This is a genomic window from Thermomonas sp. S9, from assembly GCF_024704365.1.
Taxonomy (GTDB): domain Bacteria; phylum Pseudomonadota; class Gammaproteobacteria; order Xanthomonadales; family Xanthomonadaceae; genus Thermomonas.
The window spans coordinates 2,252,090-2,306,173 of sequence record NZ_JAJDFY010000001.1; the positions used below are offsets into that span (position 1 = coordinate 2,252,090).

Genomic DNA, 54,084 nt, shown 5'->3' on the forward strand with positions numbered 1-54,084 from the left:
CCGGCGTCCTCGCGCAGACTGTGCCGATGCCGCCCGGACTGATCCTGCTCCTCGTGTTCGCCGCCTTCGCCGCGGCCAGCCTGTGGCTGGCGCTGCGCGTGTACCGCCGCAGTCGCCACCGCCAGCTCGCCATCGGCCGCGTGCTGGACGCCGCCGACGCGCTGGAGGAGCGCCTGCGCGCGGCGCGCAGCGAGCTGGAGACGGTCGCCGCCGACGCCGACAACCCGGTGCTGGGCGCGATGCAGGAACTGCTGCGCCAGCGCCTGTGGCTGCAGCAGTATGCGCAGTCGGCCAGCCTGGAGTCGCTGCAGCAGATGCGCGAATCGCTGGACGCGGCGCGCAGCCGGATCGACACGCAGCTGCGGCGGGTGGACCGCGCCCGTGCGGAGGCATCGCCATGAGCCGGCTGGTGCTGGCCTCGACCTCGCGCTACCGGCGCGAGCTGCTGCAGCGGTTGCGGCTGCCGTTCGACAGCGCGCGCCCGGAGGTGGACGAAGCCGCCCGGCCCGGCGAGGCGCCGCACGCGCTGGCGCAGCGGCTGGCGCAGGCGAAGGCAGAGGCGATCGCGCAAACGTTGCATGGCGCGGATGCCTGGGTGCTGGGCTCCGATCAGGTCGCCGATCTGGACGGCACGCCGCTGGGCAAGCCCGGCGGCCGCGCGGCCGCGCTGGCGCAGCTGCGCGCGATGGCCGGCCGCAGCGTGCGCTTCCATACCGCGGTCTGCCTGGCGCACCCGGACGGCCGCCGCCTGCACGACGTGGATCTGACCGCAGTGCGGCTGCGCGCGCTGGAGGATGCCGAGATCGCGCGCTACGTGGACGCCGAGCAGCCCTACGACTGCGCCGGCAGCTTCAAATCGGAAGGATTGGGGATCGTGCTGTTCGAGGCGATCGACAGCCGCGACCCGACCGCGCTCATCGGGCTGCCGCTGATCGCGACCGCCCGCCTGCTGCGGCAGGCGGGCTTCCCGCTACCGTAGCCGGCGCCGCCGCGCAGGCGGGCAAGGGCGCACCATCGGCCGCTGCGAACAGCAGCCAGAAGCGCTTGCCGCCGCCATCCACCTGCAGCACCTGCGCCGCCGGCAGCCCGCCCAGCTGGGCGCACAGCCAGCGCCGGTATTCCGCCTCGCCGTCGAAGCCGGCGTGCTCGGGGCTGGCCACCAGCAGCCACGGCCGCGGCAGCGCGCGCGGCGACTCCATCAGTAAACCCCACAGCGCCAGCTGCGCCTGGCGCCCGTGCTTGCGGTTGAGCGGATGGTCGAGCACGCGGATGTCGGGATCGCCGAGGGCGAAGCCCAGCTCCGCGCCGAGCTTGAAGTCGGCAGCCAGCAGACGGGTACCGGGCGGCACCTCCGCCAGCCGCGCCCGCACCCGCTGCGCCAGCGCCTGCCAGTCCGAGAAATTGGCCGGATACAGCCCGTGCGCCGCGGCCCAGGCGCGCCCCTGCGGCAGCGCCGCCATCAGGCAATAGCCCAGCGCCAGCGCCTGCCCGAGGCCGAGCACAGCCCAGGTCGCGCGCCGCCAGGTGCGCGCCCAGCCGGCCAGCGCCGCCGGTACCAGCGGCAGCAGCGCCACATGCCCGGGCAGCGGCCAGTGGAAGCTCACCCGCTGGCGGTCGGCGAAGAACCCCAGCAGGAAGAACCCCCCGCCAGCAGCACCCCGCACAGCGCCAGGCAACGCGCGGCCGGGCGCGGATCGCGCAGCCCGCGCCAGGCCGCCAGCAGCAGCGCCAGCAAAAGCAGCGGCGTGGCCAGCAGCGACTGCAGCGCGCCCAGGCGCAGGCCCTGCCAGTCGAACGCCCACGGGTTGCGTTCGATCAGCTGGAAACGCAGCCCGGCCTCGGCATGCTGCGCGTTCCACTGCAGCAGCGGCAGCTCAGGCCAGCACGCCCAGCGCCAGCGCCGCCCACTGCCACGGCCGGACCAGCGCGCGCCGCCCTCGCGCAGCAGCAGCAGGGCCGCCCCGCCGGCCAGCAGCACCGCTGCGAAGCGGTAATGGGTCAGCCCGCCGATCACCAGCCCCAGCGCCAGTTCCGCCGCCGCCGCGGCCTGCACCCGGCGCAGCGCGCACAGGCAGGCATCCAGGCACAGCAGGCTGGCCAGCAGCAGCGGCACGTCGGGCAGCGCCAGCAGGCCCAGGGTGCCGCCCAGCGGCAGCAGCAGGAGCAGCAGGCCCGCACGCCAGCCGCTGGCAGGATCGAACTCGCGCGCGGTCATCCGCACCAGCAGCCACGGCAGCAGCGCGCCAATCAGCAGGAACGGCAGCCGCAGCCCCAGCGCGGTCGGCCCGAACAGCGCCACCCCCAGCCGCGCCAGCCACGCGGTCAGCGCCGGCAGGTCGGAATAGGCCCAGGCCAGGTGCTGGCCTTCCTGCCAGTAGAAGGCCTCGTCCACGAACAGCGGCAGCCGCGCCGCCAGCATCAGCTTGAGCGCGCACAGCAGCAGCCAGATCCCGATGAACCAGGATCGCGCCGGGTCCGCGCGCCCTGCCGCATCCACTGCCGCGCCTGCCGTCGTATTCATTGATGCGATTCCCGCCGCGTTCGCCACAACGTGCATGCCCGGGCGTCCTCGCTACACTCATCCCTTCCCCCGAGACCCATGCCTACGACATGTCCGCGATCCCGGCTCCGGCGCAGATGCTACCCGATGCCCTGCGGCAGGCCCTGCGCGAAGCGCAGGCGCAGGTCAACCAACTGGTGCTGGGCAAGCCGCAGCAGGTGCGGCTGGCGTTCGTGGCCCTGCTGGCGGACGGGCACCTGCTGATCGAGGACCTGCCCGGCCTCGGCAAGACCACCCTGGCGCACGCGCTGGCCGCCACCCTCGGGCTGGAGTTCGCGCGCGTGCAGTTCACCTCCGACCTGCTGCCCTCCGACATCCTCGGGGTCTCGGTGTACGAGGCACAGGCGCGCCGCTTCGAATTCCATCCCGGCCCGGTGTTCACCCACGTGCTGCTGGCGGACGAGATCAACCGCGCCCCGCCGCGCACCCAGAGCGCGCTGCTGGAGGCGATGGCCGAGCACCAGGTCAGTCTGGACGGCCAGACCCGCGTGTTGCCGGACCCGTTCTTCGTCATCGCCACCCAGAACCCGGTGGATCTGTCCGGCACCTATCCGTTGCCGGATTCGCAGCTGGATCGCTTCCTGCTGCGGCTGGCGCTGGGCTACCCAGACGATGCCACCGAACGCGCCCTGCTGGCCGGGGCCGACCGCCGCGACCTGATCGCCGCGGCGCGCCCGCTACTGGACGCCTCGCGCATCCTCGCCCTGCGCCGCGCGGTGCTGGAGGTGCATGCCGGCGATGCCCTGCTGGACTACGTGCAGGCGCTGCTGGCGCGCAGCCGCCAGCAGCCCGGCGTGCGGGTGGGACTGTCGCCGCGCGCCGGGCTGGCCCTGCTGCGCGCGGCGCGCGCCCACGCCCTGCTGCTGGGGCGCGCGCACGTGGTGCCCGAGGACGTGCAGGCGCTGTTCCCGGCGGTGGCCGAGCACCGGCTGGTGGCGGAGGCCGATGCGTCCGTCGCCCAGCTCGCCAGGGCCATCCTGCACGCGGTCGCGGTGGACTGAAGCATGCGGGCGGCGCTGCGCCAGCGCATCCGCGGCTGGACCCGCCCGCGCGCGCCGGAGGGACTGCCGGCGCAGCTGGACCGACGCCGCATCTACGTGCTGCCCACCGCCAGCGGGCTGTTCTTCGCCGCCCTGCTCGGCGCGATGCTGCTGGGCGCACTCAACTTCAACAACAATCCCGGCCTGCTGCTGGCGCTGCTGCTGGCGGGCGCGGCGCATACCAGCCTGGTGGCCGCGCATTTGCAGCTGTCCGGGCTGCGGATCGAGGCCGTCTCCGCCGAACCGTTGGCGGCCGGAGGCACGCTGCACCTGCGCATCGCCCTGGGCTGCACGGATACCCGCGTGCGCCGCGGCCTGCGCATCGCCTGTGGTGAACAGGCGGCCACCACTCTCCCACTGCTGGACGCCCGCGGCGCCACCGCCGAACTGCGCCTGCCCGCGCCGCGCCGCGGCCTGTGGCCGCTGCCGCGCCTGATCCTCTCCAGCGTGCAGCCGCTGGGCCTGGCCCGCGCCTGGGCCTATGTCTGGCCGGCGCAGTCGCTGCTGGTGTATGCCGCGCCGGAGCCGCAGGCCCCGCCGCTGCCGGCGGCCGTCGGTGTCCAGGGCCGCGCCCGGCCCAGCCGCAGCGGCGAGGACCCGCACCACCTGCGCGACTACCGCAGCGGCGACGCGCTGCGGGCGGTGGCCTGGAAAGCCTCGGCGCGGCACGCCAGCCTGCTGGTGCGCGAGGACGAACAGCAGCAGGCCGGCGAGTTGCGCCTGGACTGGCAGCAGACCGCCGGCTTGCCCTACGAGCAGCGCATCAGCCGGCTGGCGCGCTGGGTGGACGAGGCCGAACGCGAGGGCCGCCGCTACGCGCTGGCGCTGCCGGGGCAGCCAGCGATCGCCACCGGCCACGGCGATGCCCACCGCCACCGCTGCCAGCGCGCGCTGGCCCTGCTGCCGCGGGAGCCGGCGCATGCCTGAGCCTGCGCGCTCGCCGCCGATGCCGCCGGCCAGCCTGCTGCAGGTGCGGCTGGCGGCGCTGGCCTGCCTGCTGCCGCTGCTGCTGCAGTTGCCGCCGACGCTGGGGCTGGGGCTTGGGATCGGCGCCGTGGCGGTCCTGGCGGCGTCGTGGCGGCAGCCGCTGCCGGCGGTGTTGCGCTGGCTGCTGGGCGGCACCGCACTGCTGGCGGTAGCGGCGGTGCTGCCCGGAGTCGGACGCGATACCGCCTGCGCGCTGCTGGCGGCGATGCTGGCGCTGAAGCCCGCGGAAACCTACAGCCTGCGCGACGGCCGCAGCCTGCTGGGGTTCGCCCTGTTCGCCCCATTCGCCACCTTCCTGCTGGATCAGGGTCCGCTGAGCCTGCTGCTGGCGCTGGCCGGGGTGCTGCTGGCGCTGCTGGCGCTGCAGCAGCTGGCCGCCGACGAAGCCGGGCTGCCGCCGCGCCCGCCGCGGCCGGCGCTGGCCGGAGTGCTGCGCCTGGCCGCACTGGGTCTGCCGCTGGCGCTGGCGGCGTTCTGGCTGTTCCCGCGCCTGCCCTCTCCGCTGTGGGGGCTGCCGCAGCGCAACGCGGCGGTGCCGGGGCTGTCGGACACCATGACTCCGGGCGGTTTTTTCGAGCTGCTGCTGGACGACAGCCCGGCCGCGCGCGTGCAGTTCTTCGGCGCCGCGCCGGCGCCACAGCAGATGTACTGGCGCGGGCCGGTATTGTGGGATTTCGATGGCCGCACCTGGCGCCAGGCGCGCGACCTGCTGGCGCAGCCACCGGCGCCCGTCCAGGCCAGCGGGCCGGTCTGGGACTACCGGATCGATCTGGAACCCACCGAGGACCGCCAGCTGGTGGCACTGGACGTGCCGCTGCAGCTGCCGGAAGGTGCGCGCCTCGACCACGACCTCGCCCCGCAGGCGGAGACGCCGCAATACAACGTCTCGCGCTGGCGGATGCGCTCGGCCGCGGCGGTGGTGTTCGAGCCGGAACTGCCGCCGGCGCTGCGCGCGCGCGCTGGCGCTGCCCGCCGGCTACAACCCGCGCACGCTGGCGCTGGGGCGGCAGTGGCGGCAGCAGGCCGGACGCGACCCGCAGGGGCGCAGCGACGCGGCGATCGTGGCGCGCGCGCTGGCGATGATCCGGCGCGATTTCGCTTACACCCTCGACGTGCCGCCGGCCAGACGCAACGAGGTGGACGATTTCCTGTTCGACCGCCGCGCAGGCTATTGCGAGCATTTCAGCTCCGCCTTCGTGGTGCTGATGCGCGCCGCCGGCATTCCGGCGCGGGTGGTGACCGGCTACGCCGGGGCCTACCGCAATCCGGTCGGCGGCTACTGGCTGGTGCGCAAGTCCGACGCGCATGCCTGGGCCGAAGTCTGGCTGCCCGCGCGCGGTTGGATGCGGGTGGACCCGACCGCGGCGGTCGCACCCGAGCGGGTGTACGACACCCTCGCCGACCGCCGCCCCGGGCGGATCGCCGGGTTCGACGGCCTGGCGCCGATGTTCGATGCCGCCGACTGGCTGCGCCGCGGCTGGAACGACTTCGTGCTCGGATTCAACGCGCAGCGCCAGCAGGCACTGCTGAAACCGCTGGGCCTGGCACGGCTGGGGGCGTCCGGGCTAGCCGCGCTGTTCGCCGCGGTCGCGCTGCTGGCGCTGGGCTGGATGGCGTGGCGGATCGCGCGCGGCGAGCGCACGCGCGACCCGCTGCTGCGCGCCTGGCGCGCGCTGGAAGCGCGCTACCGCCGGCGCGGGCTGGGGCGCGCGCCGCACGAACCGGCGCAGGTCTGGGCCGCGCGGGTGGGCGCGGACGTGCCGCACGCGGGCGTGCCGCTGGCGGAACTGGCGCGGCGCTTCTCGGATGCCCGCTATGGCGCGCCCCCCGTGCCTGCGGCGCTGCGCGCGCTGCTGCGCGATCTGCGCCGGCACCGGCCCTGAGCCGGCGTGCCTGGAGCGCCTGCTATGATGCCGGTGCGCCGCGGCGCGACCCATGGACATGCCTTCTTGCCCATCGCCGCAACACCCGCTCCCCGCCCCTGACGCTGCGGCCGTCCGCCGCATGCCGGGCCGTCCTGCCTGCCTTCCCTCCCCCGCACCCGGTGACCGCCTGTGCTGGAACTGCTGCTGATCGTCCTCGCCCTGATCCTGCTCAACGGCTTCTTCGCGCTGTCGGAGATGGCGGTGGTGACCTCGCGCAAGGCGCGCCTGAAGCAGCGTGCCGAGGACAGCCGCGGCGCGCGCAAGGCGCTGGAGCTGGCCGAGCATCCGGAGCAGTTCCTGTCCACCGTGCAGGTGGGCCTGACCCTGATCACCGTGCTCACCGGCATGCTCGGCGGCGAAGCCCTGGGCCAGCTGATCGGCCAGTGGCTGGCGCGCCGGCTGCCGGTGCTCGGGGAGTCGGCCGCGCCACTGGGCACCGTGCTGGCGGTCAGCCTGATCACCTACCTCAGCATCGTGCTGGGCGAGCTGGTGCCAAAGCGGCTGGCGCTGCTGGCGCCGGAGCGGGTGGCGGCCGCGGTGGCGGTGCCGATGCACGCGCTGTCGCGCCTGGCCAGCCCGGCGGTGTGGCTGCTCAGCGCCACCGTGCGTGGCCTGCTGCGCCTGCTGCGGATGAGCGGCAGCGACGGCTCGCGGGTCACCGAGGAGGAGATCCAGCTGCTGGTCAGCGAAGGCCACGAGCAGGGTGTGATCGACAGCGACGAGCGCAACATGCTCAACCGCGTGATGCGCCTGGGCGACCGTACTGCCGACAGCCTGATGACTCCGCGCACGAAGATCGCCTGGCTGGACGCCTCCGCCTCGCTGGCCGAGAACCTGGCGACGATGCAGGAACACGCGTATTCGCGCTACCCGGTCTATCGCGGCAACGACAGCGACGTGGCCGGTATCCTCGAGGTCAAGACCTTGCTGGACGAACTCGGAAAACCGCAGCCGGACCTGTTCGCGGGACTGCGCCCGGCCCTGTTCGTGTCCGAATCCACCCAGGCCATGAAGCTGCTGGAGATCCTGCGCGAGGAGCAGCAATCACTGGCGCTGGTGGTGGACGAGTACGGCGACATCCAGGGTCTGGTGACGGTCAGCGACATCGTGGACGCGGTGATCGGGCGCCTGCAGTCGGGTGCCGAGGCCAGTCCCGGCGAGGCGCTGGTGGTGGCGCGCGAGGACGGCTCGCTGCTGGTGGACGGCGGCCTGCACGTGGAGGAACTGCGCGAGCTCACCGGCGAACGCCTGACCGATGCCGACGAGCTGGAATACCGCACCGTGGCCGGGCTGGCGATCGCCCGCTTCGGGCGCATCCCGCACGTGGGCGAATATTTCCTGCTGGGTCCGTGGCGGATCGAGGTGGTGGACCTCGATGGCCCGCGGATCGACAAGCTGCTGCTGCAGAAGCTCGAACCGCCCGCCGCCGGTGAGGGCTGAGCCCGCGTTCTTCCGGCCTCAGCGCAGCAGGTCGAGGAAGGCCTGCGGCTCCAGCGGGTGCCCCAGCCAGTAGCCCTGGACCAGGTCGCAGTCGCGGTCACGCAGCAGCTGGTACTGGCCCTGCCGCTCCACTCCTTCGGCCACCACCACCACGCCCATCGAATGCGCCATCGCGATGATCGCGCTGGTCAGCGCCAGGTCGTCGGGGTCGCGCAGCAGGTCGGTGATGAAGCTGCGGTCGATCTTCAGCCCGTCCACCTGCACCCGGCGCAGATGGCTCAGGCTGGAATAGCCGGTGCCGAAATCGTCCAGCCACACCCGCACCCCGAGCTGGCGCAGCTTGCCCAGCAGCTCGGTGACGTAGGCCTCGTCGCTGATCACCGCGGTCTCGGTGAGCTCCAGGTGCAGCCGCTCCGGCGCCAGCCCGCTGCTGTCCAGTGCATCGGCCACCTGTTGCAGCAGTTCGCCGCTGCGCAGCTGGCGCGCGGAGACGTTCACCGCCACGAATGGCGCCTCGCCCGCATCCGCCGGCACCGGCCAGGCGGCGGCCTCCGCGCAGGCGGTCTGCAGCGCCATCAGCCCGATCGCCTCGATCAGGCCGCTCTGCTCGGCCACGTCCACGAATACCGAGGGCGCCACCGCGCCGTATTCCGGATGGTTCCAGCGCAGCAGCGCCTCCGCGCCCACCAGCACACGGTCCTGGGTGCGGTAGATCGGCTGGTAGGCCAGGCTGAGTTCGCCGCGCGTCCACGCACCGCGCAGCTCCTGCTCCATCCGCACCCGGCGCTCCACCGCCTGGTCCATCGCGCGGCTATAGAAGCGGTAGCAGTTCTTGCCCGCCACCTTCGCCTGGTACATCGCGATGTCGCCGTTCTTCATCAGCAGCGAGGCGCTGCTGGCATCGTCCGGGAAGATCGCCACCCCGACCGAGCCGCCCAGCAGCACCTGCCGGCCGTGCAGCAGCATCGGCTCGCTGAGTGCCTTCACCAGCGCCTCGGCCAGGCGGATCGCCTTGCCGCGGATGCCGGCGTCGAGGTCGGCTTCGCCCAGCTGCAGCAGGATCACGAATTCATCGCCACCGAAGCGCGCGACCACCGACTCGGTGCCGTCCACCGAGGCCACCGCCTGCTCGATCCGCGCCGCCACCTGCAGCAGCACCTCGTCGCCGGCCTCGTGGCCGAGGGTGTCATTGATCCGCTTGAAGTCGTCGAGGTCGGCGAACAGCAGCGCCAGCTGCGAGCTGGTGCCCTGGGTCTGGCGCAGGCGCTGTTCCAGGGTCTCGCGGAACGCCAGCCGGTTGGACAGCCCGGTGAGGGCATCGCTGTAGGCGACCCGGCGGATGTCGCGGTCGTGCCTGGCCACGCTGTCGCGCATGCGCCCGAACGCGCGGATCAGATCGCCAAGCTCGTCGCTGCGCGCGCTTTCCGGCACCGGGGTGCTGAAATCGCCGGCCTCGATCTGGCGCGCGGCTTCGCCCAGCAGGCGGATCGGGCGCACCAGCAGGCGCTGCACCACGGCCGCGCCGACCAGCGCCAGCACCGTCAGCGCCGCGAACATCAGCAGCAGCCAGCTCATGCTGCGCTGGTTGACCGCGTTGAACTGTTCGCGCAGCGACGACAGCGCGCCCGATTCGGCGCGCGCCACCGCCGCCATCGAATAGCCGATACGCACCCCGCCCAGGCGCTCGTCGCCGATCGTGATCGGCTGCGACACGTCCAGCAGTTCGGCGGAGAGGTGGGTGTGCGGGCCGGTGGCCGCCACCACCTCGGCCGCCAGCGGGTCGTCCATCGGCCGCCCGTAAGCGGCGATGTCGCCGGAGCCATCGTGCAGGATGCGGCCTTCAGGGTCGTACACCAGCACGTAGTCCCCTCCGGCGCGCGCAGGGCGTTGCGCGCGAGGATGCCGACCGCGTCGAGGTCGAAGTAGTACAGCGGGTTGGCCAGCGCATCCGCCAGCTGCCGCGCCTGCGCCTCGCCGGCCAGCCGCATCTGCTCGGCCAGCAGGGCATGCGTGCTCTGGCGCGCGATCTCGATCGCCTCCTCCTGGCTGCGCTGCTCGCGGAACCACAGCAGCGTCATCAGCAGCAGCACCAGCGCCAGCCCCGACAGGATGGCAATCTGGAACCGCGATTGCAGGCTCAGGCCAGCGCGCCTCACTCGACCTCCGCGCGCACGCGCCGAACCCCGCGCCCCAGCCATTCCAGCGAGCGCCGGTCCTCGGCGCTGATCGGCAGCAGCCGCGCGGTGCCGAGGAAGCGGCGCAGGGCCTCGCCCGCCTCCGGGTCCTGCGCGGCCTCCTGCAGCACCTCGTTGAGGCGTGCCTCCACCGCCGGATCCAGCCCGGTGCGGGCCAGCATCAGCGCGCGCGGCACGTCCTCGGTGCGCCCGATCACGCGAAAGTCCTGGGCGAACGCGGGCGGCATCCGCGCCGGGTTCAGCCAGTCGAGATTGCTCAGCACGCCCGCGTCCACCAGGCGCTTGTGCACCCAGGTGGTGATGTTCAGCTCGGTGCGCGCGAACACGTAGCCCACCCGGTCCGGCGCCGGCTTGTCCATCGGCGACAGCAGCAGCTCCAGCGACTGGCCCTGCGCCAGCAAGGTCGCCGCCGGCAGATAGTAGGCGCTGGTGGAATACGGGCTCTGGAAGGCGATGCTGTGCCCCACCAGCTCCTGCAGCGACTGGATCGGGCTGTCGCGGCGCACGAAGAACACGCTGTGGTAGCGCTGCGCGCCGTCGCGCTCGGTGATCAGGAAGGCATGCGCCACCCCGCGCTGCTCCAGCAGGGCGGCGTTGCCGGCGGTCTCGTTGATCCAGTCCACCCGCCCGCGCCGCAGATAGCTGGTCATCTGCTGCAGATCCTTCGCCATCAGGATGCGGCCGCTGCGGATGCCAACCGGAGCCATGCGCGGAATCACATAGTCCAGCAGCGGCTTGAGCTGGTCGTAGTGGGCCTTGGGGTCATCGCTGACCCGGCCCAGCACCAGCACGCCGTCATCGCTTTCCGGGGCGACCGCCGGTGCTGCCATCGAAGGCAGACCGGCGGGCAGCAGGCAGCTCAGGCACAACAACGCGAACGCTGGCGCGAATCGGCGCATGGCGTGCGGCTGTCCCCCTGGCGTTCGGATGGCGATCAGGCTACCCGATTTTGCGCCGCCCGCGGACTGTCCGGCCAGGCGCGCCATGCGCTGGGCATCGGCCAGCACCCCGCGCAGCAGGCGCACCTCGGCGCTATCCAGATTCGCGCGCAGGAACAGCCGGCGCAGCTTGCGCATCGCCGATTCCGGAGCGCGGCCTTTGTGGAAATCGATCTGGTCCAGGGTCTGCTCGAGCTGGCCGAAAAACCCCTCCAACTCGGCATGCGAAGCCGCCCCTTCCGAGGGTGGCGGCGTGCGCGCCTCGCCCGCGGGCAATCTGCTGTCCCCCAACATGGCGCAGCGCAGCTCGTAGCTCAGCACCTGCACCGCCGCCGCCAGATTCAGCGAGGGGAAGGCCGGATCCGAGGGGATGTGGATCGCGGCGTGGCACAGCTGCAGTTCCTCGTTGTCCAGCCCGGTGCGCTCGCGTCCGAACACCAGCGCCACCGGCCCGCTGGCGGTGGCCGCCACGGCGCGGGTCGCGGCTTCGCGCGGATGCAGCGGCTCCAGCTGCACGCGCCGGCTACGCGCGGTGGCGCCCAGCACCCAGCGGCAGTCGGACACCGCCTCGGCCAGGCTGGCGAACACCGGCGCGGACGCGACCAGATCATCGGCACCTGCCGCCATGGCCTGGGTGTCGCGGTCGGGCGCCTTTTCCGGTGCCACCAGCACCAGCTGCGACAGGCCCATGGCCTTCATCGCGCGCGCCGCGGAGCCGATGTTGCCGGGATGCTGGGTGCCGACCAGCACGATGCGCAGGCGACGCGCGGCTTCGTTTAGTGTCGATGTTGCATTCATGCGCGAATGGTAAACTGCGCGGCCCCGACCCTGCGCCGGGACTGTTCTTTGCCGCCGCCGCCCCTTCCCTCACATCCGTCGAGGCGTCTTGCCATGCAAAAACCTGCCGTCAACGTCATGGTCAAGGCGGCCCGCGCGGCCGGCGGCGTGCTCCTGCGCAACATGAACCGGCTCGATGCGATCAACGTGATCGAGAAGGACCGCCTGGACTACGCCAGCGAAGTGGACGAGCAGGCCGAGCAGGCCGCGGTCAAGGAACTGCGCCGCGCCTATCCGGATGCCGGGTTTCTGGGCGAGGAAAGCGGCGGCCACGGCGGCCGGGGCGGCGCGCTGTTCGTGATCGACCCGCTCGACGGCACCAGCAACTACCTGCACGGACTGCCGCACTGGTGCGTCTCGATCGCGCTGGTCGAGCACGGCGAGCCGCAGCACGCGGTGGTGTTCGACCCGCTGCGCAACGAACTGTTCACCGCCAGCCGCGGCAGCGGCGCGGTACTCAACGACCGCCGCATCCGCGTTTCCGAGCGCAAGGATCTGTCCGGCGCACTGCTGGCCACCGGCTTTCCGCCGCGCGAGCGCGAGCGCGCGCCGGCGCAGCTGGAATGCGTGCGCGAACTGCTGCGCAGCATCGAGGACATCCGCCGCACCGGCTCGGCCGCGCTGGATCTGGCCTATGTCGCCTGCGGCCGCTTCGACGGCTATTTCGAATCCGGGGTGAAGCCGTGGGACATCGCCGCCGGGGTGCTGCTGGTGCGCGAGGCCGGCGGCCGCGTGTGCGACTTCCGCGGCGCCCAGACCGGCCCGCTGGACAGCCGCGGCCTCCACGGTCGCGCGCTACTGGCCGGCAACCAGAAGCTCAGCGCGGAGCTGCAGAAGGCCATCGTGCAGTCCGGCTACGCCGCCGCGGTCGGCTGAGCGCCACGCCACCCCGCTACCGGCCCCGTCGCCGGGGCGTGCACGCAAAAGGCCGCGCACTGCGCGGCCTTTTGGGTTGCGTGCCTGCGACGGGCCGCCGCGGTCAGGGCCGGCGCGCCAGCTCGGCGTGGTCCTTGGCCTTCGGCATCAGGTCCTGCTTGGAGACCTTGAACGGGCCGATGGTCAGCATCGGCACCGCCACGATCACCGAGGAGACCACCACGATCACCGCACCGATCATGTGGGTCTCGGCCAGCCCCTGCATCGAGCTGCCGCCGTACAGGTACAGCGCCAGCGCCGACAGGAAGAACATCACCGCGGTGATGACTGTGCGCGACAGGGTCTGGTTGATCGAGCGGTTCAGCACTTCCAGCGGCTCCACCCGCAGGCTGCGGAAGTTCTCGCGCACGCGGTCGAACACCACGATGATGTCGTTGATCGCAAAGCCCATCACCGACAGCAGGCCGGCCAGCACGGTCAGGTCGAACTCGCGGCCCACCAGCGACATGTAGGCAATGGTGAGAATCAGGTCGAAGAACGCAGTGATGCTGGCCACCATCGCGAACTTGAACTCGAAGCGCGCGGCGATGTACACCAGGAACCCGACCAGCATGAAGAGGGTCGCATACACGCCATTCATGGCCAGGTCGCGGCCGACCTGCGGACCGACGAACTCGCCCGGCTGCACGGTGGCGGGATTCTCCGGCGTGTTGACCGCGGCCAGCACCTGGTCGGCAATCTTCTGCGCGGCGTCGGCGGCGTTGTTGTGCTCGGCGTCCGGTTGCAGGCGCACCATCACGTCGCTGCCGCCACCCACGGTCTGCACCTGGGCGTTATGCAGGCCCGCCGCGGACAGGCGCGCGCGCACCTGCTCCACATCCACCGGATGCGCGAAATGGGTGCGCACCATGGTGCCGCCGGTGAACTCCAGCGCGTAGTTGAAGCCCTTCAGGCCGATGATGGCGACCGAGGCAACCAGCAGCACCAGCATCAGCGCCAGCACCGGATGGCGGTGGCGCATGAAATCGATCTTGGTGTCGTTCGGGACGATGTGCAGCGGAAACAGTTTCATGGATGGATTCTCTCTTCCCGTCAGATCGCCACGGACTGCAGCTTCTTGCGGCGGCCGTAGATCAGGGTGGCCAGCGCGCGCGACACGGTGATCGCGGTGAACATCGAGGCGAAGATGCCGATGATCATGGTCAGCGCGAAGCCCTTCAGCGGGCCGGTACCGAACGCGTACAGCGCGATGCCCACGATCAGGCCGGTCAGGTTGGCGTCCATGATGGTGTGCGAGGCGCGGTCGTAGCCCATCGCAATCGCGGCCTTCGGCGGGATCCCAAGTCGCAGTTCCTCGCGGATGCGCTCGTTGATCAGCACGTTGGCGTCCACCGACAGGCCGACCGACAGCGCCAGGCCGGCGAAACCCGGCAGGGTCATGGTGGCACCGAACTTCGACATCACCGCGACCACGATCACCAGGTTGAACAGCAGCGCGACCGATGTGATCAGGCCGAACATGCGGTAATAGATGCCGAAGAACACCAGGGTGAACAGGAACGAGAACACCACCGCCTTGATGCCGCGGGCCACGTTCTCCGCGCCCAGGCTGGGGCCGATCACGTATTCCTCGACGAAGTCCATCGGTGCCGCCAGCGAGCCGGCGCGCAGCAGCTTGGACAGGTTCTCGGCCTCGGTGCGCTCCAGGCCGGTGGTCTGGAACTGCTTGCCGAACACGCCCTGGATATTGGCCACGGAGATCACTTCCTCCTTGACCTTGAAGCTGCGCACTTCCTTGCCGTCCACCATCGTGACCTGCGGGATGCGCTCGGTGTACACCACCGCCATCGGCTTGCCGACGTTGGCACTGGTGAAGTCGAACATGCGCTGGCCGCCGACGCCGTTGAGGGTGACGCTGACCGCCGGCATGCCGTTCTGGTCGGTGGACACGGTGGCCGCCACCATCTGGTCACCGGTGGCGATCACGCGCTTGTTGAGCAGGATCGGGCGCCCGGCGCGGTCGCGGTAGAGCTTGGCCTCGGGCGGGATGCGGCCGGTATCGGCGGCTTCCTGCGCATTGCCTTCCACCACCGCGCGGTATTCCAGGGTAGCGGTGGCGCCGATCATGCGCTTGGCCTCGGCGGTGTCCTGCACGCCGGGCAGCTCGACCACGATGCGGTCGTCGCCCTGGCGCTGGATGATCGGCTCGGCCACGCCCAGTTCGTTGACGCGGTTGCGCAGGGTGGTCAGGTTCTGCTCGATCGCGCTGGAGGCGATCTGCTGCATCTCGGCCTGCGGCACGCCGACCACGATCCCGCCGGGATCGCTGGAATAGGTCAGGGTCGGCTGCGCCTTCACCAGCGCGGCGCGCGCCTTGGCGGCGTCCTCGGGGTTGGCCAGCACCACGCGCAGCGAATCGTTGCCGCTGCGCTCCACCGAGCGGTAGGCCACGCGGGCGTCGCGCAGGGTGGTGCGGATGTCGTCGGCGAACGCGTCGAAGCGCTTGTCGATCGCCGCCTTCTTGTCCACCTGCAGCGCGAAGTGCACGCCGCCCACCAGGTCCAGGCCCAGCACCATTGGATGCCCACCCAGGCGGCTGAGCCAGGCCGGCACCGTGGAGGCCAGGTTCAGCGCCACCGTATAGCCGTCGCCCACCTGCTCGCGGATCGCGTTGTTGGCGACGCTCTGGTCGCTGAGCGAGTTCAGGCGCACTACCAGGTTGTCGCCCTCCTTCGCGATCGCCTTCGGCGTCACCTTGGCGTTGGCCAGGATCTGCACCACCTTCGCCTTCAGGGCGTCGTCGATCTGCGCACCGCGGTTGGCGGTGATCTGCACGGACGGGTCCTTCTGGTAGATGTTGGGCAGCGCGTACAGCACGCTCAGCGCCAGCACCAGGAGGATGACGAAGTACTTCCAACGCGGGAATTCAAGCATTGCTCAGATCCTGCTCGACGCCGGCGGGGCGCCGGGTCTGGACGGACGGGAGGATGGCGGCTCAGGCCGACTTCAGCGTGCCCTTGGGCAGCACGCTGGCGATCGCGCCGCGCTGCACGCGCAGCTCGACGCCGCTGGCGACCTCGATGGTGACGAACACCTCGCCGATGGCGACTACGCTGCCGGCGATGCCGCCGTTGGTGATCACCTCGTCGCCCTTGGCCAGCTTGTCCAGCATCGCCTTGTGCTCCTTCTGCCGCTTCATCTGCGGGCGGATCATCAGGAAGTACATGATCACGATCAGCACGATCGGGAACAGCAGGGTGGACAGCAACCCGCCCTGCGCGGGGCGGCGCCGCCGGCGGCCTGGGCATGGGCGGCGGGGATGATCAGGTCGAGCAGGGTATCGAGCGGGTTCATCGGGAATCCGTGTCAGCGAAAACGAAGGGGTATGGCCAGCGGCTGGGGCGAGGCCAGCGGGGGATTATGCCACGACTGCCGCGCCCGCCCCGGCGCACGCGGCGGCCGGCCGCAGCCTCATGGCCGGCGCGCGGCGTAGAAGGACTCGCGGAAGTCGGCGAAAGTTCCCGCCGCGATCGCATCGCGCATCTGCGCCATCAGCCGCTGGTAATAGCGCAGGTTGTGCAGGGTCCCCAGGATCGGCCCCAGCATTTCATTGCAGCGGTCCAGATGGCGCAGGTAGCTGCGCGAAAATCCGCCCGCGCAGGCCACGCAGTCGCAACCTTCCTCGATCGGCCGCAGGTCGTGCTCGTACTGGCTGTTGCGCACGCGTACCACCCCGGTCGCGGTGAAGAAGTGGCCGTTGCGGGCGTTGCGGGTAGGCATCACGCAGTCGAACATGTCGATCCCGCGCGCCACCGCCTCCACCAGGTCCTCCGGCCGGCCCACGCCCATCAGGTAGCGTGGGCGGTCGGCCGGCAGCTGCGGGCAGGTGTGGTCGAGCATGGCGTTGCGCTCGCCCTCGCTTTCGCCCACCGCCAGCCCGCCGACCGCGTAGCCGTCGAAGCCGATCTGCTTGAGCCCTTCCGCCGAGCGCGTGCGCAGGTCGTGGTGCACGCCGCCCTGGACGATGCCGAACAGCGCCGCGTCGTTGCCCGCGTGCGCACGCTTGCTGCACTCCGCCCAGCGCAGCGACAGCTCCATCGACTTCTCGACCGCCCGCCGGTGCACCGGCTGGCCGTGCCTGTCGTGCACCGGCGGGCACTCGTCGAAGATCATCACGATGTCGCTGCCCAGCACCTTCTGGATGTGCATGGACTCCTCGGGCCCGAGGAACACCTTGCGGCCGTCGGTGGGCGCGGCGAAGGTGACACCGGCCTCGGTGATCTTGCGCCGGTGCGCCAGCGAGAACACCTGGAAGCCACCGGAGTCGGTCAGGATCGGCCCGTCCCAGCGGGCGAAGCCGTGCAGGCCGCCGTGTGCCGCGATCACCTCCAGCCCCGGCCGCAGGAACAGGTGGAAGGTGTTGCCGAGGATGATCTGCGCGCCGAGATCGCGCAGCTGCTGCGGCAGTACGCCCTTCACCGAGCCGTAGGTGCCCACCGGCATGAACGCCGGGGTCTCGATGACGCCGCGCGGAAAGGTGATGCGCCCGCGGCGTGCCGCGCCGTCGGTCTTCAGCAGCTGGAACTGCATGCGGCTCATGCTCCCGCCTCCTGCGGCCATAGCAGCATGGCATCGCCATAGCTGAAGAAGCGGTAGCGCTGACGCACCGCGTGTTCGTAGGCGGCGAAGATGCGCGCCTTGCCGGCGAACGCGGACACCAGCATCAGCAGCGTGCTCTCCGGCAGGTGGAAGTTGGTCAGCAACGCGTCGATGCTGCGGATGCGGTAGCCGGGAAAGATGAAAATGCTGGTGTCGCCGGCGAACGGCTGCAGCGCATCGCCCACCATCGCGCTCTCCAGCGCGCGCACCACGGTGGTGCCCACCGCGATGACCCGGCCACCGGCCGCGCGGGTGCGGCGCACCTGGGCCACCAGCTCGGCACCGACGTTGATCCACTCGCTGTGCATGCGGTGGGCGTGCACGTCGTCCACCCGCACCGGCTGGAAGGTGCCGGCGCCGACGTGCAGGGTGATGTGGCCGATCCCGATCCCGCGCGCACGCAGCGCCTCCAGCAGCGGCGCGTCGAAATGCAGGCCGGCGGTGGGCGCGGCCACCGCGCCGGCCTCGCGCGCAAAGACGGTCTGGTAACGCTCGGCATCGGCCTTGTCGGGCGAGCGCTCGATATAAGGCGGCAGCGGCAGCTGGCCGGCGTGCTGCAGCCAGTCCGCCAGCGCGCCGTCCACGTGGAAGCGCAGCGTCCAGAAGCCGTCATCGCCGCGGGCGAGCACCTCGGCCTCGCCGCCGGCATCCAGCAGGATCCGGCTGCCGACCTGCGGCGGCTTGCTCACGCCCAGCTGCGCGCGCGCGGCGTTGTCCGGCAGCAACCGCTCGATCAGGATCTCCACCCGCCCGCCGGTGGGCTTGGCGCCGAACAGCCGCGCCGGGATCACCCGGGTGTCGTTGAACACCAGCAGGTCTCCGGGCTCCAGCAGCACCGGCAAGTCGCGCACATGCAGATCTTCGAAGGGCACCATGTCCGGCGGTACGTGCAGCAGGCGGCTGGCCGAGCGCTCCGGCAGCGGTGCCTGCGCGATCAGCTCGGGCGGCAGGTCGTAATGGAAATCGGAGGTCTTCAAGGGCGTGCGGAGGCGGTTTTGAACCGCGCATTGTAGGGCGGCCCCGCGGGCGCTGCCCGCCACCTTGCATCTGGAAGTCTCAGCGCTCGAACTTGGTCGAGAGGATGATCGAGGTATTGGTGCGCTCCACCCCGTCGATCGCACCGATGCGGTCGGTCAGCACGTCCATCTCGCCCACGGTGGCGGTGACCGCCAGCGCGATCAGGTCGTTGTCGCCGCTGATCGAATACAACACCCGCACCTCGTGCATGCCCTGCAGCGCCTTCACCACCGCCGCCATCTGCTTCGGGCGCAGGGTGATGAGGATGTGCGCGCGGATGCGGTTGCGCTCCAGTTCGTCGTCGATGCGCACGGTGTAGCCGCGGATCACCCCCTGCTGCTCCAGGCGGGCGATCCGGTTCTGCACGGTGGTGCGCGACAGCCCCAGGCGGCGGGCGATGTCGGCGGTGGCGGCGCGGGCGTCCTCGCGGAGCAGGGACAGCAGCTGTTCGTCGGCGGCGGAGATTCGCATATCGACGAAGCATAACGTCGATTCGCCCAAAATGCTCGTCATTCAAGGCGAATCCACCCTACCGAATGACGGGCATCCCCGGATAATGAAGCTTTGGCCGGCCGCCGCCCGCGGCCATGGCCCCAGACGGGAGACGCACCATGAGCCTGATCGACACCCTCGCCCCGCTGCGCGCCCACGGCGGCCTGCGCACCACCGGGCTGGACGATGCCACCGTGCTCGCCTTCGCCGCGCGCGATCCGCAGCTGGGCGAGGCCATCGCCGCCGCCGCCGCGGAATACGCCAGCGTGCGTGCCGAGTTCCCCGATCTGCTGAAGCTGGACGAGGACGCCCAGCGCGCCAAGGTGCAGGAAGGCTTCGTCAACTTCTACTCGCAGGACAACGCCAACCCCTACGTGGCGCTGGCCGCGCGCGGCCCGTGGATCGTCACCCTGAAGGGCGCGGTGCTGTACGACACTGGCGGCTACGGCATGCTCGGCCTCGGCCACGCGCCGGCGGCGGTGCTGGAGGCGATGGCGCGGCCGCAGGCGATGGCCAACATCATGACCCCGCACGTGGCGCAGCTGCGCTTCTCCAACGCCATGCGCCGCGAGATCGGGCAAACGCGCGCTTCCAAGGATGGCGGCGGCTGCCCGTACGCGGCCTTCATGTGCCTGAACTCCGGTTCGGAATCGGTGTCGCTGGCGGCCCGCATCGTGGATGCCAACGCCAAGCTCATGACCGACCCCGGCGCCCGCCACGCCGGCAAGACCATCAAGCGGCTGGTGGTGAAGGGCGCCTTCCACGGCCGCACCGAGCGCCCGGCGCTGTATTCCGACTCCACCCGCAAGACCTACCTGCAGCACCTGGCCAGCTTCCGCGGCGAGGATTCGGTGATCGCGGTGCCGCCGTACGACATCGACGCCCTGCGCAAGGTGTTCGCCGAGGCCGATGCCCACGGCTGGTTCATCGAGGCGATGTTCCTGGAGCCGGTGATGGGCGAAGGCGACCCCGGCCGCAGCGTGCCGGTGGGCTTCTACAACGCCGCGCGCGCCCTCACCCGCGCCCACGGCAGCCTGCTGTTGGTGGATTCGATCCAGGCCGGCCTGCGCGCCACCGGCTACCTGTCGATCGTGGACTACCCCGGCTTCGAGGGCATCGAAGCGCCGGACATGGAGACCTACTCCAAGGCGCTCAACGCCGGCCAGTACCCGCTGTCGGTGCTGGCCGTCACCGAGCACGCCGCCGGCCTCTACCAGCGCGGCCTGTACGGCAACACCATGACCGCCAACCCGCGCGCGCTGGAGGTGGCCTGCACCGTACTGGCGCAGCTCACCCCCGCCCTGCGCGAGAACATCCGCGCCCGCGGCCAGCAGGCCCTGGCCCTGCTGGAGGCGCTGAAGGCCGAGCTGGGCGGACCGATCACCAAGGTGCAGGGCACCGGGCTGCTGTTCTCCTGCGAACTCACCCGCGAGTTCAAGGGCTACGGCACCGGCTCCACCGAGGAATGGCTGCGCGAGCACGGCATCGGCGTGATCCACGGCGGCGAGAACTCGCTGCGCTTCACCCCGCACTTCGCGATCAGCGAGGACGAGCTGAAGCTGGTGGTGGCGATGGTCAAGCGCGCCATCCTGGAAGGCCCGCGCGTGGCGCAGGCCGCCGCGGCCTGACGCGCCCGTCCCTGCGCACTGCCCTTGCGGGGCGGCCTGAAGGCCGCCCCGTCTGTTTTTGCACGGGCCGTCTCGGCTACGCTGGCGGCATGAACACCGTCGTCGTCGATCATCCGCTGGTCCGCCACAAGCTCGGCAAGCTGCGCGACATCCGCACCGATCCGGTTCACTTCCGCCAGCTGGCCGGCGAGATCGCCGGGCTGCTGGCGTTCGAGGCCACCCGCGACCTGCCCGCCGAGCAGGTGACGGTGCAGACCTGGGCCGGCCCGCTGCAGGTGGAGCACGTGCGCGGCGATCATCTGACCCTGGTGCCGATCCTGCGCGCCGGCCTCGGCTTCCTGCCCGGCGTGCAGGCGCTGCTGCCGGCCGCCCCGGTGAGCGTGGTCGGCCTGCGCCGCAACGAGACCACCCACCGCCCGGAAGGCTATTACCAGCGCCTGGCCGACCGCATGCACGAACGCACCGCGCTGCTGATCGACCCGATGCTGGCCACTGGCGGCAGCGCGATCGCCGCCATCCAGCTGCTGAAGGACGCGGGCTGCCGGCGGATCAAGGCGATCTTCCTGGTCGCCGCGCCGGAAGGCCTGCACGCGCTGGAAACCGCCCATCCCGAGATCGAGGTGTACGTCGCCGCGATCGATGAGCGCCTGGACGAGAACGCCTACATCCGCCCCGGGCTCGGCGACGCCGGCGACCGCCTGTTCGGCACGCCGGTGGATTGAGCCAGGATCACACCAGCGCCAGCCACACCCCGGCGAGGGCCATCAGCAGCAGGACCAGCCAGGTCAGGGCCGTGCCCCAGAAGCGGCCGAACGAATAGCCGCCGGTGCGCGACAGGCCCGCCGCGTGCAACGCGCGCGCCAGCAGCAGCGCGCCGCCCAGGCCCCACAGCCACGGCGCGGGCAGGCCGGAAAGCTCCAGCAGCGCGAGCAGCAGCAGGGCGACCGGCACGTGCTCGACGAAGTTGGCGTGCACCCGGATACGGCGCAGCAGTTCGGGATCGCCGCCATCGCCGAGACCGATCTTGCGCGCGTGGCGAATCTGCGAGATGCGCGCCAAGAGCACCAGCATCAGCAGCACGTGCAGGGCGGTGATGAGCAGGGTGATCTTCGGCATCGCAAGGCTCCTCAGGCCGCCAGCGGACGGGCGTGCAGTTCGGCGTGTTCGTGCACGGTGGAAAAGCGGCCCGTGTCGTCGCGCGCCACCTGCGCCAACGCGCAACCGGGGTCGTGGGTGAAGAACAGGTGGACGTTGCGCGCCAGCTTGTCTTCGAGGAAGGCGCGCTTCTCGTCGATCAGCAGCTCGGGGTTGCGGTCGTAGCCCATGGTGATCGGCACGTGCACCCACGGCCGGCCGGGGATGAGATCGGCGCAGAACACCACGCCGCCGCGCGGCTGGCCGGCCACCGTCTCCGGCCCGACGATCTCGGCCAGCAGCAGCCCCGGCGTGTGTCCGTCGCTGTGGTGGAAGCGCACGGCATCGCCCAGCGCGGCGCAGTGGTCGCCGTCCACCAGTTCCAGCCGGCCGCTCGCCTCCAGCAGCGCGGGCAGTTCGGGGATGAAGCTGGCGCGGTCGCGCGGGTGCGGGTGCAGCGCGCGCTGCCAGTGGGCCTTGCCGACCACGAAGATGGCGTTCGGGAACAGCAGCTCCGGCGCACGCCCTTCGGCCCACGGCGCCAGCAACCCGCCGGCGTGGTCGAAGTGCAGATGGCTGAGCACCACCACGTCGATGTCTGCGTGCGAGAACCCGGCTGCGGCCAGCGAATCCAGCAGGACGTGGCGGTCTTCCAGCACGCCGTAGCGCGCGCGCAGCGGCGGCGGGAAGAACGCGCCGATGCCGGTCTCGAACAGCACCGTCTTGCCGCTGAGCGGGCTGGCCAGCAGCGCGCGGCAGGCCAGGTCGATGCGGTTGTCGGCGTCCACCGCCATCCAGCGCGCCCACAGCGCCTTGGGCGCGTTGCCGAACATCGCGCCGCCGTCGAGTTTCTGCGAATTGCCCAGCAGGGACCAGAGCTTCATGGAAATGCCTCCTGCGCAGTGACGTGGAGATACGCGCACCGGTCAGGGCTGCGCCAGCACCGTGGCCTTGCCTTCGGGATTGCGCGGATCGCTGCCGCCACGCAGCGCATTGGCGCGCCGGTCCCATTCCACCGTCTGCAGGTTGCCCCAGACGTGACTGGAACCACGCCCGCCCGCGGCTTCATCGGGCGGCAGATCGATGCGATGCCCCATCGCCTGCAAGGCCTGCGCGGCTTGCGCGGAGATCGCGCCGGGCTCGGCGTCGATCACGTCCGGCAGCCACTGGTGGTGGTAGCGCGGCAGCGCGGCGACCTGCTGGGCGTCCAGCCCGGCGTCGTAGCCGAGGATGCCCAGCAGCACCATCGTGATGATGCGGCTGCCACCCGGGGTGCCCAGCGCCACCACCTTGTCGCGCGATTCCATGAAGGTGGGCGTCATCGAGCTGAGCATGCGCTTGCCCGGCTTGGGCGCGTTTGCCTCATAGCCCATCACCCCGAACGCATTGGGCGTGCCGGGCTTGAGCGCGAAATCGTCCATCTCGTCGTTCAGCAGCACGCCGGTGCCGGGCGGGATCAGGCCGGAGCCGAACAGCAGATTCACGGTCTGGGTGGCGGCCACCCGGTTGCCGTCGGCGTCGATGATCGAGAAGTGGGTGGTCTCCTCGTCCTCCAGCGGGGTCGGCTGGCCCGAGAGCAGATCGCTGGGCGTGGCCTTGTCGGGGTCGATGCCCGCGCGCAGGCCGGCGGCGTAGTCGGGCGACAGCAGCAGCCGCTGCGGGATCTTCACGAAATCCGGATCGCCCAGGTAGAAGGTGCGGTCGCGGAACGCGCGCCGCATCGACTCCACCACCATGTGCACGCGCTCGGCCTCGGGCATGGCCTCAAGGTCGTAGGGCGCGAGGATCTGCAGCATCTGCGCCAGCGCGATCCCGCCCGAGGACGGCAGCGGCGCGGTGGTGATGGTCCAGTCGTGGTAGCGGAAATGGATCGGCTCGCGTTCGCGCACGCGGTAGCCGGCCAGTTCGTCCAGCGTCCACTGCCCGCCCGCGGCATTCACGCCCGCCACCAGGTGCCTGGCGGTGGTGCCGCGGTAGAAGCCGTCGAAGCCCTGCGCGGCGAGGCGCTCGAGCGTGGCGGCGAGGTCCGGCTGGCGGAACACCTGGCCCTCGCGGATCGGCTTGCCATTCGGCGAGAACACCGCGCGGGTGCCGGGATAGCGGTCCATCACCTGGCGCTTGGCCGCGTAGCCGCGGGCCATGCGTGCATACACCGGGAACCCCTCGCGGGCGATGCGGATCGCGGGGGCCAGGCTCTGCCGCAGCGGCAGGCGGCCGTATTTCTCGGCCACGTGCACCAGCAGCGCCGGCAGGCCAGGGATGCCGGCCGACCACGGGCCGTTCTGCGCGCGCTGCGGGTCGAGGTCGCCCCTGGCGTCGAGGAACTTGTCCGGGGTGGCCGCGGCCGGGGCGGTCTCGCGCCCGTCCACGAACACGTCGCGGCCGGTCTTGCCATCGTGCAGCAGCCACATGCCGCCGCCGCCGAGGCCGGAGCTGATCGGCTCCACTACCGACAGCACGCCGGACACCGCCACCGCGGCATCGAACGCATTGCCGCCCTGGCGCAGGATCTCGATTCCGGCCTCGGTGGCGAGGTGGTGGGCCGAGGCCACCGCGGCGCCGGGCGGATGCGCGGCGGGCGCAGCCGGGCCGGCGGCAGCCGCCAGCGGAAGCAGGAAAGCCAGCAACAGCCAGGCGATGCGGTTCATGCATTCACTCCTTGCGCAGCGACGGCAAGATGGCAGCCGGGCAGCGTGCACCAGCGTCGGTCCTGCGCCCGGCGCAGGACCGGCCCGCGGCGGGCGGCCTCTGCCGACTTTACTTGGCTTCTTCGAAGATGTAGCTGACGCCGGCCGGCTCGACCGCGGCCTTCACCCGCTCGCCCAGGATCGGGGTGCCGATGAAGACCACCTTGACGCCCTTCATGCTGCCCTGCGGCACGCCCTTGAAAGCGGCCTCGATCATCTCGACTTCCTTCTCCGGCGCTGGCGAGGCGAACACCAGCATCACGCCTTCGGTCATGCCGCGGCCAAGATCGGTCTGCAGCTTCTCCAGCTGGCGCTGGTACTTGCCGTCGAAGTCCTCGCTATCGGCCTTCGGCAGAAAGTACACGAACGGGCTGCTGGTGATGCCGCCCATGTGCGGGGTGATCTTGTATTCCAGATAGGGCTTCCAGTCCTTCTGCTCGCTGCTGGTAGGCAGCGGCGGCGCGGCCTGCGCCTGCGTCTGCGGGGCTTCTTCCTTCTTGCAGGCGGTGAACGGCAGCACCAGGCAGGCGACGACGAGCAAACGGGTCAACAGGTTCATGGGTTTTCCCCGGGCTTGGCAGTGGATGTGGATGCAGCGGTGGCGGCGTTCCGGCTCATGCCGTCCGTCCCCGCCAGTGGGCTTCGAGCGCCGAGGCGACCGCAGGCGGGACGAAGCCGGAGACATCGCCGCCGAGGCGCGAAATCTCGCGCACCAGCGATGATGAAATGAAGCCGTATTGCTCGGCCGGGGTCAGGAACAGGGTCTCGACCTCCGGGATCAGGTGGCGGTTCATGCTCGCCATCTGGAATTCGTATTCGAAGTCCGACACCGCGCGCAGGCCGCGCAGCAGCACGCCGGCGCCGATGTCGCGCACGAAGTGCGCCAGCAGGCAGTCGAAGCCGCGCACCTCCACGTTGGCGTGGTGGCCCAGCGCCTGCCGCGCCAGCCCCACCCGCAGTTCCAGCGGCAGCGCCGGCCCTTTCGAGGGGCTGGCCGCCACCCCGACCACCAGGCGCTCGAACAGCGGTGCGGCCCGGTCCACCAGGTCCAGGTGGCCATTGGTGATCGGATCGAAGGTGCCGGGATAGACCGCGGTGCGTGCCGCCACGCTCATGTCGTCGTCGAACCGCTTCTGCTTCAGGATTGCCCCAGTGTACCGCGCCGGTACAGGGCATAGCGCACCTGGCGGGTGTGGTTTTCGCGATGCAGTGCCCACTCTGCGGGCACCTGCGGCACGCGATCCGCCGGGCTTTCCACATATAACCAGGCCCGCGCCGCCAGCCGCGCCGGCAGTAGTTCCAGCACCGCCGGCCACAGCCCGGCGGCGAACGGCGGGTCCACGAAAGCGATGTCGAACGGGGGCTCGGCATGCGTGCGCAGGAACGCCAGCGCATCGCCCTGATGCACCGCCACCCGGTGCTGCCGGTCCAGTCGCGCGGCGGCAGCCGCCAGGATTTGCGCCAGCGGCGGATCGGCCTCCACCAGCTGCACCCGTGCGGCCCCGCGCGAGGCCGCCTCCAGCCCCAGCGCGCCGCTGCCGGCGAACAGGTCCAGCACGCGCGCGCCCGGCAGCACCGGCTGCAGCTCAGTTGAACAGGGTCTCGCGCACGCGGTCGGAAGTGGGCCGCAGGCCTGGGCGATCCGGCACCGGCAGGCGCGTGCCGCGCCATTGCCCGGCGATGATGCGGACGCTGCCGGGCCGCGCCACGGAAGGGTTTGCGCGGGCGCGGCTCATCGGGAAGAGGCAAGGGCGGGTGCTACCATGCGCGCCATTCTCCGCTATTCCCCGGCCTCATGGTCAGCTGGTTCCGCCGCAAGCAACCCGACCCGCAAACGCCTCCACCGGAGACGCCCGCGCCGCCCGCCGTTCCGCCCCCGGGCGAAGTTCCCGCCCCCGCCGCGCCCGCTGCCGGGGCCGACCTGCCCGTCCCTGCCACCGCCGGCAAGTCCGGCTGGCGTCAGCGCCTGCGCGGCAGCGCCTTCGCCCGCACCTTCAGCAGCCTGTTCTCGCGCAACCCGCGTCTGGACGACGACCTGCTGGACGAGATCGAGGCCGCCCTGCTCACCGCCGATGTCGGCGTGACCGCCAGCAGCGCGCTGGTGGAAGGCCTGCGCAAGCGGATGCAGGCGCGCGAGTTCGCCGACGCCGCCACCCTGCGCTCCGCGCTGCGCGCCGAGCTGGTGGCGCTGCTCGCGCCGGTGGCGCGGCCGCTGCAGATCGACCCGGCGAAGAAGCCCTTCGTGCTGCTCGCGGTCGGCGTCAACGGCGCCGGCAAGACCACCACCATCGGCAAGCTCGCGCGCCGCTACAAGGACGAGGGCCGCAGCCTGATGCTGGCCGCCGGCGACACCTTCCGCGCCGCCGCGGTCGCGCAGCTGCAGGCCTGGGGCGAGCGCAACGGGGTGGCGGTGGTGGCGCAGGGCCAGAACGCGGATGCCGCCTCGGTCGCGTTCGATGCCCTGCAGGCCGCCAGGGCGCGCGGCATCGACGTGCTGATCGCCGACACCGCCGGCCGCCTGCATACCCAGGGCGGGCTGATGGATGAGCTGGCGAAGGTCGCGCGCATGCTGCGCAAGCTCGACCCGGAAGCGCCGCACGAGGTGCTGATGGTGATCGACGGCACCACCGGCCAGAATGCGATCCACCAGGTGCGCAAGTTCAGCGAGAAACTGCCGGTCACCGGCCTGGTGGTGACCAAGCTGGACGGCACCGCCAAGGGCGGCGTGGTGTTCGCGCTGGCGCGCGAGTTCGGCATCCCGATCCGCTATGCCGGCATCGGCGAGCGCCCGGAGGACCTGCGCGTGTTCGATGCCGAGGCGTTCGTGGACGCGCTGCTGCCGGAGTCGCTGGGCGGGTGAGCGCGGCGCTGCCCGCCGGCCCGCGCCCGCGCCGGTGGCGGCGGCTGGCAGCGCTGGCCATCGCGCTGGCGCTGGCCCTGCTGGTGCTGCTGACGGCCTGGCTGGCCCCGGCCCCGCGCGCCGGGCGTGCCCTGCTGGCGCTGGCCGGCCATGCACTGGCGCTCGAACTGCAGGCCGACGGCGTCGACTACCACCTGCGCGGCACCCCGCAGCTGGAGCTGCGCGGGCTCGTCGCGCGCCAGCCCGGCGCCCCGCGCGCCCTGCTGCGCGCGCGCCGCGTGTTCGTCGCGCTGCCATGGCACACCCTGCGCACCCGCGGCGCCGACCTCACCGTGCAGCGGATCGAGCTGGACGGCCCGGTGCTGGACCTGCCCGCGCTGCAGCATTGGCTGGCCAGCCGCCCCCCAGCGAAATCCGGCTGCCGACCCTGATCGCTGGCCTGCGCGTGATTGATGGGCGGATCGACAACGACGACTGGCGGATCGAGGCGCTGGCCATCGACCTGCCCGCGCTGCATCCGCGCCAGGTGCTGCGCCTGGACGTGCGCGGCCGCTACGTCGCCGGCACGCTCACCCTGCCGGCCGCGCTCGCGCTTTCGCTCGACACCCCGCAGCGGCTGCTGGAACGGCAACCGGCGCAGCTCTCCGCGCGCGGCCGCCTGGAGTTTTCGGGCAAGGGCTGGCGGATGCCGGCACAGGTGTTCCTGGCCGGGCCACTGCGGATCGGGCGCGACTCGGCGCTGATGCAGCCGGTGCGGCTGGGGCTGGACGCGCGCTACCAGTCGGCCGGCGGCAGCACCGCGTTCCGGCTCGGGCTGGCCGCGCCGATGGCCTTCGACGATGCCAGCTGGCGGTTCGTGCCGGTGAGCGTAGTGCTGGAGGGCGATCCGCAGGTGCCATGGGCCAGCGCGCGCGGCAGCCTCAGCCTCGGCGCGCGCCTGCGCCTGCGGCTGGCCGGCGAGATCGCCGCCTGGCCGGCCGGCTGGCCGCTGCTGCCGGCACCGCTGGCGGCGTCGCGCACGCCGCTGGCCTTCAGCCTCGCCTACGCCGGCACGCCGGATGCCTCCGGCCCGGCCCGCCTCACCCTGCGCCGCGACGCCACCGCGCTGGAGGCGCGTTTCCGCCTGCCCGAAGTGCTGGCTTGGCTGGACGCCGGCGGCAGTGGCTCGCCGCTGCCGCCGCTGGCCGGCACCCTGACCACCCCGCATCTGGTGCTGGACGGGGTGACGCTGGACGGCGTGCAGCTGCGGCTCGACGACGCGCCATGAGCGCCGCGCCCGCCATCGCCGCGCGCCTGCTGGCGTGGTTCGACCGCCACGGCCGCCACGACCTGCCCTGGCAGCACCCGCGCACGCCGTACCGGGTGTGGCTGAGCGAGATCATGCTGCAGCAGACCCAGGTGGCGGTGGTGGAGGGCTATTTCGAACGCTTCGTCGCCGCCCTGCCCGACCTGCCGACACTGGCGCGCGCGCCGCAGGACAACGTCCTCGCGCTGTGGTCGGGCCTGGGCTATTACGCCCGTGCCCGCCACCTGCACGCCGCGGCGAAGCTGTGCCTGGAGCGCCACGGCGGCGAGCTGCCGCGCAGCCTCGACGCGCTCGTCGCGCTGCCCGGCATCGGCCGCAGCACCGCCGGGGCGATCCTCGCACAGGCCTGGGGCGATCCCGCGCCGATCCTCGACGGCAATGTCAAGCGCGTGCTGTGCCGGGTGTTCGGCATCGAAGGCTGGCCGGGCCGGCCGGCGGTGGAAAAGCGCCTGTGGGCGATCGCCGAGACGCTGCTTCCCCCACGCGGCTGGCCGACTGGTCCCAGGCGCAGATGGATTTCGGCGCCACGTTGTGCACCCGCGCCAATCCCGCCTGCGCGATTTGTCCCTTGCAGGACGTTTGCATTGCGCGGCGCGAGGGCCGCGTGCAGGAACTGCCCGCGCCAAAACCGGGCAAGCCGTTGCCGCAGCGCGAGGCCCACCTGCTGCTGGCCGAGGATGGCGACGGCCGCGTGCTGCTGCAGCGGCGCCCCCACCGGGGTCTGGGCCGGGCTGTGGTCGCTGCCGCAGCTGGGCGACGCCGCGCAGGCGCGCGCCTGGTTCCGCGACCATCTGCGCGGCGATGCCACTGCGGCGCAGCCGCTGCAACCGATCGAACACGCCTTCAGCCACTACCGCCTGCGCCTGCACCCGCTGCACGTGCGCGCCGACGGCCTCAAGCCGCGCATCGCCGATAATGACGACCTGCGCTGGGCGCGCCGCGCGGAGCTCTCCGCGATCGGCCTGCCCGCCCCCATTCGCAAACTGCTGCAGGAGCCAACCGCATGACCCGCCAAGTACATTGCGTAGTGGACGGTATCGACACCGACGGCCTGGACTTCCCGCCGTGGCCCGGCGAGCTCGGCAAGCGCGTGTTCGACAACGTCGGCAAGCCGGCCTGGCAACGCTGGCTGGCGCATCAGACCATGCTGATCAACGAGAACCGGCTGTCGCCGCTGAACCCGCAGCACCGCGCCTTCCTCGAAGGCGAGATGGCCAAGTTCCTGTTCGGCGGCGGCGCCGAGAAGCCCGCCGGCTACGTGCCGGCGGACTGACGGCACCCGGGCGCGGGGGGTTACGGCTGCGCGCCCTGCTTGGGATCGGCCGGCCGCTCCACCGGGGCATCGATCTTGTTGGCATCGCGCTCGGCCTTGCGGATCGCCTTCATGTCGAGCGGCTGGATCGACTTGATCGTGCAGGGGATGTCCGGCATCAGCGGCCCCACCCCGCGCGGGATCACCCGATCGAAGCCGGCCCAGACCTGGCCGACGCTGCGGCTGAGGCTGATCATCGGCGCGAAACTGAGGTTGGGACACGGCCCGTACAGCTTGAGCAGGTAGGCGCGGCCCGGGCCCGACCACACCGCCAGCGCGCTGTCGCCTAGCGGCGTCCAGCCGTCCATCGGCATGGTGTACATGAAGCTCGAGACCGGCGCACCGGCATGCTGCTCGTACAATGCCAGCTTCTCCGCATCGCTCATGTGCGGCCCGCTGGCGCAGCCGGCCAGCATGGCCGCCGCCAGCGTCGACGCTGCCAGCCATCGCGTGTTCGCGTTCATCACGGTGTCCTCTCTTGCGTTGCAACGCGCCCCGACGGGCGCGCATTCATCCTGCTCCGGCGACGTGCGGCATGCGTAAAGCCAGCGTGAAAAACTCCACCTGCGCTGGCCACCGCCAGCGCGCGTTCAGCGCCAGCCTGACTTGCGTCGCCCGCCGGGCGTCCGTATGATGCGCGGCTCGCACGCCCATGGCCGGGTAGCTCAGTTGGTAGAGCAGGGGATTGAAAATCCCCGTGTCGGGGGTTCGATTCCCTCCCCGGCCACCAATACCTAACGCCCAACCCTCATCGGTTGGGCGTTTTCATTTGCGGGTTCCGCGACACCATGCGGGGTTTGGCGGCGTTCCGCGTGTGCCACGCGGTAGTGGCAGGGTGGCCGGAAGTCGCCCGGTTCGACTCTCTTCTGCTCTCAGTTCTCTCAAAACCCGCGCCAACTTCTTCGCCGGAGCGCACGCAGACGGGCTTGCGCATCAACGACTTGTGCGTGCGTCACCGCGATCGGTTGTCCATCGTGCTTGGATGGGCAACGCATCAAGCCTACGCGGGAGTCGATGCTGCAGCACAGGGCATGGCGTACAGGCCCGCGCGCTTCTGCGTGACCACGAGCGTTCGATAAGCAAAGAGCGGCCCTTCGGCCTCGGGCTTGCCCTTGTCGCGCGCCTTGACCTTGAACACGTCGATGGGCTTGTCACTGTCTAGCCCGGCGCGCCGCATGATCTGTTCGGCGGTGCGGGGCTCCCCTTGAACGACCACAGTGCGTCGAAGACCGCAGCCTGAGCCTCGGTCAGCCGGATCGGGCCGTGCGGCCCCTCGGGCAGCGTGACCCAGCGGAAATCCGCCGAGAAAGGCCCCTTCACCGGCGTCCTTGGATCGCTGGCCTGCGGTGCTGGCGGCTCTCCCGTCGGGGCGATGAACGAGATGCCGCCTCCGTAGAAGGCGAAGCGATCCTCCAGAGCCAACCACTCCACGGCCGGGCCGAAGGGCGCCCCGCGCGTCTCGCGCGGCTTCGGCGTGATGACGCGGATCGGCCCGCCTGCGACCCGCACCCGCTCCAGCAGGGCCGGCTCGCGCCATAGCCGGATCAGATCGCGCGCCAGCAGGACTGGCGAGCACCGGGAATCGCCAAGGCGCCACACGCCATCGCCGAGGGCGTCGATGCCGTCGCGGCTCTCGATCGAAAGCGCCAGCCGCAGCTTTCGGCGCAGCCACTCCTCGTCCAGCGCCAACGCGGCCATGTCGTCGGCCTCGACGGCCACCGGCCCGCACTCGGGGCAATGGCAGGTACGCCCCTGGTGCCCGTCGCCCCAGACCTGCGCCCGCTGCTGGTGACAGTAGGGGCACAGCACGAATCGCTGGTCCAGGGCCGTGGGCTTCACCGCCTGCCCGAGGGCCGGCAAGGCGGCGATCTCGCGGGGAGAGAGCGCCGCTCGAAGGATGGGCGTGCCGCCCGCGAACAAGCGGCACACCAAGGCCCAGGCGTCGTGCGTGGCCACCGATCAGTCCTCGCCAATCGTGGAGGGATGCGGCTCAGGATTGGCAGTTCCCGCTTCCGGCGTCCTCCGCCCCTCGATTTCCTTGGACACGCTCTTGCGGGATCCTAACCCCAAGAGGAGAGTCCGAGATGAAGCACAAGAAGGTCGAGTTGGTGAAGGAGCGCGGCCGCTGGTCGGCGAAGTCCAAGCGTGATGCGGTGCTGAGGCTGCTGCGCGGCGAGGACTTGGACACGGTGTCGCGGGAGTCGAAGGTCACGGCGGCGAAGCTGACCGAGTGGCGCGAGGCGTTTCTCGCATCGGGCATGGCGGGCCTGAAGGCACGCGAGACCGACGCGCGGGACGAGGAAATCGAACGGCTCAAGGCGGTGCTGGGCGAGATGACGATGCGCTGCGAACTGCAGCGCGACGCGATCCGGAGGTTGAAAGCCGGCCTCCCTTTGGACGAGACGAGGTTGCCGAAATGAGCGCGGCGACGTCGGAGGGGACGGGCCGGGTGTACGGGGTCAGGCGCGTGTGCTCGGCGTGGGAGCTTGCCCGCTCGACGTGGTATGCCCAGGCTGCGGCCACGCGGCCGGACCGTGCCCCGCCGGCCAAGCGCGGCCCGAAGACGGCGCTCAGTGACGAGGCGCTGGTGGCGGCGATCCGGGCCGTGCTGGCGGTGAGCCCGTTCACCGGCGAGGGCTACCGCAAGGTGTGGGCGAAGCTGCGGGCCGAGGGCATCCGTAGCGGCAAGTCGCGGGTGCTGCGGCTGATGGGCGCGCACGGCCTGCTGGCGCCGCAACGCGGCGGCGGCCCGCGGGGACCGCGGGCGCACGAGGGGACGATTCTCACCGAGGCGCCGGACCTGATGTGGGGGACGGACTTCTCGACGACGGTCACGCTGCGGGAGGGTACGGCGGCGGTGTTCATCGCGGTCGACCATTGCACGGCGGAGCTGGTGGGCGTGCATGCGGCGGCCCGTGCGACGCGCTGGGAGGCACTGGAGCCGATCCGGCAGGCGGTGCGGGAGCGCTTCGGGCGGATCGGCGCGAAGGTCGCCAGCGGGCTGCGGTTGCGCCATGACCACGGGACGCAGTACATGGCCGACGATTTCCAGCAGGAGCTCGCGTTCCTGGGGATTGCGTCGAGCCCGTCGTTTGTCCGCGCCCCGGAGGGCAACGGGTGCGCCGAGCGGATGATCCGCACGCTGAAGGAGCAGTTGCTGTGGGTGCGGACGTTCGAGACCGTGGAGGAGCTGCGCCAGGCGCTGCTGGCGTGGCAGAAGGTGTACAACGAGCACTGGATGGTGGGCCGGCACGGCCACCGCAGCCCGGCACAGGTGCGCCGGGATCACCACGCCGCGATGCAGCGCATGGCGGCGTGAATTACGCCCTCAGGCGTGTCCAGGAAATCGGGAGCGGTTCAGGCGGCGCTTCCCGGACGTTCAGCGTCTGGCCGGGCTGCAAGATGCCCAGCGAGACCAGGTAGCCCTCCAACTGCGCCTGCAACGCGGCATCGAACTTGTGCAGGTTCAGCCGCCCGCGACGCGTCACCTCGACCGTGACGACCTTGGAACGAGCCTTTCCGGGTTCGGGCGGGTAGTACAGGTTGATGCGTGCCGCCGTGATCAACCAGCCGCGCTCCAGCGGGTCCTCACCGGGGAACTCCTCGCGCAGCAGTTCGGTGACGCAGCGCTGCTCGCTCGACGCCATCGCCGTGCAATCGAGCTTCAGTGCCGTGCTCGGGCTCAACACCGAGAGGGACTTGACCTGCAGCGCCACGAAGCCGTCCGCCACGGCCTGCGGCACATCGAAGCCGAGGCGCAAGACCGACAGGTCCAGCGTCGGCGGCTTGATGCGGTGCGCGTCCACCTTGACGCCCAACAGGTGCTCGGCGAAGGCGTCCACGAGCATCTGGTGGTACTTGGCGCCACCGCGCACGAGGGTGCGAACGACCCCGGTGGCCGCCGCATACTCCAGCACCATGTGGATGTTCGGGTTGCCGACGCGACGGGTGAGATGGGCGCCCTCGAACTCCAGGCGCAGCATGGCCAGGTCCTTGACGTGCACTGTCAGCAGGAACACGCCGGGGCGGCGTTCCACCAGGTAAGCCACGCTGCCGTCGCCGCACTGCAGTTCGCGCTGATAGAAGGCCGAGATGGCCTGGCGCAGCGCGATCAGCGCGGCATCCGAGGTGTTCGGCCGGCGCTTCACGCCGAGGTCGTGCTGCTGGGCCTGCGATCCGTGGCGCTCCAGGTAGTCGAACTCACAGGCCCGCTCGAACAGCGCCGGGTGGTTGGCATACAGCTCAGAAGGAGCGGTGGGCGTCGCTCCGGCATCCCACCAGGCCCAGCAGCGCGGCGCCGTCCCCGGCGGCGGCCTGGAACATCGCCTGCTTGCCGGCCGGGTCGGCCAACTGGACGCTGGCCATGAGGTTGCCGATCAGACGGTCGCGGGCGGCGACGTCGGGCCAGGCGCGAACGGCCTCCACCAGCGCCTGTGAGGTGCGCGGCGTGTCCTCCCAGTCGAAATCGTCGGCCACGGGCAGGCCGTGCGAGGCCAGGAAAGTGCTGAGCGTCGTGTCCACCGGCAGTTCGAGCAGCACGTCGACGAAGGTCTTCTTCATCTTCTCGGTCCTTTCCGCAAGAGGTGTCGAGGGCTGCGGACCGATGGGGCGGGCACGCGGGCCGGCGACGGGGTTACCGAACGGGCATCTCGCCAGAGTAAAGCAGCGAGATACAGCGCGATTGTGTCCCGCCCCATTCCGCCTGTCAATCATCGTGGCACGTCTGGCGCTTTTTGGTATCTCGTGGCTATACTCACGGTCTGATTTTCCTACACTGACAGTGGATTCGAGACGGGGCATCGCCATGGCTTCGGCGTTTGGATCTCGCCTGCGGCGATTCCGCGAGGCGAAGAAATTGACCTTGCAGCAAGTCGCCGACGCGGTCGGCTGCACCAAGGCCTACATCTGGGAACTGGAGATGAAGGAGGGTCAACGCCCCTCGGCCGAGCGCGTGCAGGCGCTGGCCAAGGTGCTGGGCGTCACGATGGAGGACATCATGGGCGAGCCCATGCCCCAGGTCCCCGAGGCCAGCCCCGAGGATGTGGCCTTCTTCCGTGCCTATGCCGGCATGACCGAAGCTGAGAAGGACCGGGTGCGCCAAGCGCTGAAGATCATCTTCCCGGACAAGGATCTGCCGGAAAGCAAAAGGTGAACACGCCCCCGGCCCTCAACGGCGCGATCGCCGCCAACAAAGTCCACCACTGGTTGCGGGCTTGGTACGGCGCGGACGTGCCCGAGGCCATCGATCTCGATGTCGTGCGGCAGATGCTGCCGACCACGCCCTACGGCAAAGGGGTTCGGGAAATTCGTCCCCCGGTGCAGTTCAACGACGATGCCTTCGAGGGCCTGCTGGCGCGGGACCCCGGTGACCCTCAGGTCTGGGGTATCGCCTACAACGGCACGGTCAGCCCGCAGCGCCAGCGATTCACCATCGCTCACGAGCTCGGGCACTTCGTCCTGCACCGCGACCGGCAGCCGCGTTTCAACTGTGACAAGGAAAGCGTCCACTCCGGCCACGAGACGATGCGCCTGATCGAGCGCGAGGCCGACGATTTCGCCGGCAACTTGCTGATGCCCGGTGATCGGCTGCGCGAGTGGATCTCGAACCGACGCATCGATCTGCACGTCCTCAGCGCCATTGCCGAGCGCTTCCAGGTGTCGTTCGAGGCGCTGTGCATCCGCTTCATCAAGTTCACCCCGCAGCGCGCCATCTTGGTCTACTGGGACAACGGCTACGCGAAGTACGAATGGCGCAGCAGCAGCGCCGTGAGAACCCGGGCGCGCATCCGGCGCACCGGCGATCCGCAAGAGCCCTTACCCGGCACGCTCGCCGCCGACGCGAGCGTCGAGCAGGCATGGGACGGCGTCGAGATGTCCGCCGCGATCTGGTGCCCCGAGGAGGCACCCTACATGAAGCTGCGCGAGTTCAAGCACAGCTACGCCTCGAGAGATCGCGTCCTGACCCTGCTGCTGTTGGAAAGTGCCGAGCCGCGCGCTTGGGATCGATCCTGGCAGGACGGCGAAAGCTTCGACAGCGATGACCGGTTCGTCTCGACAGGCCAGCACCAGGTGCGATGACGCAGGGCGCCGTAGCCCGCGCATCCCCGCCAGAACCCGTTACGCGAAGCCCCTTGATTCCTAGCATGGTCGGCGTTTTCCATCGAAACGCCGACCATGCACGAACCCGAACCCTTCGTCCTGGCTCCCGAGGCCGATCGGCCTCGGCACGCGCACCAAGAGGTCGTCGATCTGCTGGCCTGCGCCCTCCTGCGGCTGCGCGCGCCCCTTTCCGCCATCTGGCCATCCCGCCACCGACAGCGACTCGGTTGGCCTTGGCTTCTGCGGGCCACAGCGCGTGAATGCGAACCCCGATCACGCACGAGGAGTTCGCCGATGACGACACACGCAAGCCCCGCAGACCCGGCCACCGTCGCCGCCCGCGTCGCGCAGCTGCCCCACCTGTCGATGGACAGCCTCTGGGCGCTGTGGGACGAGTACTTCGAGGAGCGGCCCAAGCATCACCACCGCACGTGGCTGGAAAGCCGGCTCGCCTACAGGATCCAGGAGCGCGCCTTCGGCGGGTTGAAACCCGCGACCCGCCGCAAGCTCGAGGAGATCGGTGAGACGGGCATCCTGCCGCGCCAACTGCGCCGCGACGCGAGTCGGTTGCTGCCGGGCACGGTGCTCACGCGGATCTTCGACGACGTTGAGCACCGGGTGCTGGTGCGCGGGCCCAATGACTTCGAGTATCAGGGGCAGCGGTTCAAGAGCCTGACGGCGATTGCCCGCCACATCACCGGCACGCCTTGGTCGGGCCCCGCGTTCTTCGGCCTCAAGACCAAGCACGGCCAGAAGGAGCCGGCATGAGATCACGATGGCCCGCATCCCCGTCGACCATGCCGACGCCTGGTCCCGTCACGCCATCGAGGCGCTGCGCGGTCTACACCCGCAAGTCCACCGACGAGGGACTGGACCAGGAGTACAACAGCCTGGAGGCCCAACGCGACGCGGGGCTGGCCTTCATCGCCAGCCAACGCCACGAGGGCTGGATCGCCGTCGAGGAGGGTTATGACGACGGCGGCTACTCCGGCGGCAATCTGGACCGCCCCGCACTGCGCCGACTGCTGGCCGACATCGAGGCCGGCAGGATCGACATCGTGGTCGTCTACAAGATCGATCGCCTCACGCGCAGCCTGCCGGACTTCGCCAAGCTGGTGGAGGTGTTCGACCGCAACGGCGTCTCCTTCGTCTCGGTCACGCAGCAGTTCAACACCACCACCTCGATGGGGCGGCTCACGCTCAACATCCTGCTGTCCTTCGCGCAGTTCGAGCGCGAGGTCACCGGCGAGCGCATCCGCGACAAGATCGCCGCCTCCAAGGCCAAGGGCATGTGGATGGGTGGCATGCCGCCGCTGGGCTACGACGTCGTCGATCGCAAGCTCGTCGTCAACGAACGCGAGGCCGCACTCGTGCGTGACATCTTCCGCCGCTACGCCGAGCATGGCTCGGCTGCGCGGCTGGTGCGAGAGATGGCGGTCCAGGGGCACACCACCAAGGCCTGGGTGACCCAAGGCGGGCGCCGGCGCACGGGCCGACCCATCGACCAGCAATACATCTTCGCGTTGCTGCGCAACCGCATCTACCTCGGTGAGATCCGCAACCACGGCACGTGGTATCCCGGCCAACACGAAGCGATCGTGCCACGAGACCTGTGGGACGCCGCGCACGCTTTCATCGCGCGCCGCAAGCAGGCGCCGCGTGAACACCGGGCCCAACACCCGGCGCTGCTCGCGGGGCTGCTGTTCGCGCCCGACGGCCAGCGCATGCTGCACACCTTCGTCAAGAAAAAGAGCGGGCGCACCTACCGCTACTACGTCCCCTACCTGCACAAGCGTCGTAACGCGGGCGCGAGCCTGGCGCCGGACGCCCCAGACGTCGGCCATCTGCCCGCGGCCGAGATCGAGAACGCGGTGCTGACGCAGATCCACGCGGCGCTCTCGGCGCCGGAGGTGCTGATCGGCACCTGGCGGGCGTGCCAGCGCCACCCGGCCGGTGCCGCCCTCGACGAAGCGCAGGTGGTGGTGGCGATGCGGCGCATCGGCGACGTGTGGGCGCAGTTGTTCCCGGCCGAGCAGCAACGCATCGCGCGGCTGCTGATCGAGCGGGTGCAACTGCATGAGCACGGACTCGACATCCTCTGGCGCGAGGATGGCTGGTTGGGATTGGGGCCCGAGATCGGCGCGCATCCCTTGGTCGACGAGTGCCGCGCGAGCGCCGAGGAGGCCTTGGCATGACCCGGTCGCCTCCCGATCCGACTCCGAACTCCCGCCGCCGCGCGATCCGGGTCGAGGTCGGCCACGACGCGCGCAGCTACGTCAGCGACGGGCAGCGGGTGACCCTGGTGCCCCTGACGATCAAGCGCCGGCAGAACCGCAAGCTCCTGATCCCGCCGACGCCCGAGTCCGCAGCCTCAGCCGCGGGAGGACTGGACGCGTCGATGATCAAGACGCTCGGCAAGGCCTTCTACTGGAAGCGGCTGCTCGAGGAGGGGCGCTATCCCACGACGACCGACCTGGCCCGCTCCCTGAAGTTGGAGCCCGGCTGGGTGGCCGAGGTGCTGCGCCTGACCCTCTTGGCCCCCGACATCGTCGAGGCCATCCTCGATGGCCGGCAGCCGCGACACCTGAACCTGCAGACGCTGCGCGGCCGGCACGATTCTCTGCCACGGGATTGGGCCGATCAGCGCAGGCTGCTGGGTTTTCCGCCACCGGCCCAGTGACCGGCCGCTGACCATCCCCCCTGTCCCCAAGAACGGCGAGCCGCGTGCTCGCCGTTTTGGCATGGACGCGTGCGGATTGGCGAACCCGAAGTTTGCGCGTGGTTCGCCATTCGGTCCCTCCAAGGTTCGCCACCCGAAGCCTGCAATGACACCTGTTCCTCAACAGCGTCATAGGAGGCTTCCATGCCGACAACGGCAAGCACCATCCCCCGGTCGCCGGTCGATGCGATCAACAGCCTGTCTCCCGGCGACCGTCGGGTCCTCAACGAGAACGAGCTCGCGCAGCGCTGGGGCCTGAGCCCCAAGACCCTGCAGCGCTGGCGCAGCGAAGGGCGGGGCCCGCGCTACCTGAAGCTGTCCAAGCGCGTCAGCTACCCCCTGGAGTCGGTCATCGAGTTCGAGCGTGGCGCCCTGCACGACTCGACCTCCGAGCGCGCGGCGCGCTGAAGGGGGATGCGATGAGCGATTTGACCCTCTACCCCGCCGACATCGCCGCGATGTCCGTCGGCCAGCTGGCTCAACTTCCGCCCGCCCAGAAGGCGGAGATCAGCCGCCACCTGGACGAAGCGCTCGCCTGGCTCAAGCAGGCCCGCGCCAAGTTCGACGCTGCGCTGGAGGCCGCCTACGGCGAGCAGGCCCGTGCTGCCCGCCTCGAGGCGGGCAAGGACTTCGGCGTCGTGCACCTGAAGGACGGGCTGCTTCGCGTGACGGTCGAGGTCCCGAAGCGCGTGTCCTGGGACCAGGCGCAACTGGCCGCCATCGCCCGGCGCATCGCCGCCGCCGGCGAGAAGGTCGAGGACTACCTGGACGTCGAGTACTCCGTCTCGGAATCGCGCTTTTCCAACTGGCCGCCGGCACTGCGCGCCGGGTTCGAGGCCGCCCGCACCGTCAAGCCCGGCAAGCCCACGTTCCGGCTGGCCCTCGTCTCGGAGGAGTGATCCATGAGCACCGAACTGATCCCGTTTGATTTCGAAGGCCGTCCGGTCCGGGTCGTCACGGATGCCCAAGGCGAACCGTGGTTCGTCGCGGCGGATGTGTGCGCGGTTCTTGAACTGCCGAACACCACCCGCGCCCTGGCGCGACTGGACCCTGACGAGCAAGCCCTGATCTCAATTCAGGGCATCTCGCGCGGCAATGACCAGGTCAACGTCGTCAACGAGCCCGGCCTCTACAGCCTGGTGCTGGGTAGCCGCAAGCGCGAGGCCAAGCACTTCAAGCGCTGGGTGACACACGAGGTGCTGCCGGCGATCCGCAAGACGGGCAGCTACACGGCGCCAAGTGCACGCCCGACCCTGCCGGCACCCACCCAGGACCGCGTCGCCGCTCTGCTGCTGATCGGCGAGGCCGTGGCCAAGGTGCCGGGGGTCAAACCCGGCATCGCGATGGCGGCCACGCTCACCTGCATCCAGGAGAACACGGGCCTGGCGGTCGAGACGCTGCGCCGCGCCCTTCCTGCCAGGGACACTGCCGCGAACGAGGCGATCTGCTCGCTCAACGCCACCCAGCTCGGCAGGCTGCTCGGCCTGTCGGCCAAGGCCACCAACCAGCGTCTGGCCGCGCACGGCCTGCAGTTGCGCAACGAACGCGACGAGTGGGAACTGACCGAGGCCGGCGAGGCCTGGGCCGAGGCGATGCCGTACTCCCGCAACGGGCACAGCGGCTACCAGATCCTCTGGAACCCTCTGGTGGCCGAGCGGCTGAAGGAGGTGGCGTGATGGCCCTTCCCATCATCACCGCCGATGAGCGCCTCGCCGAGAAGCAGGGCGTCAAGCTCGTGCTGCTGGGCAAGAGCGGCATCGGCAAGACCAGCCAGTTGAAGACCCTGCCCGAAGCCTCGACCCTGTTCGTCGACCTCGAGGCTGGCGACTTGGCCGTCAAGGACTGGCGCGGCGACTGCGTGCGCCCGAGCACCTGGCCGGAGTTCCGCGATCTCGTGGTGTTCCTCGCCGGCCCGAACCCGGCGCTGCCCGTGGACGCACCGTTCTCCGAGGCGCACTACCGGCATGTGTGCGAGCGCTACGGCGATCCCGGTCAACTCGCCAAGTACGACACCTACTTCGTCGACTCGATCACCGTGCTCGCGCGCCTCGCCCTGATCTGGGCCAAGACCCAGCCGCAGGCCTACAGCGAGCGCACCGGCAAGCCCGACACCCGGGGCGCCTACGGCCTGCTCGGCTCGGAACTGATCGGGGCGCTGACCCATCTGCAGCACGCGCGCGGCAAGCACGTGGTGTTCGTGGCCATCCTCGACGAGCGCCTGGACGACTTCAACCGCAAGGTCTTCGTGCCGCAGATCGAGGGCGCCAAGACCGCGGCGGAACTGCCCGGCATCGTCGATGAAGTCGTCACCTTGGCCGAGATCAAGGCCGAGGACGGCAATCCGTACCGCGCCTTCGTCACCCACACCGTCAACCCCTACGGCTATCCGGCCAAGGACCGCAGCGGCCAGCCTCGAGTTGCTGGAGCCGCCGAACCTGCGCGCGCTGATCGACAAGTGCGCCGCCGCCACTCGAATCCCGACATCCAAGGAGTAAGCCATGACCGATTGGTGCGATTTCAACGACGCGCAGCAGCAGCCCAGCTTCGACCTGATCCCCAAGGGCACGCTCGCCCGCGTGCGCATGACGCTCAAGCCCGGGGGCTTTGACGACCCGGCCCAGGGTTGGACCGGCGGCTACGCCACGCAGAGCAACGAGTCCGGCTCGGTGTATCTGGCGGCCGAGTTCGTCGTGCTGGAGGGCGAGTACGCCCGGCGCAAGCTCTGGAGCAACATCGGCCTGCATTCCCCGAAGGGCCCGGCCTGGGGCCAGATGGGGCGCAGCTTCGTGCGCGCCGTGCTCAATTCCGCCCGCAATGTCCATCCCCAGGACATGAGCCCGCAGGCCGCCGCCGCGCGGCGCATCCAGGGCTTCCACGAGCTCGACGGCATCGAGTTCCTCGCCCGCATCGACGTCGAGAAGGACGGCCGCGGCGAGTTGAAGAACGTCGTCAAGAGCGCCGTCGAGCCCGACCACCCGGACTACGCCCGGCTGATGGGGCTGCCGCCGAAGAACCCCGGCAGTGGTTCCACCGGCGCGCCCGCCGCAGCAACCCCGCCGCGCACGACGCCGCCCGTCAACCCGCAACGCCCCGCCATGCCGGGCAAGCCCGCCTGGGCGCAGTGAGAGGAGGGTCAGTGAAGTGTTGGGTCTGCAAACGACAGGCGCGCGGCTACGGCCACTCGGACCTTCGGCATCCGGTGGGCGATGCCCGGCGCTATCCGATCGACTGGGTGTTCTGCTCGCGGCGTTGCCAGGAGGCGTTTCACGCGCTCTACGGCCACTGGCTGCGCGTGCAGGAAGGACGCTCGCCCAAGACGGAGGTGGCCATGATCGACCCGTCTGACGTCGAACTGGCCGCGATGAAGAAGTGCCTCAAGGCCTTCGGCGAGGTCGCGGGCGAGATCGGCTTTGCCAAGCCGCTGGGCGAGTATTCCGAGGCTGAGGCGATGCAGGTGATCGACGCCATCGTCACCTGCTACACGGAGGCGATGGTCGAGCACCACGAGGCGACCAAGTATCCGCCGGTGCGGGGCTTGAAAGACCCGGTGTCCGACCCCTTCGCCGACCTCGAGGACGATCTGCCGTGGGAGGAGCCGAAGGCTCAAGCGCAGACGGCACGCACGGCAGCACCCAAGGAGGCGCGGCGATGATGGACTTCAACGCCTCCAAGAGCCTGTCGGGTCAGCTCACGGCGCTGATCGATGCCGGGCTGCAGCAGTCTCGCGCGGCGCAGCCTCGCCGCACCTACCTCGGCGCCTCGCGCCTCGGGGTCGCCTGCGAGCGCGCGCTGCAGTACGAGGTCGCCGACGCCCCGGTCGATCCGGGTCGCGAGACCGACGGCCGCCTGCTGCGCGTCTTCGAGCGCGGGCGCGTCTCTGAGGACTGCATGGTCGGATGGCTGCGCGCGGCGGGCTTCGATCTGCGCACGCGTAACGACGCGGGGGAGCAATTCGGCTTCTCGGCGCTGGACGGGCGCCTGCAGGGCCACGTCGATGGCGTGCTCGTCGCCGGGCCCGACCTGGGGTTCGGTTGCGGCTACCCGGCGCTGTGGGAGAACAAGTGCCTGGGCGCCAAATCGTGGCGCGAGTTGGAGAGACATCGCCTCGCGGTCGCCAAGCCCGTCTACGCCGCCCAGGTCGCGCTCTACCAAGCCTATCTCGAACTGCACGCGCACCCGGCCCTGTTCACGGCGGTGAACGCCGACACCATGGAGATCCACGCCGAGCTGGTGCCGTTCGATGCGGCGTTGGCGCAGCGCATGTCCGACCGGGCCGTGAAGGTCATCACGGCCACCGAGGCGGGCGAACTGCTGCCGCGCTCGTTCTCCGATCCCACCCATGTCGAGTGCCGGATGTGTCCGTGGCAGGACCGGTGCTGGAGGGCCGCGGCATGAACGAGACACCGCTGCACCCGGTGCTCGGGGAGCGCCTGATCGACGCACGCGAGGCGGCACTGGCGCTCAATCTGCCGCACTACTGGCTCACGCACGCGAAGGAGCGCCGACGTCTCGGCCTGCCGCACTACCGGGTGGGCAAGCTGCTGCGTTTCAAGCTCTCCGAACTGATGGCGTGGATGGAGGAACGTCAAGCCCTGCTCACGGCCGACGCAGGGCACGAGGAGGAGTCGGATGCTGGACTTCAATGACACCGCACCCGCGCCCGAGATCCCGGCGTCCGAACGCCGCGAGGCCGTGCGCGCCGCGCTGCTCGCGAGGCTGGAGTCGGTGCTGTTCACCCTGTTCCCCGCTGGAAAGAAGCGACGCGGCAAGTTCGTCATCGGCGACGTGCTCGGCAGCCCGGGGGACAGCCTGGAAGTCGTGCTCGACGGCGACAAGGCGGGACTGTGGACCGACCGGGCCACCGGTGAGGGCGGTGACGTCTTCGACCTCATCGCCGCTCACCATGGCCTCGATACGCACACCGAGTTCCATCGGGTGCTCGAAGCCGCCGCGGACCTGACGGGGCGCGCTCGACCGGTCGCGCCGCGCGGACGGAAGAAGGACGCTGCGGTCGACGACCTGGGTCCCGCCACCGCCAAGTGGGACTACCTCGACGCGCAGGGGCGGCTCATCGCCGTCGTCTACCGCTACGACCCGCCCGGGCGCAAGAAGGAGTTCCGGCCCTGGGACGCCAAACGGCGCAAGATGGCCCCCGCCCGAGCCGCGGCCGCTGTACAACCAGCCGGGGATCCAGGACGCCGCCCAGGTCGTGCTGGTCGAGGGCGAGAAATGCGCCCAGGCCTTGATCGACGCCGGCGTGTGCGCCACCACCGCGATGCACGGGGCGAATGCGCCCGTGGACAAGACCGATTGGTCGCCGCTGGCGGGCAAGGCCGTCTTGGTCTGGCCTGACCGCGACAAGCCGGGCTGGGAGTACGCCGTGCAGGCGGCCCAGGCGATTCTGTCGGCGGGCGCGAAGACCTGCCACATCCTGTACCCGCCCGAGGAAGCGGCGGACGGCTGGGACGCGGCGGACGCCGTGATGGAGGGCTTCGATGTCGCGGCCTTCCTCGCCCACGGTCCGCGTGTGCAGGTGCATGACATTGCGGACCCCGGCGAGCCGGTGATCGGCGCGGATGAATCGGTGTGGGGCACCGAAGATGCCCTGGCGCTGGCCTTCACCCGGCGCTACCACCGCGACTGGCGCTACGTGGCGGCCTGGGGCCGCTGGTTGGTGTGGGACGGTCGGCGCTGGCGCAACGAGGAGACGCTGGCGGCCACCGACTTGATCCGCGGTGTCTGCCGACACGCGGCCCTCCAGGCCGACAACCCCAAGCTGGCGGCCAAGCTGGCCACCTCCGGCACCGTCGGCGGCGTCGAACGCCTGGCTCGCGCAGACCGACGTCATGCCGCGACCACCGCCGAGTGGGACGCCGATCCCTGGCTGCTCAACACCCCAGGCGGCGTGGTCGACCTCAGGACGGGGCGCATGCGCGCACACGACCGCGCCGACCGCATGACCAAGATCACCACCGCCACGCCCGGCGGCGACTGCCCGACCTGGCGGCGCTTCCTTGCCGAAGTCACCGGCGGCGACGCGGACCTGCAAGCCTATTTGCAGCGCGTCAGCGGCTACTGCCTGACCGGCTCGACCCAGGAGCATGCGCTGTTCTTCCTCTATGGCACCGGCGCCAACGGCAAGTCGGTGTTCGTGAACACCCTGGCCACGATCCTCGGCGACTACGCCGCCAGCGCGCCGATGGACACCTTCATGGAGACGCGCAGCGACCGGCATCCAACCGACATGGCGGGCCTGCGCGGGGCGCGCTTCGTCTCCTCCATCGAGACCGAGCAAGGGCGGCGCTGGGCCGAATCCAAGGTCAAGAGCCTCACGGGCGGCGACAAGATCTCCGCGCGCTTCATGCGGCAGGACTTCTTCGAGTTCTGGCCGCAGTTCAAGCTTTTCGTCGCCGGCAACCACAAGCCCGCCATCCGCAACATCGACGAGGCGATGAAGCGGCGGCTGCACCTGATCCCCTTCACGATCACCGTGCCGCCCGAGCGGCGCGACAAACACCTGCAGCAGAAGTTGCTGGCCGAGCGGGACGGCATCCTGGCCTGGGCGCTGGAAGGGTGCCTGGCCTGGCAGCGCCTGGGCCGGCTCGATCCGCCGCCGCAGGTCGTGGCCGCCACCGAGGAGTACTTCGAAGCCGAGGACGCGCTGGGCCGCTGGCTGGAGGAGCGCTGCGTGCGCGAGGCCAATGCCAAGTCACTGACCGCCGAACTGTTCACCGACTGGAAGCAGTGGGCGGAGGCCGCCGGCGAGTTCGTCGGCTCACAGCGCCGCTTCTCCGACCTCTTGATCACCCGCGGCGTCGAGAAATGGCGCAACGCCGCCGGCATCCGGGGCTTCCGTGGCGTGGGTCTCAAGCACCCGATGCAGCCCGCCTACACCCCCTATGCCGACGACTGAACACCCGTGACCACCGACAGGACTGACGCATCTGACGCTGTCCATCGTAAGTCTCTACGCGCGCGCGCGTGCGCGCGCCTCACGGGAACTATCGATATCGTGCGTCGGATGCGTCAGTCCCCACCGAACGAGGACTGACACCATGCACACCACGATCCTGGCCCTCGACCTGGGCACCACCACCGGCTGGGCGCTGCGCGACCGCACCGGCCGCATCACCAGCGGCAGCCAATCCTTCAAGCCGCAGCGCTTCGAAGGCGGCGGCATGCGTTTCCTGCGCTTCAAGACGTGGCTTGCCGAACTGAAGATGCATGCCGACGGGATCGACGCGCTGGTCTTCGAGGAAGTGCGCCGCCACGCCTCCACCGATGCCGCGCACGCCTACGGCGGGTTCCTGGCCACGCTCACGGCCTGGTGCGAGCACCACGGCATCCCCTACCAGGGCGTGCCGGTGGGCACGATCAAGAAGCACGCCACCGGCAAAGGCAACGCCCGCAAGGACGCGGTGATGGCGGCCGTGCGTGCGCGCGGCTACCTGCCCACCGACGACAACGAAGCCGACGCCCTGGCGCTGTTGCACTGGGCCATCCAGCAGCACGACGCGGCGCAGGAGGACTGAGATGATTGTTCCGACCCCTCGCTACCGCTGCCCGCTGGGGCGCCTGCAGCCCGAGCCGATGGACGTGGAGGCCGTCAAGCGCCGCGGCTGGCGCGAGCAACGCCTGCTCGTCGTCTCCCTCGAGGACGACCGGCTCGACTGGATGGAACGCGAGCTGATCCGCCGAATCGGCGAGCGGCTCTACGGTGCACGGGAGGCGCGCCATGGCTGAGTGGACCGTCGAGCGTGTGGCCGAGCGCTTCCGGGAGGCGGCCATCACCGCCCACCGCCTGCCGCCCGTGCGCGTGCAGGGCTACTTCAACACCTGGCCCGCGATCCGGCGCATGCCCTGGGAGACGCTGGGGGCTGAGCCGACGATCCGGCGCTTCCCGCCCAGCCCCGAGGCCATCGAGCGCATGCTCGAGACCATGCGCTGGGTCTTGTGGCTGGAGGAAGAGGAACGGCATCTCGTGTGGATGCGTGCCGAGCGCCACCGCTGGCGCGACATCTGCGCCCGCTTCGGCTGCGATCGGAGCACGGCGTGGCGGCGGTGGCAGCGGGCGCTCTCGATCGTGGCGGACGCGCTCAACGGCAACCGAGAAGCGGACCGCCTGCCCAGCCGTTCGCTTGACAAGACGGGGTTGCAGGAATCCAATAACAGTTATTAACTGTTAGGATGCAAGCCCATGCCGACGAGTGTCGCCCTCAGCCCCCATTTCGAGGCGTTCATCAAGGAGCAAGTCGCCTCCGGTCGCTACAACAACGCCAGCGAGGTCGTTCGCGCAGGCCTGCGTTTGCTGGAAGAGCAAGCCCAGCGTCACGCCCTGCAGCTGGAAGAGCTGCGCGCGGCCATCACGGCCGGTCGATCCAGTGGTCCGGGGCAGCCGGCCGAAGAGGTCTTTGATCGTCTGGAGGCGAAGTATCGGGGTCAGGCGAAGCGCCGGACGACATGAACCGGCTCGTCATCACCCCGCTGGCCGCAAGCGACATCGAGGAAATCGGCGACTACATCGCCCAGGACAATCCGAGCCGGGCCGTCAGCTTCATGGCAGAACTTCGCGTGCAATGCAGGAAGATCGCCGCGGCACCCCAGGCGTACCGGCTTCGCCCCGAGCTCGGCGAAGGCATTCGATCCTGCGCCCACGGCAACTACGTGATCTTCTTCTGCGCGTACGACGATGAAGTGAGCATCGTGCGCGTCTTGCACGGCGCGCGCGATATCGGCGCCCAGTTCGGTGGCTAGCACCGGTCAAGTGGGCGTCTTGGATGGCCATGAAGAATCGCCCCGACCGGATCCTCGAGGCCGTCCACGAGACGGCGCGCGACCTGCATCGCCTAGGCTTCATCGACAAGCGCAAGATGCGCAAGTACGACGCGCTGTGCCTGGAGCCGGTGCATGAATACGACGCTGAGAAAGTGCGCGCCCTGCGCGAACGCCTGCACTTGAGTCAGGCCGTGCTGGCCTCGGTCCTCAACACCAGCGTCTCGACCGTGCGCAAGTGGGAAGTGGGCGACAAGAAGCCCAGCGGTCCCTCGCAGAAGCTGCTCGACCTCATCGAACGCAAGGGGCTGGAGGCCGTGCTCTGAAGTCGCGGGGCACGAGCGCATGCCACCACGCCTGCGTGTTTTGGCGTGATTTGGCGGGTGGGGTCGTGCATCCGGATGCGTCTGCGGCGAAATGCGACGTTGGCCACTGCAACAGATCCGCCGGTCCGGGGGTAGCATTTCGGCTAACTTCTGGACAGCGGCGTCGGTCGAGGAAGCCGCCCAGCCATCCACGGGTCCTTCCTGGGCACCGAGCCATGCGGGGGGCGCGAGCGCGGCGCTTCGCCACCGTCAGGATGCAAACCGAGGTTTGCAGGGTTTGCGGTTTGCAGCCCTCCAGCCCGAGACCTTCTCCCCGACACCCCCAGCCCGCCCACGGTCCGCCGTCGGCGGGCTTCTTCGTTTCCGAGGCACCGATTCTGGACACGCTCGCCGTCACGTACCGCAAGGTCGAGACGCTGATCCCCCTACGCCCGCAACAGCCGCACGCATTCCGAGGCGCAGATCGCCAAGATCGCCGCATCCATCGTCGAGTTCGGCTGGACCAATCCGATCCTGGTGGATGGCGAGAACGGCATCATCGCCGGCCACGGGCGTCTGGCGGCGGCGCGCAAGCTCGGGCTCGAGAAGGTGCCGGTCATCGAACTGGCGCACCTGACCCCGGCGCAGAAGCGTGCGCTGGTGCTGGCCGACAACCGGCTGGCGCTGGAGGCCGGCTGGGACGATGCGATGTTGGCGCTGGAGTTCGCCGAACTGGCCGACGCCGGCTTCGATCTGGACCTGACCGGCTTCTCGGCCTCCGAGATCGAAGGCCTGCTCGACGCCATCGAGGAGACGGAACCGTCCGCCGATGAGGACGAGCGTGCGCCGGAAGGCGACGCGGACGAGGACGACGTCACGCCGCCCACGGTTGCGGTCACGCGGCCCGGCGACTTGTGGCTGCTGGGCGAACACCGGCTGCTCTGCGCCGACAGCAGCGACGCGGCCGCCGTCGCGCGCCTCCTCGAGGGCGAGCGGGCGCACCTGCTCTTCACCAGCCCACCGTATGCCAACCAGCGCGACTACACCACCGGCGGCATCGCGGACTGGGACGCGTTGATGCAGGGCGTGTTCGGCGCTGCCCGCGCGGCACTGCGCGAGGACGCGCAACTCCTGGTCAACCTCGGGCTCGTGCATCGCGACAACGAGTGGCAGCCGTACTGGGACGGCTGGATCGCATGGATGCGCACGCAGGGCTTTCGGCGCTTTGGCTGGTACGTCTGGGACCAGTCGGTGACCGTGCCCGGCGACTGGGCCGGGCGGCTGGCGCCCCGGCACGAGTTCGTCTTCCACTTCAACCGACGCTCGCGCAAGCCGAACAAGATCGTGCCCTGCAAGTGGGCCGGGCACGAGACGCACCTGCGCACCGACGGATCGTCCACCGCGATGCGCGGCAAGGACGGCAAGGTCGGCGCCTGGAACCATGCCGGACAGCCCACGCAGGCGTTCCGCATCCCAGACTCGGTCGTCGAGGTGACGCGCCAGCGCGGCCGCATCGGTGAAGGCATCGATCATCCGGCGGTGTTCCCGCTGGGCCTGCCGAAGTTCTTCATCGAGGCCTACACCGACGCGGGCGAGATCGTCTTCGAGCCGTTCGCGGGCTCCGGCACCACGCTGCTGGCCGGCCAACTCACCGGCCGCCCGGTACGCGCCATCGAACTCGCTCCAGAGTACGTGGACGTCGCGCTGCGCCGCTGGCTGCAGCACCACCCGGGCACGGTGCCTGTGCTGGAGGGCAGCGGCCGGACCTTCGCCGAGGTCTCGGCCGAGCGCTTGGGCGAGACGGCGGAGGTCACTGCATGAGCTGGCTGGCCGATCGCATCGAGCACTGGCCGATCGACAAGCTGCTGCCCTACGTGCGCAATGCCCGCCAGCACTCGGACGAGCAGATCGCCCAGATCGCGGCCTCCATCGCGGAGTTCGGCTTCGTCAATCCCATTCTCACCGGCGCCGACGGTGTGCTGGTCGCGGGCCATGGGCGGCTTGCCGCGGCGCGTAAGCTGGGTCTGGCCACCGTGCCGGTGGTGGTGCTCGATCACCTCACGCCGACCCAGCGCCGCGCCCTGGTGCTCGCGGACAACCGGCTCGCGGAACTCGCGACCTGGGACGATGCCCTGCTGCGCATCGAACTGGAGGCGCTGCAGGACGATGGCTTCGATCTCGATCTCACCGGATTCGACGCCGATGCACTGGCAGAACTGCTGGCCGATGAGGAACCACAGATCGAGGGCCGGACGGAGGACGATGCCATCCCGGAGATGCCGGAAGAGCCGGTGTCTCGGCCGGGCGACGTCTGGCGGCTCGGGCCGCACCGCCTGGTCTGCGGGGACGCGACCACCGCCGAGTCCTATGCGCGCCTGTTTCCGGACGGCGAGCGGGCGGATATGGTCTTCACCGATCCGCCCTACAACGTGAACTACGCCAACAGCGCGAAGGACAAGCTGCGCGGCAAACACCGCCCCATCCTCAACGATGCGCTGGGCGAAGGCTTCTACGATTTCCTCTTTGATGCGCTGGCGCTGATCATGGCGCACACCCGAGGCGCGATCTACGTGGCGATGTCGTCGAGTGAGCTCGACACCCTGCAGGCGGCCTTCCGCGCCGCCGGCGGGCACTGGTCGACCTTCATCATCTGGGCCAAGAACACCTTCACGCTGGGCCGCTCGGACTACCAGCGCCAGTACGAGCCGATCCTCTACGGCTGGCCCGAAGGCGCGACGCGCCACTGGTGCGGCGACCGCGACCAGGGCGACGTCTGGCAGATCAAGAAGCCAGCGAAGAACGATCTGCACCCGACCATGAAGCCGGTGGATCTGGTCGAGCGGGCCATCCGCAACTCCAGCCGCCCCGGCGACGTGGTGCTCGACCCCTTCGGCGGCTCGGGCACGACCTTGATCGCCGCCGAGAAGGCCGGGCGCGTGGCGCGGCTGATCGAGCTCGACCCGAAGTATGCGGACGTGATCGTGCGGCGCTGGCAGGACTGGACGGGCCAGCAAGCCACCCGCGAGGCGGATGGCCTGGCCTTCGATCAGGCGGCGAGCGACTCGTCGGCGATCGCGCAGTGAATCACGAACCCGGTCAGATTGGGCAGCCCGCGCGGGATGTGCTGCCCCATCGCGACTCAGGCAAGCCGGTAGACGCGCTCGCCGCCCGGGGATTTCTCGGAGACGATCGTCAGGCCCAGTTTCTTTTTCAGCGCCCCGGCCAAGGTGCCGCGCACCGTGTGCGCCTGCCAGCCGGTGCTGTCCATGATCTGGCGGAGGGTGGCGCCTTCGGGACGCTGCAGCATCGCGATCACCTGCGCCTGCTTGCTGTGGGCGCGGGGGCGGCGGGGCTCGGCGCTGCGATGCGCATCCTGCGCCCAGGCCGCTTCGGCGGCGTTCACCGCCGCCTCCAGGTCGGCCTCGTCGCGCGCCGTCTGCGCCTGCTCGGCCCGGGCGATCACCGCATCGAGTTTCGCAACGAAGGACTGGCGCGGGGCGGTGCGGGCACCCGGGCGCGGCACGCCCAAGGCCTCGTAGCCTGCGTCGGCAACGACCCAGACCTCGCCCTGGCGGGCGATCAGGGCGCGGTTGGCCAGGCCGTCGAGCACCTTGCGGCGGGCACCGCCTTGGATGTGCTCGGGGAACCAGTCGATTCGGCCGTCGGTGTGCTCGAGCCGCATGGGCCAGGATCGCGTGCTGGGCGGGGGTCAGGGTGATGGTGCTCATGGTCTGCTCCTGGATAGGGATGGATCGGCGCGAGTCAGTCTTCCCACAGGTGCTCGCCATCGAGGCTGATCCACAGGCGCGCATCGCGCGCGGTGGCCATCTCGCGCACCGCCAAGCCGGTTTTGAGGTGGGTGCCGGTCTTGCCGGTGAAGTCGTAACGCTGGCCGTCGTGCATCACGGTCGCTGGGCCTTGCTCGTCGAACTCGACGCGGATCAGGCGGGTGCCGAGGGCGTTGCCGTTGGTGTCGGTGACCTGGGGTTGGCGGATGCGCAGGGTCATGGTCTGCTCCTTGGTGCGTGGTGATCGGGTGAGGTGATGAACGCGCTGTTCGCCCGTGAAGCCAAGCGTTTTCTGCGGGTGTTGGCCAAGAACTGACGATGACTTGATCGAAGAGGGCCATGGGCATCTCGATTCGCGCCTACGCCCGCCACCGTGGGGTATCGGACACCGCCGTGCACAAGGCCATCCGCACCGGGCGCATCACGCCCGAGGCGGACGGCACCATCGACCCAGACCGGGCCGACCGCGACTGGACCCGGAACTCCGAGCCGCCGAAGGCGGGAACGGGCTCCCGGACCGTGAAGGTGCGTGTGGCGGAGGATCCGGCCCCCAACCTCGCCACCGGCCTGCCCGCAGGCGGCACCACGCTCGTGCAGGCGCGCACGGTCAACGAGGTGGTCAAGGCGCAGACCAACAAGGTGCGGCTGGCCCGCCTCAAGGGCGAACTGGTCGATCGCCACCAGGCCATCGCGCATGTGTTCAAGCTCGCCCGCACCGAACGCGACGCCTGGCTCAACTGGCCGGCGCGGATCTCGGCGCAGATGGCGGCCCGGCTCGGCGTGGAGGCTCACACCCTGCACGTGGCCCTGGATGCCGCCGTGCGCGAGCACCTCGCCGAGCTCGGGGAACTCAAGGTTCGGGTCGATTGATGGACGAGTTCGCCTATGAGGGCTGGGACGTCATCGAGCGCGCTTGGCGCGAGGGCCTCACGCCGGACCCGCTGCTCACCGTCTCCGAATGGGCCGACCGTCACCGGGTGCTGTCGAGCAAGGCCTCGAGCGAGCCGGGGCGCTGGCGCACCAGCCGCACGCCGTATCTGAAGGCGATCATGGACTGCCTGTCGCCGACCTCGCCCGTCGAGCGCGTGGTGTTCATGAAGGGCGCGCAGGTGGGCGCGACCGAGACCGGCTCGAACTGGATCGGCTACGTGATCCACCACGCCCCCGGGCCGATGATGGCGGTGTGGCCCACCGTGGAGATGGCCAAGCGCAACTCCAAGCAGCGCATCGACCCGCTGATCGAGGAGTCGCCGGTGCTCTGCGAACTCATCGCCCCGGCGAGAAGCCGCGACTCGGGCAACACCATCCTCGCCAAGGAGTTTCGTGGCGGCGTGCTGGTGATGACCGGCGCGAACAGCGCGGTGGGCCTGCGCTCGATGCCGGTGCGCTATCTCTTTCTCGACGAGGTGGACGCCTACCCGCTCGATGTCGAGGGGGAGGGCGATGCGATCTCGCTCGCTGAGGCGCGCACGCGCACCTTTGCGCGGCGCAAGATCTTCATCGTCTCGACGCCGACGATCGCGGGCGCCTCGGCCATCGAGCGTGAGTACGAGGCCAGCGACCAGCGCCGCTACTTCGTGCCCTGCCCGCATTGCTCGCACCGGCAGTGGCTGCGCTTCGAGCAACTGCGTTGGGAGAAGGGCCGGCCCGAGACGGCGGCGTACGTCTGCGAATCATGCGAGACGGCGATCGCCGAGCACCACAAGACCTGGATGCTGGAGCACGGCGAGTGGCGCGCGACGGCGGAAGGCTCGGGCAAGACGGCGGGGTTTCATCTGTCGTCGCTGTACAGCCCGCTGGGCTGGCGCGCCTGGCGCGAGATCGCCGCCGCGTGGGAAGCCGCCGTCAGTAAAGAGTCGGGATCGGCCGCTGCCATCAAGACTTTCAAGAACACCGAGCTCGGCGAGACCTGGGTCGAGGAGGGCGAAGCGCCCGACTGGCAACGCCTGCTGGAGCGCCGCGAGGACTATGCCATCGGCACCATTCCCGCCGGCGGGCTCTTGCTCACTGCCGGCGCCGACGTGCAGAAGGACCGCATCGAGGTCTCGGTCTGGGCCTTCGGGCGTGGCAAGGAGGCCTGGCTCATCGAGCACCGGGTGCTGATGGGCGACACCGCACGGGATGCGGTGTGGAAGGCGCTGGGCGGGATGCTCGCCGAGACCTGGACCCATGCCTCGGGCGCGGCCATGCCGCTGGCCCGCTTGGCGCTGGACACCGGCTTTGCGACACAGGAGGCCTACGCCTTCGTGCGCGCCTGCCGCGACGCGCGGGTGATGGCGGTCAAGGGCGTGCGGACGGGTTCGATGGGGGGCGCAGCCCTGATCGGCACACCGACGGCGGTCGATGTCTCGCAGGCGGGCAAGAAGCTGCGCCGGGGCATCAAGGTGTATGCGGTCGCGGTGGGGCTCGCCAAACTCGAGTTCTACAACCACCTGCGCCAGAGCGCGGAGGTGGCCGACGACGGCGTGACGGTGACCTACCCGGCCGGATTCGTCCACCTGCCCAAGA

The 54,084-nt window shown here is 70.3% G+C and carries 56 protein-coding genes, 1 tRNA gene and 7 pseudogenes (1 of these 64 running past the window's edge); 40 read left to right on the forward strand and 24 right to left on the reverse strand.

Going from position 1 to position 54,084, the window contains the following annotated elements; all coding sequences use genetic code 11:
• Nucleotides 1-26: 26 nt before the first annotated feature.
• Both LJB71_RS11185 and LJB71_RS11190 read left to right on the forward strand, forming a co-directional pair.
• Nucleotides 27-401: a hypothetical protein gene (locus tag LJB71_RS11185; protein ID WP_259304241.1), complete on the forward strand. Its 375-nt coding sequence runs from the start codon at nucleotides 27-29 to the stop codon at nucleotides 399-401.
• On the forward strand, nucleotides 398-979 hold the full coding sequence (locus tag LJB71_RS11190) for a Maf family nucleotide pyrophosphatase (protein ID WP_259304242.1): 582 nt from the start codon (nucleotides 398-400) through the stop codon (nucleotides 977-979). Before LJB71_RS11185 ends, LJB71_RS11190 begins: the two co-directional genes overlap by 4 nt.
• Here the strand turns inward: LJB71_RS11190 and LJB71_RS11195 are convergent.
• Entirely contained in the window at nucleotides 915-1,664 is a 750-nt protein-coding gene (locus tag LJB71_RS11195; RefSeq protein ID WP_259304243.1) for a hypothetical protein, read from the reverse strand. The two genes, LJB71_RS11190 and LJB71_RS11195, sit on opposite strands and share 65 nt — an antisense overlap.
• Nucleotides 1,601-2,521: a glycosyltransferase family 39 protein gene (locus LJB71_RS11200; protein ID WP_310649418.1), complete on the reverse strand. Its 921-nt coding sequence runs from the start codon at nucleotides 2,519-2,521 to the stop codon at nucleotides 1,601-1,603. Before LJB71_RS11200 ends, LJB71_RS11195 begins: the two co-directional genes overlap by 64 nt.
• 89 nt (nucleotides 2,522-2,610) lie before the next feature.
• On the opposite strand from LJB71_RS11200, the gene LJB71_RS11205 reads away from it, so the two are divergent.
• The 4 genes and pseudogenes from LJB71_RS11205 (at nucleotide 2,611) to LJB71_RS11220 (ending at nucleotide 7,952) form a co-directional block, all read left to right on the forward strand.
• A complete protein-coding gene (locus LJB71_RS11205) occupies nucleotides 2,611-3,561 on the forward strand; it encodes an AAA family ATPase (RefSeq protein ID WP_259304244.1) in 951 nt (316 codons plus the stop codon).
• 3 nt (nucleotides 3,562-3,564) lie between these two features.
• Nucleotides 3,565-4,527: a DUF58 domain-containing protein gene (locus LJB71_RS11210; protein WP_259304245.1), complete on the forward strand. Its 963-nt coding sequence runs from the start codon at nucleotides 3,565-3,567 to the stop codon at nucleotides 4,525-4,527.
• A pseudogene (locus LJB71_RS11215) lies at nucleotides 4,520-6,470 on the forward strand (DUF3488 and transglutaminase-like domain-containing protein). The gene LJB71_RS11210 and the pseudogene LJB71_RS11215 overlap by 8 nt, the downstream one beginning before the upstream one ends.
• A 174-nt stretch (nucleotides 6,471-6,644) precedes the next feature.
• The gene (locus LJB71_RS11220) at nucleotides 6,645-7,952 is read left to right on the forward strand and encodes a hemolysin family protein (protein WP_259304807.1); all 1,308 of its coding nucleotides are present in this window, start codon (nucleotides 6,645-6,647) and stop codon (nucleotides 7,950-7,952) included.
• An 18-nt stretch (nucleotides 7,953-7,970) separates the two neighbouring features.
• On the opposite strand, the pseudogene LJB71_RS11225 reads toward LJB71_RS11220, so the two are convergent.
• The 3 genes and pseudogenes from LJB71_RS11225 to LJB71_RS11235 form a co-directional block, all read right to left on the reverse strand.
• Nucleotides 7,971-10,030, reverse strand: a pseudogene (locus LJB71_RS11225) (EAL domain-containing protein).
• A gap of 74 nt (nucleotides 10,031-10,104) precedes the next feature.
• Complete coding sequence (locus tag LJB71_RS11230; RefSeq protein ID WP_310649447.1) at nucleotides 10,105-11,133, reverse strand: phosphate/phosphite/phosphonate ABC transporter substrate-binding protein; 1,029 nt, start codon at nucleotides 11,131-11,133, stop codon at nucleotides 10,105-10,107.
• A pseudogene (locus LJB71_RS11235) lies at nucleotides 11,119-11,883 on the reverse strand (RNA methyltransferase); the annotation flags it as partial. The pseudogene LJB71_RS11235 and the gene LJB71_RS11230, both read right to left, overlap by 15 nt.
• Before the next feature lie 93 nt (nucleotides 11,884-11,976).
• Between LJB71_RS11235 and LJB71_RS11240 the strand changes: the two are divergent.
• Complete coding sequence (locus LJB71_RS11240; protein ID WP_259304246.1) at nucleotides 11,977-12,798, forward strand: inositol monophosphatase family protein; 822 nt, start codon at nucleotides 11,977-11,979, stop codon at nucleotides 12,796-12,798.
• Nucleotides 12,799-12,901: 103 nt separating this feature from the next.
• On the opposite strand, the gene secF is transcribed toward LJB71_RS11240, so the two are convergent.
• The 6 genes and pseudogenes from secF to LJB71_RS11270 form a co-directional block, all read right to left on the reverse strand.
• Complete coding sequence (gene secF / locus LJB71_RS11245) at nucleotides 12,902-13,870, reverse strand: protein translocase subunit SecF (protein ID WP_259304247.1); 969 nt, start codon at nucleotides 13,868-13,870, stop codon at nucleotides 12,902-12,904.
• Between the two features lie 20 nt (nucleotides 13,871-13,890).
• A complete protein-coding gene (gene secD / locus LJB71_RS11250) occupies nucleotides 13,891-15,732 on the reverse strand; it encodes a protein translocase subunit SecD (RefSeq protein WP_259304248.1) in 1,842 nt (613 codons plus the stop codon).
• 61 nt (nucleotides 15,733-15,793) lie between these two features.
• A pseudogene (gene yajC / locus LJB71_RS11255) lies at nucleotides 15,794-16,152 on the reverse strand (preprotein translocase subunit YajC).
• Nucleotides 16,153-16,269: 117 nt separating this feature from the next.
• Nucleotides 16,270-17,397 carry a tRNA guanosine(34) transglycosylase Tgt gene (tgt, locus tag LJB71_RS11260; protein WP_259304249.1) on the reverse strand — a complete coding sequence of 376 codons (1,128 nt, stop codon included), beginning with the start codon at nucleotides 17,395-17,397 and terminating at the stop codon, nucleotides 16,270-16,272.
• Nucleotides 17,394-18,434 carry a tRNA preQ1(34) S-adenosylmethionine ribosyltransferase-isomerase QueA gene (gene queA / locus LJB71_RS11265; protein WP_259304250.1) on the reverse strand — a complete coding sequence of 347 codons (1,041 nt, stop codon included), beginning with the start codon at nucleotides 18,432-18,434 and terminating at the stop codon, nucleotides 17,394-17,396. The genes tgt and queA overlap by 4 nt, the downstream gene beginning before the upstream one ends.
• A gap of 79 nt (nucleotides 18,435-18,513) precedes the next feature.
• Nucleotides 18,514-18,945, reverse strand: a complete 432-nt coding sequence (locus LJB71_RS11270; RefSeq protein WP_114960831.1) for an Lrp/AsnC family transcriptional regulator — start codon at nucleotides 18,943-18,945, stop codon at nucleotides 18,514-18,516.
• A gap of 140 nt (nucleotides 18,946-19,085) precedes the next feature.
• Between LJB71_RS11270 and LJB71_RS11275 the strand changes: the two genes are divergently transcribed.
• Entirely contained in the window at nucleotides 19,086-20,594 is a 1,509-nt protein-coding gene (locus LJB71_RS11275; protein WP_259304251.1) for an aminotransferase class III-fold pyridoxal phosphate-dependent enzyme, read from the forward strand.
• A gap of 89 nt (nucleotides 20,595-20,683) precedes the next feature.
• A complete protein-coding gene (gene upp, locus LJB71_RS11280; RefSeq protein ID WP_259304252.1) occupies nucleotides 20,684-21,316 on the forward strand; it encodes a uracil phosphoribosyltransferase in 633 nt (210 codons plus the stop codon).
• Nucleotides 21,317-21,323: 7 nt separating this feature from the next.
• On the opposite strand, the gene LJB71_RS11285 is transcribed toward upp, so the two are convergent.
• From LJB71_RS11285 to rsmD, 6 genes and pseudogenes are all read right to left on the reverse strand, one after another.
• Nucleotides 21,324-21,710, reverse strand: a complete 387-nt coding sequence (locus LJB71_RS11285) for an MAPEG family protein (protein WP_259304253.1) — start codon at nucleotides 21,708-21,710, stop codon at nucleotides 21,324-21,326.
• Nucleotides 21,711-21,721: 11 nt separating this feature from the next.
• Nucleotides 21,722-22,612 (reverse strand): MBL fold metallo-hydrolase, encoded by an 891-nt coding sequence (locus LJB71_RS11290; protein WP_259304254.1) that lies wholly within the window; start codon nucleotides 22,610-22,612, stop codon nucleotides 21,722-21,724.
• A 42-nt stretch (nucleotides 22,613-22,654) separates the two neighbouring features.
• Entirely contained in the window at nucleotides 22,655-24,376 is a 1,722-nt protein-coding gene (gene ggt / locus LJB71_RS11295; RefSeq protein ID WP_259304255.1) for a gamma-glutamyltransferase, read from the reverse strand.
• Between the two features lie 109 nt (nucleotides 24,377-24,485).
• A complete protein-coding gene (locus LJB71_RS11300; protein ID WP_259304256.1) occupies nucleotides 24,486-24,974 on the reverse strand; it encodes a hypothetical protein in 489 nt (162 codons plus the stop codon).
• 55 nt (nucleotides 24,975-25,029) lie between these two features.
• A complete protein-coding gene (coaD, locus tag LJB71_RS11305) occupies nucleotides 25,030-25,530 on the reverse strand; it encodes a pantetheine-phosphate adenylyltransferase (protein WP_259304257.1) in 501 nt (166 codons plus the stop codon).
• Between the two features lie 23 nt (nucleotides 25,531-25,553).
• Nucleotides 25,554-26,151, reverse strand: a pseudogene (gene rsmD, locus LJB71_RS11310) (16S rRNA (guanine(966)-N(2))-methyltransferase RsmD).
• 59 nt (nucleotides 26,152-26,210) lie between these two features.
• Here rsmD and ftsY point away from each other — a divergent pair.
• The 5 genes and pseudogenes from ftsY (at nucleotide 26,211) to LJB71_RS11335 (ending at nucleotide 29,854) form a co-directional block, all read left to right on the forward strand.
• On the forward strand, nucleotides 26,211-27,275 hold the full coding sequence (gene ftsY, locus LJB71_RS11315; protein ID WP_259304258.1) for a signal recognition particle-docking protein FtsY: 1,065 nt from the start codon (nucleotides 26,211-26,213) through the stop codon (nucleotides 27,273-27,275).
• The gene (locus LJB71_RS11320) at nucleotides 27,272-27,706 is read left to right on the forward strand and encodes a hypothetical protein (protein WP_259304259.1); all 435 of its coding nucleotides are present in this window, start codon (nucleotides 27,272-27,274) and stop codon (nucleotides 27,704-27,706) included. The genes ftsY and LJB71_RS11320 overlap by 4 nt, the downstream gene beginning before the upstream one ends.
• A gap of 14 nt (nucleotides 27,707-27,720) precedes the next feature.
• Nucleotides 27,721-28,542: a hypothetical protein gene (locus LJB71_RS11325; protein WP_259304260.1), complete on the forward strand. Its 822-nt coding sequence runs from the start codon at nucleotides 27,721-27,723 to the stop codon at nucleotides 28,540-28,542.
• A pseudogene (gene mutY / locus LJB71_RS11330) lies at nucleotides 28,539-29,588 on the forward strand (A/G-specific adenine glycosylase). Before LJB71_RS11325 ends, mutY begins: the two are co-directional and overlap by 4 nt.
• Nucleotides 29,585-29,854: an oxidative damage protection protein gene (locus LJB71_RS11335; RefSeq protein ID WP_259304261.1), complete on the forward strand. Its 270-nt coding sequence runs from the start codon at nucleotides 29,585-29,587 to the stop codon at nucleotides 29,852-29,854. The pseudogene mutY and the gene LJB71_RS11335 overlap by 4 nt, the downstream one beginning before the upstream one ends.
• Before the next feature lie 20 nt (nucleotides 29,855-29,874).
• On the opposite strand, the gene LJB71_RS11340 is transcribed toward LJB71_RS11335, so the two are convergent.
• Nucleotides 29,875-30,357, reverse strand: coding sequence for a DUF6491 family protein (locus tag LJB71_RS11340; protein ID WP_259304262.1), 483 nt, complete (start codon nucleotides 30,355-30,357; stop codon nucleotides 29,875-29,877).
• A gap of 190 nt (nucleotides 30,358-30,547) precedes the next feature.
• Between LJB71_RS11340 and LJB71_RS11345 the strand changes: the two genes are divergently transcribed.
• Nucleotides 30,548-30,623, forward strand: a tRNA-Phe gene (locus tag LJB71_RS11345).
• 270 nt (nucleotides 30,624-30,893) lie between these two features.
• Here LJB71_RS11345 and LJB71_RS11350 read toward each other — a convergent pair.
• Both LJB71_RS11350 and LJB71_RS11355 read right to left on the reverse strand, forming a co-directional pair.
• Nucleotides 30,894-31,031, reverse strand: a complete 138-nt coding sequence (locus tag LJB71_RS11350; protein WP_259304263.1) for a hypothetical protein — start codon at nucleotides 31,029-31,031, stop codon at nucleotides 30,894-30,896.
• A gap of 20 nt (nucleotides 31,032-31,051) precedes the next feature.
• A complete protein-coding gene (locus tag LJB71_RS11355) occupies nucleotides 31,052-31,849 on the reverse strand; it encodes a hypothetical protein (RefSeq protein WP_259304264.1) in 798 nt (265 codons plus the stop codon).
• Nucleotides 31,850-31,977: 128 nt separating this feature from the next.
• Between LJB71_RS11355 and LJB71_RS11360 the strand changes: the two are divergent.
• Nucleotides 31,978-33,212 (forward strand): annotated as a pseudogene (locus tag LJB71_RS11360) (IS3 family transposase).
• Nucleotide 33,213: 1 nt separating this feature from the next.
• Here LJB71_RS11360 and LJB71_RS11365 read toward each other — a convergent pair.
• Nucleotides 33,214-34,041: a hypothetical protein gene (locus LJB71_RS11365; RefSeq protein ID WP_259304265.1), complete on the reverse strand. Its 828-nt coding sequence runs from the start codon at nucleotides 34,039-34,041 to the stop codon at nucleotides 33,214-33,216.
• Between the two features lie 94 nt (nucleotides 34,042-34,135).
• Nucleotides 34,136-34,453 (reverse strand): hypothetical protein, encoded by a 318-nt coding sequence (locus LJB71_RS11370; protein WP_259304266.1) that lies wholly within the window; start codon nucleotides 34,451-34,453, stop codon nucleotides 34,136-34,138.
• 244 nt (nucleotides 34,454-34,697) lie between these two features.
• Between LJB71_RS11370 and LJB71_RS11375 the strand changes: the two genes are divergently transcribed.
• From LJB71_RS11375 to LJB71_RS11480, 22 genes are all read left to right on the forward strand, one after another.
• The gene (locus tag LJB71_RS11375) at nucleotides 34,698-35,045 is read left to right on the forward strand and encodes a helix-turn-helix transcriptional regulator (protein WP_091534243.1); all 348 of its coding nucleotides are present in this window, start codon (nucleotides 34,698-34,700) and stop codon (nucleotides 35,043-35,045) included.
• A complete protein-coding gene (locus LJB71_RS11380) occupies nucleotides 35,042-35,971 on the forward strand; it encodes an ImmA/IrrE family metallo-endopeptidase (RefSeq protein ID WP_259304267.1) in 930 nt (309 codons plus the stop codon). The genes LJB71_RS11375 and LJB71_RS11380 overlap by 4 nt, the downstream gene beginning before the upstream one ends.
• Before the next feature lie 315 nt (nucleotides 35,972-36,286).
• Nucleotides 36,287-36,760, forward strand: a complete 474-nt coding sequence (locus tag LJB71_RS11385; RefSeq protein WP_259304268.1) for a DUF2924 domain-containing protein — start codon at nucleotides 36,287-36,289, stop codon at nucleotides 36,758-36,760.
• A gap of 29 nt (nucleotides 36,761-36,789) precedes the next feature.
• A complete protein-coding gene (locus LJB71_RS11390) occupies nucleotides 36,790-38,187 on the forward strand; it encodes a recombinase family protein (protein WP_259304269.1) in 1,398 nt (465 codons plus the stop codon).
• Complete coding sequence (locus LJB71_RS11395; RefSeq protein WP_259304270.1) at nucleotides 38,184-38,672, forward strand: hypothetical protein; 489 nt, start codon at nucleotides 38,184-38,186, stop codon at nucleotides 38,670-38,672. The genes LJB71_RS11390 and LJB71_RS11395 overlap by 4 nt, the downstream gene beginning before the upstream one ends.
• Nucleotides 38,673-38,855: 183 nt before the next feature.
• Nucleotides 38,856-39,119 carry a helix-turn-helix domain-containing protein gene (locus LJB71_RS11400; RefSeq protein ID WP_028769813.1) on the forward strand — a complete coding sequence of 88 codons (264 nt, stop codon included), beginning with the start codon at nucleotides 38,856-38,858 and terminating at the stop codon, nucleotides 39,117-39,119.
• Between the two features lie 11 nt (nucleotides 39,120-39,130).
• Nucleotides 39,131-39,610 carry a hypothetical protein gene (locus LJB71_RS11405; protein ID WP_259304271.1) on the forward strand — a complete coding sequence of 160 codons (480 nt, stop codon included), beginning with the start codon at nucleotides 39,131-39,133 and terminating at the stop codon, nucleotides 39,608-39,610.
• 3 nt (nucleotides 39,611-39,613) lie between these two features.
• Nucleotides 39,614-40,387: a BRO family protein gene (locus LJB71_RS11410; RefSeq protein WP_143969818.1), complete on the forward strand. Its 774-nt coding sequence runs from the start codon at nucleotides 39,614-39,616 to the stop codon at nucleotides 40,385-40,387.
• On the forward strand, nucleotides 40,387-41,319 hold the full coding sequence (locus tag LJB71_RS11415; RefSeq protein ID WP_259304272.1) for an ATP-binding protein: 933 nt from the start codon (nucleotides 40,387-40,389) through the stop codon (nucleotides 41,317-41,319). The genes LJB71_RS11410 and LJB71_RS11415 overlap by 1 nt, the downstream gene beginning before the upstream one ends.
• Entirely contained in the window at nucleotides 41,210-41,836 is a 627-nt protein-coding gene (locus tag LJB71_RS11420; RefSeq protein ID WP_259304273.1) for a hypothetical protein, read from the forward strand. The genes LJB71_RS11415 and LJB71_RS11420 overlap by 110 nt, the downstream gene beginning before the upstream one ends.
• Nucleotides 41,837-41,847: 11 nt before the next feature.
• Nucleotides 41,848-42,363, forward strand: coding sequence for a DUF6511 domain-containing protein (locus LJB71_RS11425; protein WP_259304274.1), 516 nt, complete (start codon nucleotides 41,848-41,850; stop codon nucleotides 42,361-42,363).
• Entirely contained in the window at nucleotides 42,360-43,106 is a 747-nt protein-coding gene (locus LJB71_RS11430; RefSeq protein ID WP_259304275.1) for a hypothetical protein, read from the forward strand. The genes LJB71_RS11425 and LJB71_RS11430 overlap by 4 nt, the downstream gene beginning before the upstream one ends.
• Nucleotides 43,103-43,357, forward strand: coding sequence for a helix-turn-helix domain-containing protein (locus LJB71_RS11435; RefSeq protein WP_115044441.1), 255 nt, complete (start codon nucleotides 43,103-43,105; stop codon nucleotides 43,355-43,357). Before LJB71_RS11430 ends, LJB71_RS11435 begins: the two co-directional genes overlap by 4 nt.
• Before the next feature lie 542 nt (nucleotides 43,358-43,899).
• Entirely contained in the window at nucleotides 43,900-45,624 is a 1,725-nt protein-coding gene (locus LJB71_RS11440; RefSeq protein WP_259304809.1) for a phage/plasmid primase, P4 family, read from the forward strand.
• 142 nt (nucleotides 45,625-45,766) lie between these two features.
• Complete coding sequence (locus LJB71_RS11445) at nucleotides 45,767-46,243, forward strand: hypothetical protein (RefSeq protein ID WP_259304276.1); 477 nt, start codon at nucleotides 45,767-45,769, stop codon at nucleotides 46,241-46,243.
• Between the two features lies 1 nt (nucleotide 46,244).
• Nucleotides 46,245-46,454, forward strand: coding sequence for a hypothetical protein (locus tag LJB71_RS11450; protein WP_123770443.1), 210 nt, complete (start codon nucleotides 46,245-46,247; stop codon nucleotides 46,452-46,454).
• On the forward strand, nucleotides 46,447-46,890 hold the full coding sequence (locus tag LJB71_RS11455; protein WP_259304277.1) for a DUF6362 family protein: 444 nt from the start codon (nucleotides 46,447-46,449) through the stop codon (nucleotides 46,888-46,890). The genes LJB71_RS11450 and LJB71_RS11455 overlap by 8 nt, the downstream gene beginning before the upstream one ends.
• An 18-nt stretch (nucleotides 46,891-46,908) precedes the next feature.
• Entirely contained in the window at nucleotides 46,909-47,175 is a 267-nt protein-coding gene (locus tag LJB71_RS11460) for a type II toxin-antitoxin system ParD family antitoxin (protein WP_024892269.1), read from the forward strand.
• Complete coding sequence (locus tag LJB71_RS11465; RefSeq protein WP_259304278.1) at nucleotides 47,172-47,465, forward strand: type II toxin-antitoxin system RelE/ParE family toxin; 294 nt, start codon at nucleotides 47,172-47,174, stop codon at nucleotides 47,463-47,465. The genes LJB71_RS11460 and LJB71_RS11465 overlap by 4 nt, the downstream gene beginning before the upstream one ends.
• 29 nt (nucleotides 47,466-47,494) lie before the next feature.
• A complete protein-coding gene (locus LJB71_RS11470; protein ID WP_259304279.1) occupies nucleotides 47,495-47,809 on the forward strand; it encodes a DNA-binding transcriptional regulator in 315 nt (104 codons plus the stop codon).
• Nucleotides 47,810-48,292: 483 nt separating this feature from the next.
• Nucleotides 48,293-49,609 carry a site-specific DNA-methyltransferase gene (locus tag LJB71_RS11475; protein ID WP_259304810.1) on the forward strand — a complete coding sequence of 439 codons (1,317 nt, stop codon included), beginning with the start codon at nucleotides 48,293-48,295 and terminating at the stop codon, nucleotides 49,607-49,609.
• Nucleotides 49,606-50,871 carry a site-specific DNA-methyltransferase gene (locus LJB71_RS11480; protein ID WP_259304280.1) on the forward strand — a complete coding sequence of 422 codons (1,266 nt, stop codon included), beginning with the start codon at nucleotides 49,606-49,608 and terminating at the stop codon, nucleotides 50,869-50,871. Before LJB71_RS11475 ends, LJB71_RS11480 begins: the two co-directional genes overlap by 4 nt.
• A gap of 56 nt (nucleotides 50,872-50,927) precedes the next feature.
• Here the strand turns inward: LJB71_RS11480 and LJB71_RS11485 are convergent, their stop codons facing one another.
• Both LJB71_RS11485 and LJB71_RS11490 read right to left on the reverse strand, forming a co-directional pair.
• Entirely contained in the window at nucleotides 50,928-51,398 is a 471-nt protein-coding gene (locus tag LJB71_RS11485) for a DUF3489 domain-containing protein (protein ID WP_259304281.1), read from the reverse strand.
• Between the two features lie 152 nt (nucleotides 51,399-51,550).
• Nucleotides 51,551-51,796 carry a hypothetical protein gene (locus LJB71_RS11490; protein WP_259304282.1) on the reverse strand — a complete coding sequence of 82 codons (246 nt, stop codon included), beginning with the start codon at nucleotides 51,794-51,796 and terminating at the stop codon, nucleotides 51,551-51,553.
• A gap of 119 nt (nucleotides 51,797-51,915) precedes the next feature.
• Here LJB71_RS11490 and LJB71_RS11495 point away from each other — a divergent pair, with 119 nt between their 5' ends.
• Complete coding sequence (locus LJB71_RS11495) at nucleotides 51,916-52,446, forward strand: hypothetical protein (RefSeq protein ID WP_019562352.1); 531 nt, start codon at nucleotides 51,916-51,918, stop codon at nucleotides 52,444-52,446.
• Nucleotides 52,446-54,084: the 5' portion of a phage terminase large subunit family protein gene (locus tag LJB71_RS11500; RefSeq protein WP_259304283.1), read on the forward strand. 335 nt of this gene lie beyond the right edge of the window; the window shows 1,639 of its 1,974 coding nt (coding positions 1-1,639); its start codon is at nucleotides 52,446-52,448; the stop codon falls past the right edge of the window. The genes LJB71_RS11495 and LJB71_RS11500 overlap by 1 nt, the downstream gene beginning before the upstream one ends.

What these genes read in the sequence shown, in the direction of transcription:
- LJB71_RS11465 (WP_259304278.1), top strand. Translation starts at nt 47,172, where the DNA reads ATGAACCGGCTCGTCATCACCCCGCTGGCCGCAAGCGACATCGAGGAA.
- LJB71_RS11400 (WP_028769813.1), top strand. Translation starts at nt 38,856, where the DNA reads ATGCCGACAACGGCAAGCACCATCCCCCGGTCGCCGGTCGATGCGATC.
- secD (WP_259304248.1), bottom strand. Translation starts at nt 15,732, where the DNA reads ATGCTTGAATTCCCGCGTTGGAAGTACTTCGTCATCCTCCTGGTGCTG.
- LJB71_RS11300 (WP_259304256.1), bottom strand. Translation starts at nt 24,974, where the DNA reads ATGAACCTGTTGACCCGTTTGCTCGTCGTCGCCTGCCTGGTGCTGCCG.
- LJB71_RS11490 (WP_259304282.1), bottom strand. Translation starts at nt 51,796, where the DNA reads ATGACCCTGCGCATCCGCCAACCCCAGGTCACCGACACCAACGGCAAC.
- LJB71_RS11480 (WP_259304280.1), top strand. Translation starts at nt 49,606, where the DNA reads ATGAGCTGGCTGGCCGATCGCATCGAGCACTGGCCGATCGACAAGCTG.
- LJB71_RS11270 (WP_114960831.1), bottom strand. Translation starts at nt 18,945, where the DNA reads ATGCGAATCTCCGCCGCCGACGAACAGCTGCTGTCCCTGCTCCGCGAG.
- LJB71_RS11335 (WP_259304261.1), top strand. Translation starts at nt 29,585, where the DNA reads ATGACCCGCCAAGTACATTGCGTAGTGGACGGTATCGACACCGACGGC.
- LJB71_RS11370 (WP_259304266.1), bottom strand. Translation starts at nt 34,453, where the DNA reads ATGAAGAAGACCTTCGTCGACGTGCTGCTCGAACTGCCGGTGGACACG.
- LJB71_RS11385 (WP_259304268.1), top strand. Translation starts at nt 36,287, where the DNA reads ATGACGACACACGCAAGCCCCGCAGACCCGGCCACCGTCGCCGCCCGC.
- LJB71_RS11185 (WP_259304241.1), top strand. Translation starts at nt 27, where the DNA reads ATGCCGCCCGGACTGATCCTGCTCCTCGTGTTCGCCGCCTTCGCCGCG.
- LJB71_RS11390 (WP_259304269.1), top strand. Translation starts at nt 36,790, where the DNA reads ATGCCGACGCCTGGTCCCGTCACGCCATCGAGGCGCTGCGCGGTCTAC.
- ggt (WP_259304255.1), bottom strand. Translation starts at nt 24,376, where the DNA reads ATGAACCGCATCGCCTGGCTGTTGCTGGCTTTCCTGCTTCCGCTGGCG.
- LJB71_RS11240 (WP_259304246.1), top strand. Translation starts at nt 11,977, where the DNA reads ATGCAAAAACCTGCCGTCAACGTCATGGTCAAGGCGGCCCGCGCGGCC.
- LJB71_RS11375 (WP_091534243.1), top strand. Translation starts at nt 34,698, where the DNA reads ATGGCTTCGGCGTTTGGATCTCGCCTGCGGCGATTCCGCGAGGCGAAG.
- LJB71_RS11460 (WP_024892269.1), top strand. Translation starts at nt 46,909, where the DNA reads ATGCCGACGAGTGTCGCCCTCAGCCCCCATTTCGAGGCGTTCATCAAG.
- secF (WP_259304247.1), bottom strand. Translation starts at nt 13,870, where the DNA reads ATGAAACTGTTTCCGCTGCACATCGTCCCGAACGACACCAAGATCGAT.
- LJB71_RS11285 (WP_259304253.1), bottom strand. Translation starts at nt 21,710, where the DNA reads ATGCCGAAGATCACCCTGCTCATCACCGCCCTGCACGTGCTGCTGATG.
- LJB71_RS11230 (WP_310649447.1), bottom strand. Translation starts at nt 11,133, where the DNA reads ATGGCGCGCCTGGCCGGACAGTCCGCGGGCGGCGCAAAATCGGGTAGC.
- tgt (WP_259304249.1), bottom strand. Translation starts at nt 17,397, where the DNA reads ATGAGCCGCATGCAGTTCCAGCTGCTGAAGACCGACGGCGCGGCACGC.
- LJB71_RS11190 (WP_259304242.1), top strand. Translation starts at nt 398, where the DNA reads ATGAGCCGGCTGGTGCTGGCCTCGACCTCGCGCTACCGGCGCGAGCTG.
- LJB71_RS11445 (WP_259304276.1), top strand. Translation starts at nt 45,767, where the DNA reads ATGCACACCACGATCCTGGCCCTCGACCTGGGCACCACCACCGGCTGG.
- LJB71_RS11340 (WP_259304262.1), bottom strand. Translation starts at nt 30,357, where the DNA reads ATGAACGCGAACACGCGATGGCTGGCAGCGTCGACGCTGGCGGCGGCC.
- LJB71_RS11415 (WP_259304272.1), top strand. Translation starts at nt 40,387, where the DNA reads ATGGCCCTTCCCATCATCACCGCCGATGAGCGCCTCGCCGAGAAGCAG.
- LJB71_RS11420 (WP_259304273.1), top strand. Translation starts at nt 41,210, where the DNA reads ATGACCGATTGGTGCGATTTCAACGACGCGCAGCAGCAGCCCAGCTTC.
- coaD (WP_259304257.1), bottom strand. Translation starts at nt 25,530, where the DNA reads ATGAGCGTGGCGGCACGCACCGCGGTCTATCCCGGCACCTTCGATCCG.
- LJB71_RS11290 (WP_259304254.1), bottom strand. Translation starts at nt 22,612, where the DNA reads ATGAAGCTCTGGTCCCTGCTGGGCAATTCGCAGAAACTCGACGGCGGC.
- LJB71_RS11430 (WP_259304275.1), top strand. Translation starts at nt 42,360, where the DNA reads ATGATGGACTTCAACGCCTCCAAGAGCCTGTCGGGTCAGCTCACGGCG.
- LJB71_RS11200 (WP_310649418.1), bottom strand. Translation starts at nt 2,521, where the DNA reads ATGAATACGACGGCAGGCGCGGCAGTGGATGCGGCAGGGCGCGCGGAC.
- LJB71_RS11210 (WP_259304245.1), top strand. Translation starts at nt 3,565, where the DNA reads ATGCGGGCGGCGCTGCGCCAGCGCATCCGCGGCTGGACCCGCCCGCGC.
- LJB71_RS11410 (WP_143969818.1), top strand. Translation starts at nt 39,614, where the DNA reads ATGAGCACCGAACTGATCCCGTTTGATTTCGAAGGCCGTCCGGTCCGG.
- LJB71_RS11405 (WP_259304271.1), top strand. Translation starts at nt 39,131, where the DNA reads ATGAGCGATTTGACCCTCTACCCCGCCGACATCGCCGCGATGTCCGTC.
- LJB71_RS11450 (WP_123770443.1), top strand. Translation starts at nt 46,245, where the DNA reads ATGATTGTTCCGACCCCTCGCTACCGCTGCCCGCTGGGGCGCCTGCAG.
- LJB71_RS11435 (WP_115044441.1), top strand. Translation starts at nt 43,103, where the DNA reads ATGAACGAGACACCGCTGCACCCGGTGCTCGGGGAGCGCCTGATCGAC.
- upp (WP_259304252.1), top strand. Translation starts at nt 20,684, where the DNA reads ATGAACACCGTCGTCGTCGATCATCCGCTGGTCCGCCACAAGCTCGGC.
- LJB71_RS11275 (WP_259304251.1), top strand. Translation starts at nt 19,086, where the DNA reads ATGAGCCTGATCGACACCCTCGCCCCGCTGCGCGCCCACGGCGGCCTG.
- LJB71_RS11495 (WP_019562352.1), top strand. Translation starts at nt 51,916, where the DNA reads ATGGGCATCTCGATTCGCGCCTACGCCCGCCACCGTGGGGTATCGGAC.
- LJB71_RS11205 (WP_259304244.1), top strand. Translation starts at nt 2,611, where the DNA reads ATGTCCGCGATCCCGGCTCCGGCGCAGATGCTACCCGATGCCCTGCGG.
- LJB71_RS11455 (WP_259304277.1), top strand. Translation starts at nt 46,447, where the DNA reads ATGGCTGAGTGGACCGTCGAGCGTGTGGCCGAGCGCTTCCGGGAGGCG.
- LJB71_RS11470 (WP_259304279.1), top strand. Translation starts at nt 47,495, where the DNA reads ATGAAGAATCGCCCCGACCGGATCCTCGAGGCCGTCCACGAGACGGCG.
- LJB71_RS11395 (WP_259304270.1), top strand. Translation starts at nt 38,184, where the DNA reads ATGACCCGGTCGCCTCCCGATCCGACTCCGAACTCCCGCCGCCGCGCG.
- ftsY (WP_259304258.1), top strand. Translation starts at nt 26,211, where the DNA reads ATGGTCAGCTGGTTCCGCCGCAAGCAACCCGACCCGCAAACGCCTCCA.